The 57,021-nt window shown below is 44.9% G+C and carries 59 protein-coding genes and 1 tRNA gene (2 of these 60 cut by a window edge); 19 read left to right on the forward strand and 41 right to left on the reverse strand.

Features of this window, described 5'->3' with window-relative positions; translation table 11 throughout:
* Positions 1–1,226, reverse strand: partial view of a PAS domain S-box protein gene (locus tag LZG72_RS19365; RefSeq protein WP_233876171.1) — the 5' portion only. It extends 928 nt beyond the left edge of the window; only the first 1,226 of its 2,154 coding nucleotides appear in the window; the start codon lies at positions 1,224–1,226; its stop codon lies beyond the left edge, outside the window.
* 344 nt (positions 1,227–1,570) lie between these two features.
* Here LZG72_RS19365 and LZG72_RS19370 point away from each other — a divergent pair, with 344 nt between their 5' ends.
* Together LZG72_RS19370 and LZG72_RS19375 are read left to right on the forward strand one after the other, a co-directional pair.
* Positions 1,571–2,347 carry a metallophosphoesterase gene (locus LZG72_RS19370; protein ID WP_233876173.1) on the forward strand — a complete coding sequence of 259 codons (777 nt, stop codon included), beginning with the start codon at positions 1,571–1,573 and terminating at the stop codon, positions 2,345–2,347.
* A 99-nt stretch (positions 2,348–2,446) separates the two neighbouring features.
* Positions 2,447–2,665 carry a PleD family two-component system response regulator gene (locus tag LZG72_RS19375; protein WP_233876174.1) on the forward strand — a complete coding sequence of 73 codons (219 nt, stop codon included), beginning with the start codon at positions 2,447–2,449 and terminating at the stop codon, positions 2,663–2,665.
* Between the two features lie 24 nt (positions 2,666–2,689).
* Here the strand turns inward: LZG72_RS19375 and LZG72_RS19380 are convergent, their stop codons facing one another.
* The 6 genes from LZG72_RS19380 to LZG72_RS19405 all read right to left on the reverse strand — a co-directional run bounded on the left by LZG72_RS19380 (position 2,690) and on the right by LZG72_RS19405 (position 9,250).
* Positions 2,690–4,165 carry a tannase/feruloyl esterase family alpha/beta hydrolase gene (locus LZG72_RS19380; RefSeq protein WP_233876176.1) on the reverse strand — a complete coding sequence of 492 codons (1,476 nt, stop codon included), beginning with the start codon at positions 4,163–4,165 and terminating at the stop codon, positions 2,690–2,692.
* 149 nt (positions 4,166–4,314) lie between these two features.
* Positions 4,315–4,389, reverse strand: a tRNA-Arg gene (locus tag LZG72_RS19385).
* Positions 4,390–4,481: 92 nt separating this feature from the next.
* Entirely contained in the window at positions 4,482–5,153 is a 672-nt protein-coding gene (locus LZG72_RS19390) for an NUDIX hydrolase (RefSeq protein ID WP_233876178.1), read from the reverse strand.
* Positions 5,154–5,171: 18 nt separating this feature from the next.
* Positions 5,172–5,819 carry a hypothetical protein gene (locus tag LZG72_RS19395; protein WP_233876179.1) on the reverse strand — a complete coding sequence of 216 codons (648 nt, stop codon included), beginning with the start codon at positions 5,817–5,819 and terminating at the stop codon, positions 5,172–5,174.
* 90 nt (positions 5,820–5,909) lie between these two features.
* Positions 5,910–7,916, reverse strand: a complete 2,007-nt coding sequence (glgB, locus tag LZG72_RS19400) for a 1,4-alpha-glucan branching protein GlgB (protein ID WP_233876181.1) — start codon at positions 7,914–7,916, stop codon at positions 5,910–5,912.
* Positions 7,917–8,041: 125 nt separating this feature from the next.
* Complete coding sequence (locus LZG72_RS19405) at positions 8,042–9,250, reverse strand: dipeptidase (RefSeq protein WP_233876183.1); 1,209 nt, start codon at positions 9,248–9,250, stop codon at positions 8,042–8,044.
* A gap of 160 nt (positions 9,251–9,410) precedes the next feature.
* Between LZG72_RS19405 and budA the strand changes: the two genes are divergently transcribed.
* From budA to LZG72_RS19420, 3 genes are all read left to right on the forward strand, one after another.
* Positions 9,411–10,235: an acetolactate decarboxylase gene (gene budA, locus LZG72_RS19410; RefSeq protein WP_233876185.1), complete on the forward strand. Its 825-nt coding sequence runs from the start codon at positions 9,411–9,413 to the stop codon at positions 10,233–10,235.
* A gap of 39 nt (positions 10,236–10,274) precedes the next feature.
* Positions 10,275–11,285 (forward strand): alpha/beta hydrolase, encoded by a 1,011-nt coding sequence (locus LZG72_RS19415; protein ID WP_233876187.1) that lies wholly within the window; start codon positions 10,275–10,277, stop codon positions 11,283–11,285.
* Between the two features lie 150 nt (positions 11,286–11,435).
* Positions 11,436–11,963: an REP-associated tyrosine transposase gene (locus tag LZG72_RS19420; RefSeq protein WP_233876189.1), complete on the forward strand. Its 528-nt coding sequence runs from the start codon at positions 11,436–11,438 to the stop codon at positions 11,961–11,963.
* A 34-nt stretch (positions 11,964–11,997) separates the two neighbouring features.
* Here LZG72_RS19420 and LZG72_RS19425 read toward each other — a convergent pair whose 3' ends face one another.
* Complete coding sequence (locus tag LZG72_RS19425) at positions 11,998–14,046, reverse strand: beta-L-arabinofuranosidase domain-containing protein (protein WP_233876190.1); 2,049 nt, start codon at positions 14,044–14,046, stop codon at positions 11,998–12,000.
* 206 nt (positions 14,047–14,252) lie between these two features.
* On the opposite strand from LZG72_RS19425, the gene LZG72_RS19430 reads away from it, so the two are divergent.
* Positions 14,253–15,299 (forward strand): serine hydrolase, encoded by a 1,047-nt coding sequence (locus tag LZG72_RS19430; protein ID WP_233876192.1) that lies wholly within the window; start codon positions 14,253–14,255, stop codon positions 15,297–15,299.
* Positions 15,300–15,331: 32 nt separating this feature from the next.
* Here the strand turns inward: LZG72_RS19430 and LZG72_RS19435 are convergent, their stop codons facing one another.
* The 3 genes from LZG72_RS19435 to LZG72_RS19445 all read right to left on the reverse strand — a co-directional run bounded on the left by LZG72_RS19435 (position 15,332) and on the right by LZG72_RS19445 (position 16,144).
* The gene (locus LZG72_RS19435; RefSeq protein WP_233876194.1) at positions 15,332–15,610 is read right to left on the reverse strand and encodes a type II toxin-antitoxin system RelE/ParE family toxin; all 279 of its coding nucleotides are present in this window, start codon (positions 15,608–15,610) and stop codon (positions 15,332–15,334) included.
* Positions 15,601–15,894 (reverse strand): hypothetical protein, encoded by a 294-nt coding sequence (locus LZG72_RS19440; protein ID WP_233876196.1) that lies wholly within the window; start codon positions 15,892–15,894, stop codon positions 15,601–15,603. The genes LZG72_RS19435 and LZG72_RS19440 overlap by 10 nt, the downstream gene beginning before the upstream one ends.
* A 79-nt stretch (positions 15,895–15,973) precedes the next feature.
* Positions 15,974–16,144, reverse strand: a complete 171-nt coding sequence (locus tag LZG72_RS19445; RefSeq protein WP_233876198.1) for a DUF1778 domain-containing protein — start codon at positions 16,142–16,144, stop codon at positions 15,974–15,976.
* A 301-nt stretch (positions 16,145–16,445) separates the two neighbouring features.
* Here LZG72_RS19445 and LZG72_RS19450 point away from each other — a divergent pair, with 301 nt between their 5' ends.
* Positions 16,446–16,691 carry a SymE family type I addiction module toxin gene (locus LZG72_RS19450; RefSeq protein ID WP_233876200.1) on the forward strand — a complete coding sequence of 82 codons (246 nt, stop codon included), beginning with the start codon at positions 16,446–16,448 and terminating at the stop codon, positions 16,689–16,691.
* A gap of 56 nt (positions 16,692–16,747) precedes the next feature.
* Here the strand turns inward: LZG72_RS19450 and LZG72_RS19455 are convergent, their stop codons facing one another.
* The 3 genes from LZG72_RS19455 to LZG72_RS19465 all read right to left on the reverse strand — a co-directional run bounded on the left by LZG72_RS19455 (position 16,748) and on the right by LZG72_RS19465 (position 18,520).
* Entirely contained in the window at positions 16,748–17,860 is a 1,113-nt protein-coding gene (locus LZG72_RS19455; protein ID WP_233876202.1) for a T9SS type A sorting domain-containing protein, read from the reverse strand.
* A 133-nt stretch (positions 17,861–17,993) separates the two neighbouring features.
* Positions 17,994–18,275, reverse strand: a complete 282-nt coding sequence (locus tag LZG72_RS19460; RefSeq protein WP_233876204.1) for a type II toxin-antitoxin system RelE/ParE family toxin — start codon at positions 18,273–18,275, stop codon at positions 17,994–17,996.
* Positions 18,266–18,520 (reverse strand): hypothetical protein, encoded by a 255-nt coding sequence (locus LZG72_RS19465; RefSeq protein ID WP_233876206.1) that lies wholly within the window; start codon positions 18,518–18,520, stop codon positions 18,266–18,268. The genes LZG72_RS19460 and LZG72_RS19465 overlap by 10 nt, the downstream gene beginning before the upstream one ends.
* A gap of 170 nt (positions 18,521–18,690) precedes the next feature.
* Here LZG72_RS19465 and LZG72_RS19470 point away from each other — a divergent pair, with 170 nt between their 5' ends.
* A complete protein-coding gene (locus LZG72_RS19470) occupies positions 18,691–19,332 on the forward strand; it encodes an HAD family hydrolase (RefSeq protein ID WP_233876208.1) in 642 nt (213 codons plus the stop codon).
* 26 nt (positions 19,333–19,358) lie between these two features.
* Here LZG72_RS19470 and LZG72_RS19475 read toward each other — a convergent pair whose 3' ends face one another.
* A complete protein-coding gene (locus LZG72_RS19475; RefSeq protein ID WP_233876210.1) occupies positions 19,359–19,859 on the reverse strand; it encodes a DinB family protein in 501 nt (166 codons plus the stop codon).
* 61 nt (positions 19,860–19,920) lie between these two features.
* On the opposite strand from LZG72_RS19475, the gene LZG72_RS19480 reads away from it, so the two are divergent.
* From LZG72_RS19480 to LZG72_RS19495, 4 genes are all read left to right on the forward strand, one after another.
* Positions 19,921–21,255 carry a DUF418 domain-containing protein gene (locus LZG72_RS19480; RefSeq protein ID WP_233876212.1) on the forward strand — a complete coding sequence of 445 codons (1,335 nt, stop codon included), beginning with the start codon at positions 19,921–19,923 and terminating at the stop codon, positions 21,253–21,255.
* A complete protein-coding gene (locus tag LZG72_RS19485; RefSeq protein ID WP_233876214.1) occupies positions 21,252–22,061 on the forward strand; it encodes a helix-turn-helix domain-containing protein in 810 nt (269 codons plus the stop codon). Before LZG72_RS19480 ends, LZG72_RS19485 begins: the two co-directional genes overlap by 4 nt.
* Before the next feature lie 91 nt (positions 22,062–22,152).
* Positions 22,153–22,608 (forward strand): VOC family protein, encoded by a 456-nt coding sequence (locus tag LZG72_RS19490; RefSeq protein WP_233876216.1) that lies wholly within the window; start codon positions 22,153–22,155, stop codon positions 22,606–22,608.
* 66 nt (positions 22,609–22,674) lie between these two features.
* Positions 22,675–23,220 carry a hypothetical protein gene (locus tag LZG72_RS19495; protein WP_233876218.1) on the forward strand — a complete coding sequence of 182 codons (546 nt, stop codon included), beginning with the start codon at positions 22,675–22,677 and terminating at the stop codon, positions 23,218–23,220.
* A gap of 10 nt (positions 23,221–23,230) precedes the next feature.
* Here LZG72_RS19495 and LZG72_RS19500 read toward each other — a convergent pair whose 3' ends face one another.
* Positions 23,231–25,729 (reverse strand): M1 family aminopeptidase, encoded by a 2,499-nt coding sequence (locus LZG72_RS19500; protein WP_233876220.1) that lies wholly within the window; start codon positions 25,727–25,729, stop codon positions 23,231–23,233.
* Positions 25,730–25,845: 116 nt separating this feature from the next.
* Here LZG72_RS19500 and LZG72_RS19505 point away from each other — a divergent pair, with 116 nt between their 5' ends.
* The 3 genes from LZG72_RS19505 to LZG72_RS19515 are packed head-to-tail and all read left to right on the forward strand — an operon-like array spanning position 25,846 to position 28,673.
* Positions 25,846–25,998 carry a hypothetical protein gene (locus tag LZG72_RS19505; RefSeq protein ID WP_233876222.1) on the forward strand — a complete coding sequence of 51 codons (153 nt, stop codon included), beginning with the start codon at positions 25,846–25,848 and terminating at the stop codon, positions 25,996–25,998.
* Positions 25,976–26,287 (forward strand): hypothetical protein, encoded by a 312-nt coding sequence (locus tag LZG72_RS19510; protein ID WP_233876224.1) that lies wholly within the window; start codon positions 25,976–25,978, stop codon positions 26,285–26,287. The genes LZG72_RS19505 and LZG72_RS19510 overlap by 23 nt, the downstream gene beginning before the upstream one ends.
* 16 nt (positions 26,288–26,303) lie before the next feature.
* A complete protein-coding gene (locus LZG72_RS19515; protein ID WP_233876225.1) occupies positions 26,304–28,673 on the forward strand; it encodes a prolyl oligopeptidase family serine peptidase in 2,370 nt (789 codons plus the stop codon).
* Positions 28,674–28,824: 151 nt separating this feature from the next.
* On the opposite strand, the gene LZG72_RS19520 is transcribed toward LZG72_RS19515, so the two are convergent.
* A complete protein-coding gene (locus LZG72_RS19520) occupies positions 28,825–29,325 on the reverse strand; it encodes a hypothetical protein (protein ID WP_233876227.1) in 501 nt (166 codons plus the stop codon).
* A gap of 275 nt (positions 29,326–29,600) precedes the next feature.
* On the opposite strand from LZG72_RS19520, the gene LZG72_RS19525 reads away from it, so the two are divergent.
* Positions 29,601–30,380 carry a DUF1080 domain-containing protein gene (locus tag LZG72_RS19525; protein ID WP_409017722.1) on the forward strand — a complete coding sequence of 260 codons (780 nt, stop codon included), beginning with the start codon at positions 29,601–29,603 and terminating at the stop codon, positions 30,378–30,380.
* A 113-nt stretch (positions 30,381–30,493) separates the two neighbouring features.
* Here LZG72_RS19525 and LZG72_RS19530 read toward each other — a convergent pair whose 3' ends face one another.
* Positions 30,494–31,765 (reverse strand): sorbosone dehydrogenase family protein, encoded by a 1,272-nt coding sequence (locus LZG72_RS19530; RefSeq protein WP_233876229.1) that lies wholly within the window; start codon positions 31,763–31,765, stop codon positions 30,494–30,496.
* 207 nt (positions 31,766–31,972) lie between these two features.
* Between LZG72_RS19530 and LZG72_RS19535 the strand changes: the two genes are divergently transcribed.
* Positions 31,973–32,302 carry a hypothetical protein gene (locus LZG72_RS19535; protein ID WP_233876231.1) on the forward strand — a complete coding sequence of 110 codons (330 nt, stop codon included), beginning with the start codon at positions 31,973–31,975 and terminating at the stop codon, positions 32,300–32,302.
* Positions 32,303–32,397: 95 nt separating this feature from the next.
* The gene (locus LZG72_RS19540; RefSeq protein ID WP_310590563.1) at positions 32,398–33,621 is read left to right on the forward strand and encodes an AGE family epimerase/isomerase; all 1,224 of its coding nucleotides are present in this window, start codon (positions 32,398–32,400) and stop codon (positions 33,619–33,621) included.
* Positions 33,622–33,625: 4 nt separating this feature from the next.
* Here LZG72_RS19540 and LZG72_RS19545 read toward each other — a convergent pair whose 3' ends face one another.
* The 4 genes from LZG72_RS19545 to LZG72_RS19560 all read right to left on the reverse strand — a co-directional run bounded on the left by LZG72_RS19545 (position 33,626) and on the right by LZG72_RS19560 (position 41,194).
* Positions 33,626–35,800, reverse strand: coding sequence for a c-type cytochrome domain-containing protein (locus LZG72_RS19545; protein ID WP_233876233.1), 2,175 nt, complete (start codon positions 35,798–35,800; stop codon positions 33,626–33,628).
* A 5-nt stretch (positions 35,801–35,805) separates the two neighbouring features.
* The gene (locus LZG72_RS19550; protein ID WP_233876235.1) at positions 35,806–37,260 is read right to left on the reverse strand and encodes a DUF1501 domain-containing protein; all 1,455 of its coding nucleotides are present in this window, start codon (positions 37,258–37,260) and stop codon (positions 35,806–35,808) included.
* Between the two features lie 143 nt (positions 37,261–37,403).
* Positions 37,404–39,695 (reverse strand): PSD1 and planctomycete cytochrome C domain-containing protein, encoded by a 2,292-nt coding sequence (locus tag LZG72_RS19555; protein WP_233876236.1) that lies wholly within the window; start codon positions 39,693–39,695, stop codon positions 37,404–37,406.
* 275 nt (positions 39,696–39,970) lie between these two features.
* The gene (locus LZG72_RS19560; protein WP_233876238.1) at positions 39,971–41,194 is read right to left on the reverse strand and encodes a T9SS type A sorting domain-containing protein; all 1,224 of its coding nucleotides are present in this window, start codon (positions 41,192–41,194) and stop codon (positions 39,971–39,973) included.
* A 304-nt stretch (positions 41,195–41,498) separates the two neighbouring features.
* Here LZG72_RS19560 and LZG72_RS19565 point away from each other — a divergent pair, with 304 nt between their 5' ends.
* Positions 41,499–42,116 (forward strand): class I SAM-dependent methyltransferase, encoded by a 618-nt coding sequence (locus LZG72_RS19565; protein ID WP_233876240.1) that lies wholly within the window; start codon positions 41,499–41,501, stop codon positions 42,114–42,116.
* A 3-nt stretch (positions 42,117–42,119) separates the two neighbouring features.
* Here the strand turns inward: LZG72_RS19565 and LZG72_RS19570 are convergent, their stop codons facing one another.
* The 19 genes from LZG72_RS19570 to LZG72_RS19660 form a co-directional block, all read right to left on the reverse strand.
* On the reverse strand, positions 42,120–43,352 hold the full coding sequence (locus tag LZG72_RS19570; protein ID WP_233876242.1) for a multidrug effflux MFS transporter: 1,233 nt from the start codon (positions 43,350–43,352) through the stop codon (positions 42,120–42,122).
* A 121-nt stretch (positions 43,353–43,473) separates the two neighbouring features.
* A complete protein-coding gene (locus LZG72_RS19575) occupies positions 43,474–43,785 on the reverse strand; it encodes a hypothetical protein (RefSeq protein ID WP_233876244.1) in 312 nt (103 codons plus the stop codon).
* Between the two features lie 83 nt (positions 43,786–43,868).
* A complete protein-coding gene (locus tag LZG72_RS19580) occupies positions 43,869–44,213 on the reverse strand; it encodes a DUF86 domain-containing protein (protein WP_233876246.1) in 345 nt (114 codons plus the stop codon).
* Complete coding sequence (locus LZG72_RS19585) at positions 44,206–44,502, reverse strand: nucleotidyltransferase family protein (RefSeq protein WP_233876248.1); 297 nt, start codon at positions 44,500–44,502, stop codon at positions 44,206–44,208. The genes LZG72_RS19580 and LZG72_RS19585 overlap by 8 nt, the downstream gene beginning before the upstream one ends.
* A gap of 103 nt (positions 44,503–44,605) precedes the next feature.
* Positions 44,606–46,825 (reverse strand): sodium-translocating pyrophosphatase, encoded by a 2,220-nt coding sequence (locus tag LZG72_RS19590; protein WP_233876250.1) that lies wholly within the window; start codon positions 46,823–46,825, stop codon positions 44,606–44,608.
* 126 nt (positions 46,826–46,951) lie between these two features.
* Positions 46,952–48,121 (reverse strand): DUF2062 domain-containing protein, encoded by a 1,170-nt coding sequence (locus LZG72_RS19595; RefSeq protein ID WP_233876252.1) that lies wholly within the window; start codon positions 48,119–48,121, stop codon positions 46,952–46,954.
* Positions 48,122–48,180: 59 nt separating this feature from the next.
* A complete protein-coding gene (locus LZG72_RS19600) occupies positions 48,181–48,537 on the reverse strand; it encodes a hypothetical protein (RefSeq protein ID WP_233876254.1) in 357 nt (118 codons plus the stop codon).
* 17 nt (positions 48,538–48,554) lie between these two features.
* Positions 48,555–49,187 (reverse strand): outer membrane lipoprotein carrier protein LolA, encoded by a 633-nt coding sequence (locus LZG72_RS19605; protein ID WP_233876256.1) that lies wholly within the window; start codon positions 49,185–49,187, stop codon positions 48,555–48,557.
* Complete coding sequence (locus LZG72_RS19610; RefSeq protein WP_233876257.1) at positions 49,174–49,944, reverse strand: polysaccharide deacetylase family protein; 771 nt, start codon at positions 49,942–49,944, stop codon at positions 49,174–49,176. The genes LZG72_RS19605 and LZG72_RS19610 overlap by 14 nt, the downstream gene beginning before the upstream one ends.
* Entirely contained in the window at positions 49,934–50,887 is a 954-nt protein-coding gene (locus LZG72_RS19615) for a beta-ketoacyl synthase chain length factor (RefSeq protein ID WP_233876259.1), read from the reverse strand. The genes LZG72_RS19610 and LZG72_RS19615 overlap by 11 nt, the downstream gene beginning before the upstream one ends.
* Before the next feature lie 10 nt (positions 50,888–50,897).
* Positions 50,898–52,082, reverse strand: coding sequence for a beta-ketoacyl-[acyl-carrier-protein] synthase family protein (locus LZG72_RS19620; RefSeq protein WP_233876261.1), 1,185 nt, complete (start codon positions 52,080–52,082; stop codon positions 50,898–50,900).
* Positions 52,083–52,096: 14 nt separating this feature from the next.
* On the reverse strand, positions 52,097–52,354 hold the full coding sequence (locus LZG72_RS19625; RefSeq protein WP_233876263.1) for a phosphopantetheine-binding protein: 258 nt from the start codon (positions 52,352–52,354) through the stop codon (positions 52,097–52,099).
* Positions 52,355–52,379: 25 nt separating this feature from the next.
* Positions 52,380–53,006 carry a hypothetical protein gene (locus LZG72_RS19630; RefSeq protein WP_233876265.1) on the reverse strand — a complete coding sequence of 209 codons (627 nt, stop codon included), beginning with the start codon at positions 53,004–53,006 and terminating at the stop codon, positions 52,380–52,382.
* Positions 53,003–54,085 (reverse strand): beta-ketoacyl synthase N-terminal-like domain-containing protein, encoded by a 1,083-nt coding sequence (locus LZG72_RS19635; protein WP_233876266.1) that lies wholly within the window; start codon positions 54,083–54,085, stop codon positions 53,003–53,005. The genes LZG72_RS19630 and LZG72_RS19635 overlap by 4 nt, the downstream gene beginning before the upstream one ends.
* A 17-nt stretch (positions 54,086–54,102) precedes the next feature.
* Positions 54,103–54,516 carry a thioesterase family protein gene (locus tag LZG72_RS19640; protein WP_233876268.1) on the reverse strand — a complete coding sequence of 138 codons (414 nt, stop codon included), beginning with the start codon at positions 54,514–54,516 and terminating at the stop codon, positions 54,103–54,105.
* A gap of 17 nt (positions 54,517–54,533) precedes the next feature.
* Complete coding sequence (locus tag LZG72_RS19645) at positions 54,534–54,953, reverse strand: hypothetical protein (RefSeq protein WP_233876270.1); 420 nt, start codon at positions 54,951–54,953, stop codon at positions 54,534–54,536.
* Positions 54,953–55,819, reverse strand: coding sequence for a lipid A biosynthesis acyltransferase (locus LZG72_RS19650; RefSeq protein ID WP_233876271.1), 867 nt, complete (start codon positions 55,817–55,819; stop codon positions 54,953–54,955). The genes LZG72_RS19645 and LZG72_RS19650 overlap by 1 nt, the downstream gene beginning before the upstream one ends.
* 3 nt (positions 55,820–55,822) lie before the next feature.
* A complete protein-coding gene (locus LZG72_RS19655; protein ID WP_233876273.1) occupies positions 55,823–56,089 on the reverse strand; it encodes a phosphopantetheine-binding protein in 267 nt (88 codons plus the stop codon).
* A 198-nt stretch (positions 56,090–56,287) separates the two neighbouring features.
* Positions 56,288–57,021 carry the 3' portion of a beta-ketoacyl synthase gene (locus LZG72_RS19660; protein WP_233876275.1) on the reverse strand. It continues 484 nt past the right edge of the window, so the window shows 734 of its 1,218 coding nt (coding positions 485–1,218); its start codon lies beyond the right edge, outside the window; it ends in the stop codon at positions 56,288–56,290.

Raw genomic sequence — 57,021 nt, forward strand, 5'->3', positions numbered from 1 at the left:
TTGCGTTCCGCAAGCGCCATAGTCGCCGCTAGTTCCGCTTTTTTTCGGTGATCAATGTCCTGGAAGCTGCCGTAAATCCGTACACATTCCCCATCCCTGAATTCCGCTTCAGCCATTGCCCGCACCCAGCAGGTATTCCCCTTTGCCGTAACCAACTCTACTTCGGCGTCGCAGGGCGCACCTGTCGCAATGGTGTCGGCCATTTTTCCGGCGATATAATCCCTGTCCGCGCCCTGGCGGTAAAAGGACAACCAGTTATCGGCGCTTGGCACAAAGGTTTCCGGTACCTCATAGATTTCCCGTGTCACCGGCGACCAGTAAGCAGTTCCATTGACACGGTCGACTTCCCAGCTTCCGATGCGCGCGAGTTGACTGGCCTTCTGAAAAAGGTTTTCAATCTCTTTTTTGTCCGAAATGTTTTTACCCACACAAAACATCAGTCCTTCATTAGAGAACCGCGTGACTGTCCACGACAACCAGATGACCTTGCCGCTTTTCGTCAGGAAGCGGTTCTCGAAATATAAAGTCTGGTCGCCGCCAGCAATAAACGCTTCGGTCCGAGCCCGGCTGATCTCCAGGTCATCAGGGTGTACCAAAAGATCAAGCGACATGTTCAGTAACTGCTTTTCTGTATATTCCAACTGGCTGAACATAGCAGGGTTGACCCTTTTGAAATAGCGGTCGGTTCCCATGATACCGATCATATCCGGGGCACGGTCGAAAAGCAAACGGAGCTGCTCATCGGCCGTTTTTTGGCTTGAAATATCCTTAGTAGACGTTGAAAAGCCGTTTGTGCCCGCATTGCTTCCGTGGGTCGATGAGTCAAAGTCATTCACTGCGGCGCTCTTCACCTCCACGAAATTGAAAACGATTGCTTCAACCCCGGGCTCATCCAGTAAGTTGGTCAGCGTGCAATCGATGGTAATGTAGTGTCCCGCATAATGCAGTGTACGGAAGAGCGCGGCAACCGGCCCTCCGGGCTGGGCATATACCTGCCGCAATGCTTGCTGAAACAATTCGGCATCATCGGGGTGTACCAAATCGGCCGCTTTCCGTTCAGTACTATTGACCTGGTTCCAGCCGGTGATCCGTTCCGATGAGGGACTCCTGTAAACCACGTTCAGGTCGCGGTCCAGTAATGTAACACCAGCAAAACTATGCTCGATGAGTTTACGGAAGCGCAGTTCTCCGGGATTGGTTTGTTCTAGTTGGGGAAGGTTAATCATGACTTTGGGCTTTAAAGCCCAAAGTTGTCAAATTTTCATAGAATTAATTCTAAGTTTTCAATGAAAAATAGAGACAAGTTCTATCAAATTCGTCAGACAACTTCGTAACCCGATTATGCGGAATATATAGTCTTTTCCGCTCACGGTGTTATTTGGGTTTTCTGTACTACTTACTGCACTGCAAAATAGCTAAATGGTTGTGAACTCAAATGAATTCATGCAAAAAACACAGAATGGAATAGAATAATACAGGTTTCGGGAATAAAAACCGGATAATTAAAGTTACCTATGGACACATTGCCCTATAATTGTAGATGATTCGATTTGTAAAATATCTAGTCCTTGTGATTGCAGGTTCTTTGGTTTCCTGCGAAGGCCTTTTTCTCTTCAATCCCAACCAGGTGGTTTTTAGCGATGATGAAAAAGACCTGAACCGCAAATCCGTTGAACGGATACGCATGCTGCCCGTGACTGATACTGTGAGATTCATACTCATGGGGGATACGCAACGCTTTTATGATGAGTCCGAGGATTTTGTAAAAAGCGCAAACGGGCAAGAGGATATTGCCTTTGTCCTCCACGCAGGCGATATTTCAGATTTTGGGCTAAGCCAGGAATTCAAGTGGGTAAATCAGATCATGAAAAAACTGAAGTATCCCTACTTGACAGTAATTGGCAATCACGATCTTCTTGCAAACGGGCCGATTGCATATCAGAGAATGTACGGTAACTTGAATTATTCATTCGAATTCGGAAACCACAAATTTATTTTCGTTGATACCAATTCGAGAGAATACGCCTTCAATGGAAAAGTGCCAGACCTACAATGGCTGAAGTCTGAGTTGGATAACAATTCATCAAACAAAAATGCAATCGTTATTGGGCACATGGCACCATTTCACGGCGATTTCGATAAGAACCTGGAAAGCCGATATGCAGAGATTCTCTCCTCTGATCCGAATGTTAACTTCACTTTATATGGTCACCAGCATTCCTTTTCGGATAGTATCTATTATAACGATGGTGTTCATTATCACGTCACTACCACAGTCGGGGCCAGAGGGTATATGATCGTCACCTCATGGAATGGCGGCCATAAGGTAGAACGCGTAACTTATTGAATCATCAACCCAGCTCCCAGGGTTTTGTCGGGGAATAAATTTCCTGAGCACTTCTGGCATGATAGTTATCCAGGCTCCGACTCAACGAATCCCTATTTTATGACAGGCACAGACAAAGAGTTAAATTCCACCGTTCGCATTTTATTAGTAGACGACGATCACGAACAATCATACGTAACCGGTATGTTGCTAATAGCCTCAGGGTTTCAGGTCGAGGTTTGTAACAGCAAAAATGATTGTATTAAGCTAACGGAAACATTCAGGCCTGATGTGATCTTGCTGGATAGCGATATGCCGCAAATGGATGGGCATATGTAGCGGGATGAGAGATAGCGTTTTTACCTACTCCTTCGGATAAGCCAAAATATTCTTAGTAGCAACCTTCCCACCCGCCCCCTTCGAAGCCACAACCTGATCAGGGGCTTTTGACTTTTCTACCCAATCAATGATCAGGCTGACCCAATCTACATTGTCACAGCCCGGGCCGCCGCCACAATGCAAAACGCCCGGAAGGAGGAACAATCTTGCGAAGGATTGCGCGTCTTTGTCGGCTTTTAATATCCCATTGTAATGCTCAATGGTCGCGTTTGCCGAGAGCGCGGCATCATTCCAGCCATGGAAAAAGATGATTTTGCCATTTCGTTTTTTGAACGCACTGTAATCGGTACTGGTGGCATCCAGATAAGATGAAGCAAAGGCCGTTTGCGCGGTAAAATTTTTGAAGGTGTATTTTGAATAATCAAAGGTTGAATCATTGAAGATCAGATACTTATAAATGTTCGTGGAAAACATGTAATGCAGGCTGGGTTCCTTGTGCTGGTAAGAACTTGACCCGGTAATCCACGGATCCCAGGAAGCATCTTCGGCTTCTGCGCCAAATGGGAAACCGGGGTAAATCTGTTTGCCATCCACAACCAGCGGACCGTAAACTGACTTGATCGCCACGAGCTGCGCTTTTGTAAAACATGCGTTTCCCGGCTTTTCATTGGCGCACACCGGTAATTTAGAAAAATCGAACTTGCATTTACCTGGGTTACCTAAGATCCCGTCAGCCGCACCGTCGAGTTGGTCGCATTGTTTCAGCACTTCGGTTTGCAAAAGTTTGAGGTTATCTTTTGTAATGATTGGCCTCAGCTCTTTGGGATCCGGATAATTGTATTGACTATGCTGCAGGAATTTCGCCCCTATTGCCGGCCATGCAAATGCGGGCGCCCCGGCCACGATCCCGTCAAAGTCCTCAGGATAATACTGGGCCTCCACCATCGCCTGTCCGCCTCCGCGCGAGCAACCGACAAAATACGATTTGGAAGGTGCCGCGCAATAATAATTTTGCATAATGGCTTTCGAAACCACGGCGGTACGATGAATGGCTAGCCGACCGAAATTGAGCTGTCGCTCCATGTTATTGTACGCCCATTTGGCATCGGCTCCTCCTTCGTGGCCTGTGTCAGTGCCTGCGGTCGCAAATCCCTCGTCGACCTTCCTCTGAAAATCATTTTGAATGGTCCCCACAAAACCGCCTCCTCCCGACATCAGAAACCGCGTGTTACTTTCGTCGGGCAACAATAACTCAAAATTGATTTCCTTGCTTATCCTACCCAGAATGCGGCAAAAAGGCTTCTTGATAATGATAGTTCCGCGCCAGGTCTCATCTGGATTACTGATCGTGTCCCCGGCATTGGCCTCAGCGACCAAAATCGTAACATCCGGAAGTTGAAGGTTTTTCAACTCCCCGCAAGGTTTGCAAGGTTTTACATGCTGCGCCCAGGCAATGTTAGCAACCAAAATGAGGGCGAAGAAGACGTAACATTTTCTCATAAGTGATTTGTTTTATCATTCTGTCTTTCTAATTCTTGTAGTCAAAAGCCTGGGCCACTGATGGAAAATACTCAACTTCCCTTGATCTGGGCAGACTTACAGGGAATAAAAAAACGAGACAAATCCAGAAAATCCGGCCTTGTCTCGTCTGGTGCGCCCGAAGGGATTCGAACCCCTATCGGTGGTACCGGAAACCACAATTCTATCCATTGAACTACGGGCGCTTCTTTCGGTAACGGGGTGCAAATATAGCCTCTATTTTGATTTTAGAGCAGTAAGAGCGAAAAAATCTGGATTTTTTTACCTCGTTTTATGCTTAAAGTTCTTTAAGCAAATCCCAGTCACCAACGTCTTTCAAATATAAATAATCGAGCAGCACACCGTTTACGTTGGTAATCAGGCGATGTCCTTCCGCAAATGGGACTACAAACGTATTGATGTATTCGTGGTCGGATACAAGCCCCTGAACTTTGTTATGATAACTGTTGATTTCCGCCGTCGTAAGTTCAAGCTCACAGTAAAACATGTACATCGCCTCGTCGCTTGTGCCGGTTGAAGGAAAATATGGCGTGTCATTGACTTTTACCAACTGTGAAACATCAACTGCTATCCCCGTTTCTTCAAACACCTCACGGGCGGCAACAGCGGCCGCGTCACTTTCGCTGTCGAGCATTCCAGCGGGATGTTCGTAAGTCATGGAACCGTCACAAATCCGGCGCTGCTGGACCAGCAGAAGGAATTTTTCTTTAGTGATTGAATCAAGAAAGCAAATCAGGACACTTACAACCTCGCCTTTCAGAAAGCAAATGGGTGGAATTTTGTTACCCTCAGGCGTTGTAGCATCCGTATACAGGAGCGAAAAAAGGACTTCTCCTTTACCATTATAACGGGTATAAAGCTCGTCGATACGGTGGATTTCAAGTCCGTTCTTTTCAAGATTGTTTTTCCACAAATTGTATTTGTGGGAATCGAGCAATTTTTCCTTCATCAGGCCTCTAATTAAGGATCAATTGTAAAACGGGAATGATAATGCCGCATATGGCACGCCAAACGTTTTGGAAAAGCGCTTTTGCCCATTGTCCAGCTTTTCTGCCGTCGCATAGGTAATTCTGCCATAAGTATAGCCGAGTTTCAACGCAATGCGATCTGTAAACCAATATCGTAAGAACAATTCCGACTGTCCGTTTTGTTTGTCCAGGGCCAGCGGGAGCAGATTGATGGTACTCGGATTGCTAGGCACATAGTCGTTATAATACTTAGACCCTTCTCCATCAAAAAGTGTCGATTTGGTATACAGGCCTTTTCTTTTAACCCCAAATGCAACGCCGAAAAGATCCGTATTCGCACCGATATCAAACTTCCACACGCGGAAATTAGCACCGAGAACGAAGCTCGCTCCATTGCTCGAAACGCGTCCGAACTTCAAAGTATCGCCGGAAAGTGCGTTATTTTTAGGAGCCAGGTCGGTCCTGCCCGCATAGTAACCCCATGCCCTCACCCCCCAGCCGATCCTGAACCAGGGAAAATTTGTGAGGCTCAATTCCTGGTGGTAAAGTACTGAGGGGACCCAAACTTTGTCCAGATACCCAACCCCGAGATCAATGCCGGATGTAACACGTGAAAGACTTTGTGAAAATGCTGTGACTGAACTCAAAAAAACAAAAAGTACTGTGATACGGATCCTCCTCATTTGATTCTTAATAATGTGACGGGCAAAGGTAAAGAAATGTACTGTTTTGCGACATCAACTTATTTTTTTGTTCGTTTTCTTTAATACAACGGCACCCGTTGGCGGCAAGTCCAGTTTTAGTGACTGAGCTCTTCCGTGCCACTGGTGGTTTTCCGCTGCCACCGGATGGTAATTGATGACACCGCTGCCACCGAAAATTTCAGCATCGGAATTGAATATCTCCTGCCAGTCTCCTTCCGAGATCACGCCTACGCGATATCCGATCCGCGGAATGGGTGTCAGGTTCAGCACGACGATCAGGTTCAGTTCGGGATCCAGCGATTTTCTTGCGTAAACCAGTACCGAATTTTCACGGTCCTGGGTATCGATCCATTCAAAACCATCATGCGAGAATGAAAAATCGAACATCGCCGGCTCGGTCCGATAAAGGTTGTTGAGTGCTTTTACGCATTCTTTCAAGCCGATGTGTGCCGGTAATTTTAGCAAATGCCAGTCCAAACTTTGCTGGAAGTTCCACTCGGATGTCTGCCCGAATTCACCACCCATAAAAATCAGTTTCGTCCCGGGATGCGTAAACATGTAGGCAAACATCACACGCAGGTTCGCAAACTTCTGCCAGGGATCGCCCGGCATTTTATTGATCAAAGACTTTTTGCCATAAACCACTTCATCGTGCGAAAGCGGCAGCATGAAGTTCTCCGAAAACGCATATACCAGACTGAAAGTCAGCTGATCCTGGTGCCATTTCCGAAATGCCGCATCCAGCTGAAAATATTTCAGGGTATCGTTCATCCAACCCATCATCCATTTCATCCCAAAACCAAGTCCGCCCACGTACACCGGCCGCGACACGCCGGGAAATGCAGTAGACTCCTCCGCAATGGTCTGAATATCAGGAAACGCCGTATACGCAGCTACATTCATTTCCCGCAAAAGGGAAATGGCTTCCAGATTTTCTCTTCCCCCAAACTCGTTCGGTATCCATTCTCCGTGTTTTCTGGAATAATCCAGATACAACATCGACGCCACGGCATCTACCCGCAAACCATCCGTATGATAACGATCCAGCCAGAAAAGCGCATTGCTGATCAGGAATGAGCGGACCTCGTTTCTTCCATAATTAAAAATATAGCTTTTCCAGTCAGGATGGTAGCCTTTTCTCGGATCTGCGTGCTCATACAATGCAGTACCGTCAAACCGGAACAAACCATGAGCATCACCGGGGAAATGCGAAGGTACCCAGTCCATGTAAACGCCGATCCCGGCCTGATGAAGTTGGTCGATCAGGTACATCAATTCCTGCGGCGTGCCCATTCTCGATGCTACCGAAAAGTACCCGGTGATCTGATAACCCCACGACGGCGCGTACGGATGTTCCATAATCGGCATGAGCTCCACGTGTGTAAAGCCCATTTCCTTTACATAAGGTACCAGCCCCACGGCTATTTCCTTATAAGTAAGATATCTTTCAGGATCAGAAGGGTCGCGTTGCCAGGAACCTAAATGCACCTCGTAGACCGAGACAGGCGCATTCAACTTGTTTTTTTCCTTACGCAGCTTCATCCATTCGGTATCCTCCCATTCGTACCAGGTATCCCAAACAATCGAAGCCGTTTTCGGAGCCAATTCGCACCATAATGCAAACGGGTCCGATTTTTCCATATGCTGGCCGTCCTGGGAAACAATGTAGTATTTATACACCTCACCGACACCCACATGAGGAATCCAGCCCTCCCAAATCCCCGAACTGTCCCAGCGCGATGCGAGCGGGTGACCATTCGGGTTCCAGCCATTAAAATTTCCCGTCACTGAGATGTAAGTTGCATTCGGTGCCCATACCGCAAAGTAGGTTCCCACAACGCCTTTATAGTCCATCACATGAGAACCCATCTTCTCATAAAGCTTGTAATGCTTTCCCTGACGGAAGAGGTGTATATCAAAATCGGTAAAACGGCTAACTGCTTCAACCGCATTCAATGTCTGATCCTCAACATTTTGCACTTCACCTTCAATCGGATCGCTCGCTGACTTCGAATTTTTCTTACCAGTTGACTTAGCCATTTGTTTTTTTGCAATTAATGTTAATCTGTATGAGGATGTAAGATTTATATTTTTATTAAACTATTTCTCAAAATGTATATATTTTTTTGAAGGTTTTCTCTATTTCAACACTCCAAAAAACCGGGCTACATTGCTCCCGCAGCCTTCTCAACCTGATCCAGAACACGCATGATATTGCCGCCCCAAATCTTCTCAATGTCTTTTGCGGAATAACCTCTTTTTACTAATTCCTCCGTAATCCCGCCGATCTGGCTTACGTCCGTCAGGCCGATCACCTCACCTCCCCCATCCAGGTCCATTCCTATCCCTACATGATCCACGCTCGTCAGTTTGATCACGTGTTCAATGTGATTTACAGCATCCTGCAACGTCGGCATATCGGATTTATATTTTTCATCAATCGCCTTCATTTCATCGCGTAACGCTTTTTTGTCGGCATCCGAAAGATCCGTCTGGCGGATTTTCAGGCGCAGTGCTTTTAATGACATTTCGTGCGGCTGAGATGGTTTTTTGACAAAACTCGGCACAAAGTTGATCTGGATCACTCCGCCATTTTTGGCGAGCGTTTTGATCATATCATCCGTCATATTCCGCGGCACATCGCAAAGTGCGCGGCATGATGAATGCGAGGCGATTACCGGCGCTTTTGTAAGCTTGATCACTTCGTAAAACGTCGAATCAGAAACGTGGGAAATATCAACCATTACCCCCAGCCGGTTCATTTCCTTCACAACCTGCTCGCCAAATGCACTCAAACCATTGTGTTCCGGCCCGTCGCCATCCGTCGAGGAATCGCAGATATCGTTATTTAGTGAATGCGAAAGTGTCACATACCGAAGTCCCAGATCATAGAACATTTTGATATTGGAAATGTCTTTCCCGATAGGCCAGCCATTTTCCATACCAATGAACATGGCGCGTTTTCCTTCTTTTTGGAGCCGGTAAGCATCTTTTGAGGTCGTGGCAATGGCGCAGAGCTCAGGGTGCAGCTTTGCGGTTTCATGTATTTTATCAAAAATGGCGAGGGCATCCTTTTTCGCCGCTGCATTAGCTTCAACCGTCCGTTTACCCTGCCCCAGATACACCGCAAAGAACATCCCGTCCATTCCGCCTTTCACCATCCTCGGAAAATCAATTTGCGACTGATCTTTCACAAAATCATGCTCAACGGCAATGTCGAATCCAGGCTTCATCATATTGATAGGCACATCCGCATGGGTATCAATTGTCAGCGCTTTTTCATGGATTTTAGCGGCTTTGGAAGACATCTTCGCCGGCGCATTTTGTCCGAGCGCGAATAGTGGCAATGATAATAGGAGTACAAGCTTTTTCATTCTTACAGATAAGTGTTAGGTCACAGGTACAAGGAGATTATATTTTTAAATTGGCCTTTTTTTTCTGGAATGTCAACTGCGGGGCGCCTTTCCTTTCTTTTCTCCTAAATATTAAGAACAATCGCCTACTTTTGAGAATTCAGTTTAATCCCATTCTATAATGCCTCCATTATTACTCCGAACAGTTCAATCTACTTCAAAACTCACGTTCCTGATCCTTTTCCTTGTCAGTTGCAGATCTGTTAAAAAGGATGCGGACCAATCTGGAAATCCGCTCAAATCTCAGGATTTCATGTATCAATATTCGATCATCGATGCATTAATGGCGGGGGTTTTTGATGGAGATTTAACAATTGGCGAGCTTAAAAGAAAAGGAGATTTCGGTGTCGGGACTTTTAATAGAGTTGATGGTGAGCTAATTATGGATCAGGGACTCGTATATAAAGTACTTTACGACGGTTCGGTGAAAGAAGTAGCGGATTCAGACAGTACTTCGGCGGCATTCGTCAAGTTTTTTAAAGCCGACACGACGATAACAATGTCCGGTGCAGATCTTACATATGAAAAAGTCCAGGAACACCTGGTTCATGTTCTTAATCCCAACGCGATTTATGCGCTGAGAATTTCGGGCGATTTTACAACAATGACAACACGTGCTGAAAAACCCGCAAAACCTCCCTACCAGACATTAAGTGAACATTTGAAGGTAAATCAGGTCGTTTTTAACCTGAAAAATACCAAAGGCATTTGTGATGGTTTTTTGCTCCCGCCATATCTGGCCAGAACAAATGTGCCGGGATTCCATTTGCATTATCTGGCGGATGACCACAAGTCCGGCGGCCATATTTTTGGCTTCACCACTGCTGCCGTGACCATTGAAATTGATTACGCCAAAGGTTTTGTGATTGAAAACAATACCAACGAGGAATTCCAAAAAGTGAATTTAAAACCAGACCGCGGCGAAGAATTGAAGAAAATAGAGTAGCGGGTTTGCTATATTTGAGATTGTTTGCGCATTAAATCAATGAAAACTCTGTCTCATCTTCTGATTTTACTGGTCTGTCTCCAAAATCACACGTTTGGCCAGGTGACTTATTTCGCCGACATTCTGGGAAAGGGTTTCAAACAAGCAACCATCGTGCAGCAGCCGGATTACGAGGGAAGCGTCACCTGCACGATTATCCGAAAACAAACACCTGAAAAAAGCGACAAAGCCGTATTGTATGTTCACGGATTTAACGACTACTTTTTTCAGGAAGAAATGGCCGAACGGTTCATAAAAGAAGGCTACAATTTCTACGCGATCGATCTCAGAAAGTACGGCAGATCATGGCTGTCCAGCCAGAAGATCAACAATGTGAGAGACTTATCGGAATACTATCCCGACCTGGATACGGCACTCGCCCTCATAAAAAGTGAAGGTTCTGACAAGGTTTTGCTGAGCGGACATTCGCTCGGCGGACTGATTGTTTCGCTTTATGCAGATGCACGCGGTGGAAAGGAGTTGTTTGATGCCGTGTTGCTCAATAGCCCATTGTTTTCATTAAACATCAAATCCGGCCTTAAAAAAACAGCATTGCCGCTGATCGTTAAACGCGCCGAAAAGCATCCCGATACGAGCATTGACCTGGGTCTGAATCCGCTTTATGGCGAAAGTTTGCACAAAGATGCGCATGGTGAATGGGCGTACAGTCTGGGTTACAAACCACACATTGCGCCGCCGGTCAACTATGGCTGGGTGCGGGCGGTAACGCTGGCTCAGGAAAAGGTCACGCAGGGTTTGCAGATCAACAAACCGGTATTGGTACTTCACGCCGCCAAATCGATCGAGGAAAAGAAATGGAGCGACATCATGTTCACTGGCGACGCGATTCTGGACGTAGCGGCAGTCGACACACAAGCCAGGAATATTATCGGTCAATATAGCATTCAGGCAGTGCAAGGCGGAATGCATGATCTGATTCTTTCCAAAAAGCCGGTCCGGGATGACGTTTATTCGACGATTTTCAATTGGGCGAAAAGGACGGTCAGATAAGTGGTCGCGAAGGCCCCCGAGTTGGCAAGAAGGTCACCTTCATGCCAAATATGGTAAGGCCTCCGGCCGATGAATACCCAGCCAGAAAAAAAACCAACGAACCCCGTTACTTTCCGGACACTCTTCCGTCAAAAGAAGAAACACTATCCCATGTCAGAAAAGTACAAATTCCACAAACACGGCCTCTTCTTCGTTACCATGACAGTCGTAGGCTGGATTGACGTTTTCACAAGAAAAAAATACGCCGACGAAATCATCAAAAACCTCAATTACTGCATTGACAACAAGGGACTTGAAGTTTACCATTTCTGCATTATGTCAAATCATATCCATTTGATTTGCTCCGCGGAAGATGGAGAAGTAGGAAGGATTATCAGGGATTTCAAAAGTTTTACCACCAAAGAGATTATCAGACAAATTGCCGAAAATCCTTATGAAAGTAGGAAGGAGTGGATGTTATATATGTTCCGGTATTTTGCAAAAGGATCGAGTCCGAAATGTGAATTCCAGTTCTGGCAACATACTAATCATCCGGTTTGGCTGGAGTCAAATCGTTTTATGCTGCAAAAGACCAGATATATTTTGAACAATCCGGTGAAGGCGGGTATTGTGAGCGAGCCGGAGCATTACATATACAGTAGTGCTAATCCGAAGACAGAATTGAAATTGTCATTTTGAAGTGTGGGCGCGAAGGTCCCCTTCGTGCCGATTATTATTTCACAACCGGAAACGCCACAATCCGCACTTTCGTAAACCCATAAGGAACCAACGTGATCTTCTCCACCGTCGGACTCACTTCCCCTTTATAAATCCCTTCCCGATCCGTCACCGGCTGCCTGGCCACACCATCCACAACCTTCCAATTCGGTATTTTCTTGGCAGAAGCGGTAATTTCAATCGGCGCGTGGGCCAGGTTCCAGACGAAATTTTCTGAAACCGGCTTCACTACATTCACCTTCAAGTGAGTTGTTGGTTCTTTGATAATGTCCTGTAAAAGCCCATAATTCCAGTCCGATTTTGGAAATACATTAAAATATTCACCTTCCTCCTTTTGCGTTTCCTTTTCCCATTTTTCTTCCAATTTCAATGCATACACCAGCGGTCCACGTTCGATAGATCTTGAATTTTTGCCCCAATTGGAAGTCGAAACTTCCATGGGCAAATGCAGATCCAGCTTATCGCCACTTTTCCAAACTCTCTGAATGGTGATGACCTGACCGCCTTTTTCTCTCTGCAACTCCTTTCCATTTAACGAAACAACCGCCTCTTTGCACCATGACGGAATTCTCAGCTGCAATGGAAATGACACATCTTTCCCAGCATGAAGCTCAAAATGGATCTGATCTTCAAACGGATAGTTTGTTTTTTCATTAATCGTCACCTCCGTCCCGGCCGCTCCAACCTTCGCCTTAATCTCATTCGGACTATATTCCAGAGCTGCTAAACCTTTGTCCGGAGTGCCATACCACAAATGGCTCGCGAACTTCGTCCAACTCTGGTGCATATTCGCCAGGCAGCACGTGTACCCACTTCGCATCCCGAGCACATTGTTCATTTCCCGGTCAAATGGCAGTGAAAAATCAAAAACGCCCCGACTAATCTGCACCTGATTGGCAATTTGAAAATATTGTTTTGCATTGTAATCGTCCGTCGTCTGAGTTGGTAATGCATTGAAGGTCATTCGTTCCAGCGCATCCATATAATATGTATCCCCGGTAATGGCGATGATTTCTTCCAGCGAATACATCGCCTCAGCAATCGCGCAGAGTTCCACACCCTGCGTCGGTGCGTTACCATGCAAATCCTCATCGCCCGAGAAAATCCCCATTGGCAAACCATGCAAATTCATCAGGTCGGTGAATCCTGTTTTGAGGTATTTCAGATACTTTTCATCCTTCGTTCGCTGGTAATTTACCGCCGGAGATTTGAGCGCCATCCCAACGTTTACAGCATGACGTTGCATCCAATTTTCCTTATTTTGCTGGGCAGCTGCATTCATTACCCAATCCCGGTTTCCAAGCAAATTGCTCCACGGAAATGCCTGAGATTCAATTTGCGAGGCTAGTTCCAAAAGTGATTTATCCTTTGTAATTCCATAAAGCCACTGCGCCATCATGACATTATCCGCACCCCGGGACTGTGCCCATTCCGTCCATTTTCCGAGCGGACAATTTTTCAATGCAGCAGATTGATATTTAAAATATTTCGTCATAAACGGAACAACCCGCTTGTCATTCGTCGCCTGGTAATATTGCTGTATCACTTTGAGCATCACCATTTTCGGCCACCAGTCTTCGCCCGAGGCACAATTATCGGGAGTGATCTGAATGTTTTTCTCGCGCTCGTCTTTGGTAATCGGCCCAAAATAGCCGGACGGACGCTGGTGGTCGATCGTCCAGTTAATGTATTTCAAAACCTTATCCTTCATTTCCTGATCATCCAGCAAATACGCCAGCGGAACCGCGCCATCGAGCCAGTATGGCGTTTCCTCCCAGCCATCACCTTTCCCACCCAGCCAACCGTTATCATTTTTCACTTTCGCATAAACCTCATCCAAATGCCCCGTAGTACCATTTTTCATGATCACCAGCTGATCCCGCAGCCAGCCTTTTGGAGTAATGGAGCCCAGTGGAATCAAATAGTAAGGTTGTTCCGCCTTGGCTTGCGCCGGAGCTTTTTGGCCAAATGAAAAACCGCAAAACACACTTAACAAAACAATCAGTGAAGCAAGATTTTTGGTCAAATTGGGTTGGCTATGCATGATTATCTGTATTAATCTTTGTCGTTTTCGTAGTAATCTCTATCAAAAAAAGAAAGATTTTTAACAACTTTTTTTACTTGAAGCCATAATGGTTAGATTCATCGACAAAACCTGACCCAATGATCCTAAAAACTCCAAAAAGCGCCTTTTTCTACCTGTGTGTGCTAATTTGTTCATCACTAATGGCTTCCTGCCGAAATGCTAAAATGTCAAAACCAAACCTGGAAGAAAGTCTGGACGCCGTTTTCAAATCCGTTCCCGATTATAGCGGCGTGTTGCTGGTTGCCGACAAAGGTGTGCCGGTTTATCATAAAGCGTTCGGATACAAGAACTTCGAGACAAAAGAGCCGCTCGCGACCACAAACATTTTTGAGGTGGCTTCCGTCTCCAAACAGTTCACGGCAATGACAATCATGCTATTATTTGAAGAAGGGAAACTGGCATTCGACGATTCGCTCAACAAATACATTCCCGACCTGCCCTACCCTGGCATCACAATCCGGCATTTGCTTAATCACACATCCGGTTTGCCTAATTATCAGGAAGTAATGGACAAATATTGGGACAAATCAAAAGTAGCTGGCAATGCAGATAACGTCGCTTATTTGATCCAGTATCATCCCGAGGCAAGATTTACGCCTGGCGCAAAATATGAGTACAGCAATACAGGTTACATGTTGCTGGCAAGCATTTTCGAGAAGGTTTCTGGAGAAGATTTTATCGATTTCTGCCGGAAACGATTTTTCATTCCAAATCAAATGACAAAAACAGATATCCGGACATTGGAAGAAAAGAAAAACCTGAAAGATCTGGCGCTGGGACACATTTTTGTAAAAGAAAAGCAACGCTACATTCCGGCAGATTCGTTTCCGCAGTTCAATTACGCGATCTGGCTCGGTAATCGAAAAGGTCCCGGCCGCGTCAGTTCCACTTCCGGCGATCTCCTCAAATGGGACCGCATCTTATACAATGGCAAACTGGTGAAAAACGAAACTTTGCAGCAGGCATTTTCCCCCGCCAAACTCAACGACGGATCATTATCACAATACGGTTTTGGCTGGCAACTGCAGCAAAATGAAAAGCTTGGAAAGGTCGTCCGTCACAGCGGCGACAACCCCGGTTACCGCACGCATTTTATCAGATATATTGATGCGGATAAGACGGTGATCTTGTTTTGTAATAATGACCACGAGAAGTTGAAGGAAGTTGTGGTGCAGGTTGAGGGTGTTGTGACGGGGTATTTTGGGAAGTGAATTAGTTGCCGGAAACGGAGAATTTTAAAAATTCAATCAGGCGGAAAAGTCTTATAAAAATCGCCTCTCGGCTGAACAGTTAGTACATAGAGAATTTTTATCGTAGTAGTCTCAAACTTAACCCCGACGCGATAATCCCCGATTCGAACACGATAATATTTCTTATATCCTGCCATTTTTCTTATATCTGAAATTTCGTCAATGCTCTTTGCATTTTCAAAAGTATCGATTAGGTCGATGGCTTGCGACCGAATATGTTTGGGGCATTTACGCAGCTCTTTGAAAAATCTTTTGGATGGGATTACTTCCATCCCATACCCTTCTTAAATTCATCAAGGGTCATGTATTCGTTTTCCTTTTCCACCTCCTCCATAATCTTGCCCAGATAAAAATCTTCTAATTCCTCATTATCAATGATTCCAAGAATTTTTTCGACCTCCTCGATCGTCCAGCTTCCGCGTTTTTTCTTCACCGAGAAATTCGGTGTTGGTATCCCCAGCTTCTCCGCTATAAAAGAATTTTTGTAACCTGACTTCTTAATTAGCATACCAATGTTTTGTCTTAATTCTTTATAGTTCTCAACAATTTTCAACATCGCCATAATTTGTATTAGTAAAATTTGCTAATTTATTTTAGGCAAAAATACTAATAAAAGTTTGTGATCATCATCTTGTCTACAGATTGTTATTTTGTATTTTTTCGCCGTATCTCATAAACGCGCGTTTGAGTTTCTCATTCGGCTCAGGTGGGTTCAGGATCGTTTCTATGAAAAGCTCCTTGTCCTCAATCGTTTTCAAGATAAGATCACTATCCATCTTATTATTCCTTGGATTTACGTGTTTCATAATTCGGATTGATTACTACTTGCTCTTAAAATATTCAATGCGACAAAGTTGGTAAATGGTTTTCTAATACTTTGCGCCGTTAGTTCACCCATCCCCACCGCCAGAAAACCCAAACCAACGCTCACCGTAAAAATGAATTTCGCTTCCCTACATTGCGGATGCGAAACAGTATTTATATGAAAACTAATTTACTCTTGCTTTTTAAAAACATCGTCTGGCGGAGGGCGGGTGAAAGTCCCGTTTCTGCAAGTGGTTTTCTTGTCGTTTCGCACCACCGTCAGACATTAAAACAAAAATGCATATGCGAAACAACAAACCGAAAACCGCAAAATCTTTACCAGCCCCAAAACCAAAAATCCTCAAACCAAAACGCCCCGACGTGCGCAGTTTGTCGATTCAGGCCAAGTTACGGCGCAATGTATACGAAGAGAAATCGATACCGGAAATCAAGCTCTGCGGCGAATGGCTCCGAAATCTGGGTTTTGAATTTGGTGAAAAAGTGAAGATTACAACCATGCATCAGCTGCTTATTATTCAACCATTATAAAAAAATGCCTCTGACGATTTCAGAGGCATTTTTTTGTTTTTTGATTTAATCAAAATCTATTTTTTCATCATCTTATAACGGACAGTAGCTCCATTCAATTTCTCCATTTTCACAACAAACAAGCCAGCTGGAAGATGACGAACGTCAATCCCGGCTTCGTCAACCTTAGTTGATTCAGAAACCAGTTTTCCAGAAGTTTGAAAAATCTGCACTTTCGCAATGTCAGCCAAATCGCTTTCCGTAAACAGCAATCGATCAGCCACGGGATTGGGGTAAATGCCGCCCTCCGACCCACCATTTAAATCAAGACTGACCATTTTGGAATACGCGAATGTGGCATCCTCATCGACCATTTTAAGACGATAGTAATTTTTCCCCGGCGCAGGTCGTAAATGGACAAATGAATATTTATGCAAAGTTGCGCTCTCGCCAGTTGAAGTAACTCGCCCCACTAATTTCCAATCCTTTGCATTCAGACTATTTTCAATTTCAAAATGACTGCTATTACTTTCGTCCGTGGTCGTCCAGCTGAGATGAGCCGCTCCCTCGTGCGATGTACCCTCAAATGAAGCTAGTGTAACCGGCAAGTTGGCAATTCCAAAAGTAGATAAATTGACAGATCCATACTCCATCTCATTGCTGATGTAGGAAGCGGAACCCGAATCGTAATATTTATATCTTCCCACTGTGTAATCAACACCATCCACCTCAATCAACCATTTCAGAATGGGATGATAAAAGCTAGAATTTATAAGATAAAGCGTTGGAGTTTTGCTAAGTCCCCATGCGGGTGTGCCATTCAGACCAAAACTAGCCAAATTCATTTCTTCTCCCGGCGCAAGCGAGATCGACTTAGATCCAGTCCAGGCTGCCTCAGCATAGTTAACATACATATGTGTGAACGCAGACTGTGAAAAACTTCCTGTTGCCGGTTTTGGAAGAATTGAAAAGTCGGTTAGTTTAAGCGATGTAAAATAATTCTCTAGTGTCATCGCCAAGCTAAATTGTAGCTTTGTAATATTACCAGTAATCGAAGACGCCGTGTTGTTGCGAATCGTTAGGTAAACCTCCTTACTGTGCGAGCCCATTTTAATTGTGCCCTGAATTGCCTGAGCAAAAATTTGTGTAACAGAAAAAAGAAAAAATAGCAGAAGTATCGTTTTTTTCATGCGTGTGCAAATGGTTGGTTATTAACTTACTAGTGACAATTTAGAAATTTATTACGAAACTAAAAAAGTCTTATAATTTAATTGAAAATCACAATATTACCTGTAGAAAGTTTTGGCTTGAAGAATTGCCTGGTTACATGGGCGGAAAGACATTGTAGATAGTACCTCGAGTCGCTACTAAAATAACGATCAGATCGGGCTTGACATACTCAACCCCAATGCGGTATATTCCCACTCTGATGCGATAATAATTTTGTCCCGGCTTCTGCCCTTCCATCTTGGCATAATCTACATGCGCCAATTCAAAACTCTTAGCATTTCGTAGCGAATCCAATACAGATTTTATTGCTATCTGATCTTTGACCGGAATGTTTTTCAGATCCTTGAAGAACTTCTTCTTGTAGCTTATTTCCATCCCATGAGTTTATAAAGCTCATCATGGCCTATGGTTTCGTCATCTTTTCTTAGATCCATCTCCTGCATCATCAAAAAGTCATTAACATCCTCATTATCAATGATAGAAGCAATTTTCTTAACTTCCTCAACAGTAAAGGTGCGGCGATTTTTTTTAGCTGAAAAATTCACATTCGTGAGCCCCAGCTTTTTGGCTATATAATCGTTGCGATAGCCTGATACCTCAATAAGTTGTCCGATATTCATAACAAGTCGCTCGTAATTGTTTACAATGTCACTAATCATGTTATGGAACGATTGAGTTTGTCTTTATTTCAATACAAATAAAATCAATTTATTCAACAAGATCATATTTTGCACTAACAATTTTTGAATCTCCGATCGTCGGACTATATTTAGTTTTTAACCGAATACCTATGCAAATCAACGACCTCAAAATCCTCTTCTTCGACATCGGCGGCGTCTTACTCAGCAATGGCTGGGGGCATGAATCTCGAATTCTGGCGGCGGAAAAGTTCGGGCTGGATTACAGGGAAATGGACCAGCTGCATAATTTCATTTTTAATGTGTACGAAATTGGCAGCATTACATTAGATCAATATCTTGATACCGTGGTTTTTAACCATCCGCGCGATTTTGTTCGGGAGGATTTTAAGGAGTTTATCTATTCTCAATCTGTCGAGCTGCCGGGCATGCTGGCGTGGCTTAAAGAATGGAAAAAAGATTGCGGTTTTCGCATCATTTCGATCAATAATGAAGGCAAGGAACTGAATGACTATCGCGTTCAGAAATTTAAACTGCATAATTGTTTCGATGCATTTATCTCATCTTGCGAGGTGAAAATGCGCAAACCTGATCCACGAATCTTTGAGCTTGCAATGGGTATCGCTCAGGCGAGTCCGAGTCAATGCGTTTATTTTGACGATCGGATTATGTTTGCCAATCTTGCCAAAGGTCTGGGCATGAGAGCGTATCAGCATAAAGATTTTGAATCGACCAAAGCGATCCTGGAAGATCTTAAACAAGAACAGTTCGCCAGATTTGGTCCGACGAACTGATCATATTGTAGGTTAATATACTTTTTCTAAAACACTCTGTCGTCCGCGGACGGGCCATAAATGCTCGGAACCGGAATTTCACTGATCCGCATATAAACCGTTAGTTGCCCGCGGTGATGCACCCAGTGGTGGATCGTCGAGCCAATGCCTTCGAATATGGATTGGGTGAACAAAACTTCACCATTCCTTTTCAGATGAAAATCACCTTTGAGATCTTCATCGGTAATGCTTTTCAGTGACTCGATTGCTTCTTTAAAGGCTTCGTCAAAATGGTTCGTCAGCTCGTCGGGCGTTTTCCATTCAAATTGCTCGTAAGTTGCAAAATCCACCTCACCTTCCTTGATCATATAGGTGATCCACCGGGGGATGTCCGCGGTTAACAAAACTAAATAACGCAATTCCATAGACGATGGATGCGGCTTAAAATCATAAGAACTTTCCGGAATCCGTTCAATACATTTCCTCGAAGACGTATATTCTGCCTCCAATTCCTTGATATAGTAATTAACAAAAGCTGAATTTTCCATAAGCATATGTTTTTAAGTATATTAACCTAAAAAACAGTGCCCGCCCCCCAACTCTTGTTCTATGACTACCTCTACTCTTGTTCAATCAGTTAGGTCTGTTGAGCGCATTCACGTGCTGGATGCAGTACGCGGATTTGCACTACTTGGAATTCTTTTAATGAATATTCCCTACTTCGCTCTTCCCGAAGAAACGGTCTCTAATCTAAACATCCGCAACGAATATTCCGGCCCGAACTTCTATGCCTGGTGGATCATTACGATGTTCTTCGAAGGGTCAATGCGGGGACTTTTTTCCATGATGTTCGGCGCAGGAATGGTGTTACTCACTACTCGTTTGTCTAAAAACATGCATATCGACAGCGCCGCCGAGATTTACTACCGCCGGTTGATCTGGATGTTGTTGTTTGGGCTGATCGATGCATATATTATCCTCTGGCCGGGCGATATTCTTTATTCTTACGCAGTATGCGGATTATTTTTATTTCCCCTGAGAAATATCAAACCGAGGCATCTGTTCGTAATCGCAGGGATTTTGATGTTATTTTTTGTAGCCAAAATCAGCTACCAGCGACATGAACCGCTCAGGAATAAGATCGCGGCCGAGGCTATCTTAAAAAAGAAATTACCTCCCGGAAAACAGACGTTGGCGCAAAAAGAAATCGTCGATAAATGGAAAGGATTTCAGGAAAGGCAAAAACTTGAAAACAAGAAAAAACAGGTAACAGCGGAAATCAGAAAAACGAAAGGTACATATGCGACACTCTGGTCTCATTACGCCGACGTCAATACGTATCTAGAATCCAGCGATTTCTACCAGTCCGGGTTTCTCGATTGTCTCATCTTCATGATCATCGGAATTGCTTTCTATCAGCTTAAAATCATCACCGGAGAGCGGACGCAGAATTTCTACCTTCTTTTTGCCTTGGCGGGATATGCAGTCGCTCTTCCGCTAATTTATTTTCAGATAAAAACGTCTGTCAGCGTCCGCTTTGATGTGATCAAATATCTGGAACGCATTCCGATACAAACCTATGAAATCCGCCGGCTTGGACTCACGATCGGGCATTTGGGAATGCTGATGCTACTTTATAAATCCGGATTTTTCAGCTGGATATTCAACATTTGGGCGAAAGTCGGGCAAATGGCATTCAGCAATTACCTGCTCCAAAATATCACCTGCGGTCTTATTTTTTATGGTTTTGGATTTAACTATTTCAATGAATTGGACAGGTATCAATTATATTTGATCGTGCCATGCGTGTGGACGTTGAACATCGTTTTCAGTTACATCTGGCTACGTTTTTTCAGTATTGGTCCATTTGAATGGATCTGGCGAAGCCTGACATACTGGAATGTACAGCCAATCAGAAAAAAAGATAAAGTACTGGTTCATTGAGCATTACCGGAAACATAAGACAACTTTACAACCCCATTCAGCCGACTGTAAAAGAATCGGCTGAACACGTTACTTACCAGGAGTTTTTACCCGATCCGGCCCTTCAAAACTACATTTATTGTTATTGGAAACTGCAAACATTGCAGTCACTCCACGAGCCTTTCTACTACCGCGTGGTGGCCGACGGATGCATTGATATTTTCTTTGAATTAAATAATCCGGAAGAAAGTTATGTAATGGGTTTTTGCAAAAATTACACGGAATTCCTGCTGGAAAATACCTTCAATTACGTTGGTGTCCGATTTTTGCCAACTATGTTTCCACAGCTTTTCAAAATCGATGCCTCGGAGTTGAGCAATCGTTACGAGAGTCTGAATATAGTTTTACCCGGCATGGCGCGATTCATTACCGAATGCTTTTCTGTTGGAACGGGTGCTGCTGAAATCAAGGCTCATTTTGATCAATATTTTCTAAAATTACTCGCTGGCAAGGACCTGTATAATGATCCCCGCTTGTACAATGCAGTTTCTATTATCCTTAAAAACAATGGGTTAGTTCATATTGAAAAGGATCTGGACACAGGCATCAGCCCAAGACAACTTCGTCGGCTGTTTCAATTTTATGTGGGAGATTCCGCCAAAACTTTTAGTAAAATCGTCCGTTTTCAAAACATCCTGCGTGACAACCCTTCACAGCAAAACTTGAAAGCCCAGAAACTGTTTTTCGACAACTACTACGATCAGGCCCATTTTATAAAAGAGTTCAAAACATTTTACGGGACCACTCCGGGGCAAGCATTTGAATAACAATTTGTCCGATTTTTACAATGGCTTCCCAGTCATCTGTCCGACTTTTGTCTGGAAAATTATTGATAACCAGCCAACTCAAAATAATAAAATGGAAACCTCAAAACATATCGCCGAACTGACCAAAAATCTGCAGGAAGTTTATACTGTATTTGTTACGCATGATGTCAAATCCTGCACGCAATTTTATACCAGCTGGTTTGGCTTCTCACCGATTTTTGAATCATCCTGGTTCGTACTCCTGCAATCTCCCGGAGAAAAAGCCACTTTACTGGCATTCATGAGCGAAGATCACCCCAGCTTCCCGCCTGCCCCGAAAGCAATGCAGGGAGACGGAGCATTTATCACATTGCAAATCACGGATGCAACACAGGTATATGAAGCGATGACGGCGGCCGGTGTAAAAATTAGTTACGCTTTAAAACAGGAAGACTGGGGCCAGCTGCGCTTTGCCGTCAACGATCCAAACGGAATGCACATTGACGTCGTTGAGCAAACCGCGCCGAAAGAAGGGTTCTGGGATCAGTATTTCCCGCAGGATAAATGATGATCCTCAGATTCTGAGGGTTCAGTCTTTATACCGACCTTGTGGATTCAATAAACTAACCTGATCATGATTCGCTGCCTAGAAACATTTAGTCCAACTATTGAGCAAGTAATGGACTGGGCATATGACGACGACCTCTATTTGACCTCTCAGGACGAAGATCTAGTATTACATGCTAACAAATACGTTGCTGTTTTATTCAAATTGGCGTCTCAGGTAGACTGTCCAAAAAAAGACTATTGCTATTCAATCCTCTACCATTATGCACAAGACTTAATGATGCGACGGGATGCGAGAGCATTGCAAGAAATATTTTCTATTATTATTACTGACAAAGATCTAAAAGATCCGCAGCTTCTGCATTGGTTTTCAGATGTTCAATGGGTTTACCAACTCCTGAAGGAGCCCAGGGTGATAACTGAAGACGAAGTGAACAGACTGACATTCTTACTTACTGACAATTTTGATATCACATTGCGAGCTGTGAAACTTGGAGAGCATAGTTCTGGACTTGTCGAATTCGCCAAACACTACGGACATTACACCGATTATTTTTACGTCGACCCGCAAGTTGGCGACTGGAAAATCTCCAAATTTAAAAGACTTGCATAGAGCGACCAGACTACCGATGCTTTCCAAGCTTCACAGCCCGTCCAAGCATGTCAGTTTCCTGCAAGATCTTGTTTTTCAAGAAGTATGGATAATCCGGATTTTCGTTTGAAAAAGTCTGCACAATGGTAGCTGCTTCCTTCGTCGAATGTCCCGCAAATGTGCTGTGGAGCCAGCGGGTTGGGAAGAAGATGTCGCCGGTGAGCTGGATTTCCTGTAATAAATCCAAAGAGGGACGCAGGTATTTCAATGCCGATTTCTGTCTTAACGGATGATTTAAAAAACCTAATGCATCCAGAACCCATGCTTCCTTTTCACGGTTTTTCTCATCTTTTAATGTCTCGAAAAAAGCGTCGCGTTTTGCTTCATCCACGTTTAATGCCGGGATTACAAACTGCATTCTCGCCTTTCTGTCCGGGTTTTTGGTGTTTTTTAATTGTTCGTCAAGAATGGAACTGGCACCGTCCGGGCTTTTTAATGCAAGCTCATACGCCAGTGAAATTTTGTCGTCTTCGGACAAAATCAAATCCTTGATCACCAGTTTTGCATTCCAGAGCGATTCAAGTTTTTTCAATCCGTTTGCTGTCAAAGCAATGTTTTTAAATGAGCGGAAGTAAGACGTTTTGATGCCTTTATCCTTTGTTCCATTCAGCAGATCCCACAGTTTCAACTCCACATTTTCCTGGTAAGATTTACGCTGATCTTCATTTAAGAAAGTCCACCAGGTTGTTTGCAAATTACCAAGCAAGTAGTCGATGATCAATGCATTTTGCTCTTTTTTAAGGGTTTCTAACATATTTTCCACTAAAATTCCAGGCTTGGGATTTCCATCGCGCAGCAATCCTTCCCAGATATTTACCAGCATCGCTCCGCGAAATACCGGGTTTTTGAAAATCGTGTCGGTCCCTGCATAATTTTCGATGAAATAAGCTTTGCTGATACTGTCCATTTTAAAGTAACCATATCCGGTTCCATTCGAATTTGGGAAAATAACCGGCTGATTTCCATTGTTAAGCCCTTGAAAAACCAGCGGCTGCGTCCAAATGCGACTGGAAACGGAATCTCTCTTTTGAGTGATAGAAACGCTATCTGCGTTTCTATTCAATTCGTATTCAGGCATACCCGGCGTTTTGACCCAAACCGTGCTCCATTTAGCGATATCCTGCGGTGTGTTTTTATCAATAATACCGATCAGATCATCCCAGCGAGCATTTTTAAATGCAAAGGTTTTAAGATATTCACGAAGACTTTTCTGCATAAGATCCTCCCCGATCATCCTTTCGAGCTTCCGCATCACGATCGGCGCCTTTTGATAAATAATGCCACCGTATAATGTTCCGGCATTTTTCAGGTTGCCCAAATCCTGTAAAATCGGATTTGTTCCGGCGGTCCGGTCGATGTCGTAGGCGCCCGGATAATGCGCAAGCAGAAATCGAAGATTATGGTTGATTTCGGGGAAGCTCGGATGCACGATTTTAGCAGCCATAAAGTTGGCAAAAACCTCTTTCAGCCACACATCATTAAACCAGTCCATCGTCACCAGATCGCCAAACCACATATGCGCCGACTCATGCGCGATCACACTGGCGCGGGAAAGCAGCCGGTTTACTGACGGATTTTCATCAAGAAATAATGCGGATTCGTTGTAAAAAACAGAACCCGGATGCTCCATTCCACCGTATTGAAACGACGGTACCAGCACAAAATCGAACTTCCCAAACGGATAATCGATGCCCGTGTAGTTTTCAAGCCAAGCCAGCGATTTTGCATGCAAGCTAAAAACCTCGTCGCGGTTCCTGTTCACTTTTGCAGTGTCCGTTTCACGGTAATACATCGTCATTTCCCGGCCATCTATCTTTTTCGAAGCCTTGAAAAACTTTCCGGCGGCAAATGCAAAAAGGTAAGAACTGATCGGTTTGGTGGCCGAAAACCCGTAAATGCTTTTCTCTTTTTCGGTCGATTTCGACTGCAATGCGCCATTTGAAACAGCCTCCCATTCAGCCGGCGTCTTCAAAGTAAGCTTGTAAACGGCTTTCAGATTCGGCTGATCAAAAAGCGGGAAACAGGTGGAGGCGCGGTCCGGGACAAATAACGTGTACAAGTATTCGTCGCTGCGGTTCAGTGACAAATTACCTGCTGTAAATGAGATGTGAACCTGATTATTGCCTTTTTCAAGATGTTTTGATTGAATGACAATATGCTCATTCACAAAGTCATACGGAATATCATTCTTATCAATCTGCACCGAAGTAATGTGCGAACTGTCCGAATTGAAGTCGATCACCAATGCAGAATCGAGCGAATTCAAGTTGAATGCGATCGTTATTTCTCCTTTAATACGCTCACTTTTTGCCGGAGGAATGTCCAGCCGGATCTGATAACTGATGTTTGAAATCGTATTTTTCCGATGCTCGTTTAAGGAAAACGAGACGCCTCTTTCGGGTCCGTTTGTTTTTGTTTGACAGGAAATGAATGTAAAAAACAGCGCAAGGATTGGGATTAATAACTTCATTTTAAATTGCCTTATTTTTCAAAACAAGATTTCCAGTAATTTGAACCTCCGATTGTATCGCAACGAATCGTTACGTATCGTAACAGAATTTCATTACATTTACTTAAATACACACTATGAATGAGTTTGACCTAAGAATGAGGCTCGCTCCATTGCGCCAGTACCTCCGCGATAATCAACAAAATCTGACCTCAGGCGAAGTTGATGAAATTCTGGATGTGATCGCCAAAATACTGGAAGTTTTAAATGAATTGGAAAAAAGAAGATAACAATAGCTATATGGGAACGGTAACGGAATCGCAGACTAACCTGCAAACACTGCTTTCAGAAAGCAAAGAGGCGCTCATTGAGGCTCAAAACTATCTTTCAAAAGATGGCAAAAGGTATGAGCTCCACGATTGGATCACGATCGCTGAATATTGCAAACGGTTCAATATTCCAAATACTCAAACCGTCAGTAATTGGATTAAACGGGGCATTATTTCAAAAGACAACACGGTTGTAATCGAAGAATACAATAATATCCGGCTCATTAAAGCCATTCCTTATCACGACTGATTGACATTCACCTTTCATGAGACGCATTCTATTACTACTCTCCATTATCTTTTTACTTTTTGCAAACACCTTATCCGCCCAAAATCTAGCTCCATTAACTGTCGAAAAGATCATGCGTGACCCGAAAATGTGGATCGGGACATCTCCGAGCGACATTACCTGGGCCGATGATTCGAAAACGATTTATTTCAACTGGAACCCGGACAAAAATCTTTCGGATTCACTTTACGGTTATTCGATTTCAGACAAAATGGTAAACAAGATTGCTCCGGCAAACCGCATTGCAATGGCAGGCCGCAACGGAGTTTACAACCGCCAGCACTCTTTGAGACTTTATGAAAAGAATGGGGATATTTATCTGATTGGTTACCAAAACTTCACCATTCGCCAGATCACAAACACCGTCGAGCGCGAGACAAATCCTGTATTCAGCGGCGACGAACAAAGCGTTATTTTCACACGAAGCAACAATCTTTTCAGTGTTTCGCTCGGAACCGGATTAATAAGTCAATTAACTGATTTCAAGACCGGTACGAAAAAACTCGAATCTAAACCCAATCTTCAGGAAAAGTTTTTAAAGGAAGATCAGCTTGCCACTTTTGATGTATTGAAAGAGCGCAAAACCAAGAAAGATGCCGAAAAAAGGATCAGTGAAGCAGAAAAACCAGATTACCCGAAGGAAATTTACCTGGCCGAAAAAGCTGTATCAAATCAGCAGGTAAGTCCCGACGGAAGATTCATCACATACCGATTGACACAAGCAGATAAATCGGCGAAGTCCGCAAACGTTCCGAGCTACGTGACTGAATCGGGTTTTACAGAAGATCTCACCAGCCGTACGAAGGTCGGCGCGCCGGGATCGAGCTATGAAATGTGGGTGTACGATATAAAAAAAGACACAACACGGAAAGTAACTGTGAAAGACATTCCCGGCATTCACGACAGGCCGGACTATTTGAAAGATTATCCAAAACTGGATTCCGCATGGAAAAACAAGGAGCGGGAAACGATCATTCATGGGCCATTTTGGTCGGATGATGGCAAGAATGCGGTGGTGGTAATTCGCTCGCTGGATAGTAAAGATCGCTGGATCATGTCATTCGACGCGTCATCACCCGCTCTCAAGCCACTCGACCGTCAGCGCGATGAAGCATGGATCGGCGGGCCGGGAATTGGGGGTTACGTGACAAGTGCTGGTGAAACCGGCTGGCTGGATAACGAGACATTTTACTTTCAGAGCGAAGCCACAGGCTATTCTCATTTGTACACAGTAAATGTTAATACCGGCAAAAAAACCGCGCTGACAACGGGAAATTTTGAGGTTCAAAATGTGACGCTTTCGAAGGATAAGAAAACGTTTTACCTGATCACCAATGAAGTTCATCCGGGTGAGCAGCATGTGTATCAGATGGCTGCCACGGGCGGCAAACGCGAACGCATCACTTATATGCCTGGAGCGAACGAATTGACATTATCGCCCGACGAGAAAAAACTCGCGATCCGGTATTCTAAGAGTACCGCCCCCTGGGAATTGTATTTAATGGACAATACACCGTCCTCGAGAAGTAACCAGCCTGAACGCGTTACGCAGTCTGTAACCAAAGAATTTTTGTCTTATCCGTGGCGGGAGGCAAAGGTGGTAACGATTCGGGCGACTGATGGAAAGCCCGTTTACGCCCGCGTTTACGAGCCTAAAAAGTCAAATGGCAAAGCCGTGATTTTTGTACACGGTGCAGGCTATTTGCAAAATGCGCACAAATGGTGGAGCCAGTATTTCAGGGAATATATGTTCCATAACTTACTGACGGATAAAGGATACACCGTACTAGATCTCGATTACCGGGCAAGCTCAGGCTACGGCCGCGACTGGCGCACGGGCATTTACCGGTTTATGGGGGGCAAAGATTTGACAGATAACACCGATGGGGCAAAATGGCTGGTAAAAAACTATGGAATTGATCCGAAAAAAATTGGCATTTACGGCGGTTCTTACGGAGGATTTATCACCTTAATGGGCTTGTTTACAACCCCGGATGTTTTCAAAGCCGGCGCCGCTTTGCGACCTGTTACCGATTGGGCATCTTATAATCAGTCTTATACGGCCAATATTCTCAACGAACCACAGTCAGATAGTCTGGCGTATCGCAAAAGCTCACCGATTTACCACGCGTCAGGGCTTAAAAACCATCTGCTGATCTGTCACGGAATGGTTGACGTAAACGTTCATTATCAGGACGTTGTGCGGTTATCACAACGCCTGATCGAACTTGGCAAAGATAATTGGGAGCTGGCCTCCTATCCGATGGAAGATCACGCTTTTGTGGAAGCGTCTTCGTGGACGGATGAGTTCAAGAGAATACTGAAATTATTTGAAGAAAAGCTGTGAGCGTCTGGCTGCCTGCCTGCCCCTAAATCCCCTAAAGGGGACCTTCATTTGGCAAAAAAAGTCCCCTTCAGGGGATTTAGGGGTTATGACGAATTCCCCTTCAGGGGATTTAGGGGTTATGACGAATTCCCCTTAAGGGGATTTAGGGGATTTACGCCGCATTCTCAACCCGTCTCACAAGTGGAAAGCCGCCGTAGTTTTCCCATAAGCCTGTAATGAGCTTGCGTTCTTTCGGGGTGTGCAGTCCGAAATCAATCAGGATTTCTCCATCCTGAATTCTCCGCTGAAAATACTCGGAATATTCGTCGGACATCACCGAGCTCGATAGTGCGCGTAAGCCGCCATCATCCAGCCGACCTACCACCACAAGTGCCAGTCCCGGAATCGCCACGAACCTTCCGTACACTTCCAATGCTTCCGAGATTCTGGTTACTTGCAGCTTATTTCTACGATGTTGTATGTTTTCGGTATAAAAATCGGCGCCGCAATGCTGATACAAGTTCACACACGTATCTTCTGACATGATCAGTGTGATTTCCTCTGCATTGTAACCTAATTTAATGAGTGTGCGATAGGCGCTTTCTGCATCTTGTCTCGTCGCAAATACCCCTGTCACAGTGCTTATTTTTTTTGGGCTTGGTAATGTCTCCATAACGCTTGGTGTGTAAAAGTTCTAAAAGTATCAATCTTATTAAATGTTCGATAAGATTTGTCTGTGTTACCAAATGTGTGCCCACCCACTGCAATTCAACTATACGTTTGCTCTGGACGCAACTAACAGGCTTTTCAGAAAGTAAATGATGTTAGTTCAGTGTGGTATTCCTTCTACACAGGACAAAAAATATTGGCTTTAAGAGTAATAACAAACCGGTAATCGCTTATATCAAACACCCGACTGAACAACTATTTACATCTAATCGTCACTAAATGAACAACCTTAATATGTCAATAAAATCACTGGCACTGGCTGCCATTTTCACAGTTTTCGCTTCCGCTGCACATTCTCAAACCGGCGTGGGCACAAAACCTGTAAAAGGCGCGGAAGTGTACCTGGATGGGAGCCGTAAAATGCTCGACGAAAAATGGGTGTACTGGGAAGGTCCGCGCCTTAAAGCAAAGGCCCCGATCAAATGGACTGTAGTGAATGATCCGGTTGATAAAGGAACCGTGATCAACTGCAATGATCCGGCTTCTGCGGGAGGACTTTATGGCTCCGCCGATATTGTTACAAAAAAACAATTCAAAGATTTCCGGGCACACGTCGAGTTTTTCATTACCAAGAAAGGGGGGAACAGTGGTGTCTATCTTCAGAACAGGTATGAAATCCAGGTTTTAGACGGAGATACTACCTCTCACGGAATGGCTGCGGTGATCAATGAAACGAAGTCGCCGTACTATGCCTATAATGGCATCGGCAAATGGAATTCGTATGATATCCTGTTCCGGGCTGCACGTTTCAAAGATGGTAAACTGGTGGAGCAACCCATGGTAACGCTTTATTTCAATGGAAAAAAAGTGCATTCAAACCAGAAGATCAGCCAGGTGTGGGGCGGCCCGAACTCGGGGATTGACGGTGGGAATAATGGCGGCAAAGGAATTACCGATACGCCGGGGGGATTGAAACTGCAGTCAGAAGGTCACGATGTATATTACCGGAATATCTGGATCAAAGAAATGGAGCTCGACAAACCGGATACGGATTTTTAGACAAGCAAGCTAGCTATATCGTTACAAAAAAGAACCGTCCGGCTATGGATATATTGGCCGGACGGTTCTTTATTTTACATTAAGCTTTGTCAATAGCAGACTACCCCTTCGGCTTATTTCTTCTTATAGTCGATCTTGAAAATGGTGCCATTGAGATCATCGGTCACATATAAGGCGCCGTCTGGTCCCTGAGCTAATCCGCATGGACGATGTTGGATGGGGCCGGTCGGCTTTGCAAGGTCTGTACCAGCAAAATTATCCGCAAAAATCTCCCATTTACCCGCCTTTCCGTTCACAAACGGCACAAAGGCAACCAGGTACCCTTTTTTCAGCTCTGGCGACTGACTGTGAAATGCGATGAAAGCACCGTTTTTATATTTGGCCGGAAACTTTGAACCTGTGTAAAATAGTAAAGCGTTTGGGCCTAAATGCGCCGGAAATGCAACCAGCGGGTTAATGGCCTTTTCGCCGGAAATCTTTTTACCATCTCCGCCATATTCGGGAGCAAGGATCTTTTTGTTCTGAAACTGATCGTAGTAGATGTATGGCCAGCCAGCATCGTCGCCTTCTTTCAACCGGTACAATGTTTCTGCCGGAAGTTCTGCACTGTGTTTGGGTGTGTAATATTGAGGGTAAAAGTCGTCGAACTTACCACGTCCGTGAGTTGTGGCATACAGCGCATTTGTCTTGTTATCCCAGTCAATTCCAACCGCGTTCTTTACCCCGGTCGCATAACGCGTTCCGTCTGCAAATTTCTGATTCAGCTTGTCGGCTTTGAATTTCCAGATCCCTCCGGCAGAATCCAGGATCGAGCAGGGTGACATCCCTTTTCCACTTCCTGCCTCGCGGCAGTTGTCACTGTAAGAACCTACTGTTACGTAAATATTTCCGGCATTATCCAGAGCGAGCGGCTTCGCATTGTCGCGGCCATGGTCTACCAATCCCTCAACGATCAATTCTGGCTTGTCAAAATCGATGATCTCTTCCTTATCATTCAGTTTGTAACGAAATACGCCTTTGTTCGACGAACTGTACAGGTAGCCATTTTTGATCGCAACGCCAGTACCTTGATAATCAGCAAAAAGCTTTTGTTCGTCGATGGTTCCGTCGCCATTTGTATCCCGTAAAAGGTACATGCCCTTTCCATCTTTCAACTTGGAGAGCTTTACATACATATCGCCATTTTTGCCGATGGCCATGTGTCGTGTTGCCCCGAGATCGGTTGCCAGTACCTTTGCTGAAAACCCGGCAGGCAGAATAAGTTCTTTCGCCTCAATCGGCGTGAATGAGAATGGGTCGGTCGTAAAACTCTTATAGGCAAACAAACCGGAAGTTGCCGCCAGAGCTAAAAGTGATGCCGAGAATTTAATTACATTTCGTTGCATGCAAGCTGGAATTGAGATTATGGGTGTTTATTTAATTATGATTCCAAAGTTTAACCCAATTAAAAGCATTTTACCGAAAGCTTGCTACTTAGGTATCCGATTTTATTTTAGAAATCATCTCTGGCTGGAATACTTTTTGAACATACCTTAACATCCGACGGACATCCGCCTGAACTTTTAAACTGATAACCATTAATCTTTAAAATTATGATCCCAAACGATAATGAGGACGAGGAAGGATTTGCGGAAGATCTGCCCGGAAATTACCCGGCCGAAGAAGATGTGTTCCGTCAGGGCCTGATCGAAGAAGACATCGATCCGGAAAACCCCACCGAGCTAAAAGAAGATATTGATATTGACGCGGACGAATGGAATGAAAAGACATTTTCCGACGATGTGACCGGCGGCGATCTGGATGTTCCGGGCTCAGAATTGGACGATGACGATGAGATGATCGGCCGCGAAGACGAGGAAAATAACTACTACAGTCTTGGTGGAGATAATCACGAGACACAAGAAGAGAATCAGGGAGATTAAGATTTGCTGTTTCTATTTGGTAGAGGTTTGGTACTTGGTATCAGACCTCTTTTTTGTTTCCACACTGTTTCAATTACGCAAGTAATGCAATCAGTATGATTTTACGCCTCATTGCTTTTTTCGAAAAGATCCCGAAAACCATGGCCGCATTTACTCCCGAAGCATTTAAAACAGAGCTTATTGCCATCCTGGATTATTGGGAAAAATATGCACCTGACCTTGAAAAAGGGGGTTTTTATGGACGGGTCAATTATGAAAACCAAGCTGATAAAGACTCGGCACGGTCCGTTGTTCTCACTGGACGAATTCTCTGGACATTTTCCCTGGCACACCGGTTATTTAAGGAAGCCAAATACCTGACCCTTGCCGACCGGGCTTACCAACAACTTGTTCGGTACTTTTTCGATGCAGAACATGGCGGGGTTTACTGGTCTGTGAAAGCGGATGGTTCTCCACTGGAAACTAAAAAACAGATTTATGGCAATGCATTTGCCATGTATGGGCTGAGCGAGTATTACCGTGTCACGCATTATCCGCCCGCGCTGGAAAAAGCAAAAGACCTTTTTAATCTCATTGAAAAACACGCATTTGACGCAGTTAATGGCGGTTATCGCGAGGCATTTTCGCGGGACTGGTCGGCTACGGACGATTACATTTTAAGCAAACGCCCGTGGATCAAAAGCATGAACACGCATTTGCATTTGGTGGAAGCTTATACTAATCTGTATAGCGTCTGGCCGGACAAGAAATTGAAAAAGCAAACCGCCGATATGCTGGAAGCGATCATCAAGCGCATTGTCAATCCGGAAACGGCGAGTATGCAATTGTTTTTTGATGAAACGTGGAAAGCCAAAGATCATATCGTTTCTTATGGGCACGACATCGAGGCTTCGTGGCTGTTATTTGAAACGGCGGAGATACTTCATGACGAGAAGCTGATTGAGAAAATGAAGAAATTATCCATTAAAATGGCGACCGCCGCGAGCAAGGGATTAGGTAAAGATGGCGCGCTAAATTATGAATACGACCCGGAAACGAAACATCTGCAAACCGACCGCAGCTGGTGGGTCGGAGCTGAGCAGTTGGTCGGCTTTTACAATGCGTATCAATTAACCAAAGACGAAAGCTTCCTTGCAAAGGCGCAGAAAAGCTGGGATTATGTCGTTAATGAGTTTATTGACAAAGAAAAAGGCGAATGGCACGGGACAGTCAAGGAAGATGGCACGCCCGTCAAAGGCGATAAGATCAATTTTTGGAAATGCCCGTATCACAATGCCCGCGCCTGCGCTGAAATGTGGCGGCGGGTGAGCAAAGCCTGAGTTTTCAGTTCAGAAACATCTCATCCACAAGTAGCAACGCACGTTTTCCTTTGTTACCATGCCATTCCGGTATTTTCTCGACGGGCTTGGCAACGATTTTGATATAAGAAACACTTTGCGGCTTGAAATTTCCCACAACCGTTTTTAATGTAGGAGCATCCCCTTTTGAGGGCATCTGCGCCTTGAATTTTGTCAGCAATTTCAGGTTATCCATGCTATCACCTCCCCAAATTTCCACAAGCTCGGGAGGGAAAATACTGGTTGCCTCCTCAATCATATAATGCAGTCCAAGGGAAGAAATGGTGACCGGCTTTTTGAATTCCGCCATAAAAGCCATGTCATTGTTCCTGACGCCCGCCCAGTTGTTAGCCCAGGCGGGGTTGTTAGCACCGATAACACCCAATTTATGATTAAAAAACGTCTTAGCGCCTTCCGCCTGATGTACCCTGTTTAGCGGCATAATCAGATTGACGCTATCAGGTACAAACTTACTTTTAAAGAAATCAAAAGTGGCCATTTCGCTACCATACCACCCTTTTTTGTATGCTTTGGCTTTGATCGTTTCACTTTGCGTCAGGACTTTTTTACCATCGAAAAGTGGTGAGTCAATGCTATCCGGATCCGTTCCATCGGTTGTATAGCGAATGTCCACACCTTTTATCGGATGCCTCAGATCCAGCGCAAGCGACTCCGAGAAAATGGTCGAGCTGTTCTTAACCTGCGGCGGGTTCAGTTGTAACGGGTTTTTACCATCATCTTTAAAACCACCAATGATGTTGATGGTCCTGAATTCCTTCTGCAATTTTTCCACATCAGCCGCAGTGAGTTTTGTATCCCAGACGGAGATGCTTTTCAGCGTCTTCAGATTCGGCAACAGACTTTTTAATTCGCTATAATTCAGCTTTGTACCCGACAATGTTATATTTTCAAGGTATTTTAATGCGGATAAGTCTTTCAAACCCACGCCCGTGACATTTGTGAAGTTGAGATCCAGCTTGCGAAGATTTTCAAATTGAGCAATGCTTTTGATATCGGCATCTTTGACAGGCATTTTGTTGAGATTCAATGAAATAACCTGCTTATTGATCTCACTCAATTCATCAAGTTGTTTTACATCATATGCCGAACTGTTGTAAATATTTACTGCCAGGGCCGGCGATTCCCTGGCCAGCGGGAGGATCGTTCTATAATCCGTGTTCAAATCCTTCACTGTTTCTTCATCCGCAGCTGCAAAATTGTATTCCTCCACCCGGTTCACCGGCTTCAAGTAAGCAGAAGCCAGGATCCTCATTGAATCATTTTCAGGAAGATCTATCAATTTTTTCTCAAAATCTGCTTTTTGTTTCACCCATAAAGTGAGCAGGGAAATCTCTTGCAGCGTAAGCTGCGCTTTGCCAGTTGGCGGCATATGCTTTTTTTCCTCCATCGGTAAATGCACACGCTGCAGTAAAAGGCTCATTTCAGGATTTCCGGCAACAAGCAGTTTTCCCGATTTACCACCTTTCAGTATAGCTTTCGGATCAGTCAGGATCAATTCGCCTTTCAGCTTTTCAGGATTATGGCAGCTGGTACATTTCTGTTCAAAAATCGGTTTGATCACGTTCGTATAGACAACGGCCTGGTCGAGCGGAACTGCGGCCATTTCACGCTGACTGGAAATCGGTTCCCATATGAAATTGCTTCCGTGCGTTAATGCAGCACCATAATGCCCCGTCATGACCAAAGCGACGACGGTCACAAATGCGCCGGTTTTGGCGATCGGAGCTTTATACCAATTTGTATTCCGGATCCAGTAAATGATTGAACCGATGAAAAAAATACCTGCACCCGTCCATTTGTGATAAGTTAGGATGATGCCCTCGTATCCTTCCTCCCGTGAAAGGAAAAGCCCCATTACGACGGTTGCAGCAGCAAAAAGCGTCCCGACCAAAAGCAGGTTTTGCAGAAAGTTTTTGTAAAATGAATTGGCGGCGTATTCCGGTTTGAACCTGAAAAATTCCAGTAACATCGCAATCAAAAGGATCACAATCGGAAAATGCAGGATCAGCGGATGCATGCGTCCGATGGTTTGCAACCACGGCGGGATCACAAGTTTACTTTCGAAAACCAGCAGAAATAAAATGACAATGTTGGAAGCTACCAGTAACTGTTCCGCAAAAATTCTAAATCTTAAATGCATTTAAACTAGCTTATAATGTCATTCACAACTTTGCCGGAGACGTCTGTTAACCGGTACCTTCTTCCCAGATGTTTGAAAATCAGTTTTTCATGGTTGAGACCTAGTTGATGTAAAATAGTAGCCTGAAAATCATGTACATGCACCGGATTTTTTGCGATGTTGTATCCCAGTTCATCCGTTTCGCCATACACAATTCCGGGTTTGATACCGCCGCCTGCCATCCAGATCGTAAAACAGCGCGGGTGGTGATCGCGACCATAATTATCGGCTGTAAGTTTTCCCTGCGTATAACTTGTACGTCCAAATTCTCCGCCCCAGATCACAAGTGTTTCATCAAGTAACCCTCTCTGTTTCAAGTCGGTTACCAATGCGGCAGACGCCTGATCCACGTCCATTGCCTGCTTTGTGATCTCAAATGGCAGGTTACCATGCTGGTCCCAGCCCTGGTGATAAAGCTGAACGAACCGGACGCCATTTTCAGAAAGCTTCCGTGCGAGCAGGCAGTTAGCAGCATATGTACCCGGAACGAGGCATTCAGGGCCATACAACTTAATGATATCGTCGGATTCTTTTGAAAGATCCATTACCTCCGGCACCGCAGTTTGCATGCGGTACGCCATCTCGTATTGTTTGATTTTTGCAGTTATTTCAGGATCTCCAAACTCCTGGTAAGAAAGCTCATTCAACTGAGAAAGATTGTCGAGCATATCCCGGCGGTCGTGACGATCCATTCCTTCCGGGTCACGCAGATACAGTACCGGATCTTCACCTTTGCTGAACTGCACCCCCTGATGAACTGAATCGAGGAAGCCATTTGACCAGAGCTTGGAATAAACCCCCTGACCATTTCCTACTCCACGAGATAACAGGACAGTAAAATTCGGCAGGTTTTTATTTTCATTCCCCAAACCATAACTCAGCCACGATCCCATACTCGGCCGGTTTCCCTGCTGCGAGCCCGTTTGTAAAAAGGTTAATGCCGGATCGTGATTGATGGCCTCGGTATACATGGATTTCACAAAGCACAGATCATCCACAATTTTAGAAGTATAAGGCATCAGGTTACTAACCCAAGCCTGCGACTGCCCGTATTGTTTGAAATCCACAAATGAGCCTACCAGCGGAAAAGACGCCTGATTAGCCGTCATGCCCGTCAGACGCTGCGTGCCACGAACCGATGGCGGAATTTCCTGACCGAGCATCTCACGCAGTTTCGGCTTATAATCGAACAACTCCTGCTGGGAAGGTGCACCGTTTTGAAAAAGGTAGATTACCCTTTTCGCTTTCGGCGCAAAATGCGGAATTCCGGGTGCCAACCCTTCTTCTTCCATCCCCGCCCCATTCAACAAATCCGGCATCAGCAGGGAGCCGAGTGCCACACCGCCTATCCCCAAACTCATGGAAGACAAAAAGCGCCTTCTGTTGAAATTAAGTCCGTGTTCTAATATTTCCTTTTCCATGTTTTTTTAGCTGTTAGCTGTTAGCGATTAGCTTTTAGCTTTTAGTAATTAGCCTTTAACGATTGGCTTATTGATGATTTTGTTTCTAGCAATTTGCCTCTAGTTTTTTGGCTAAAAGCTAACGGCTAAAAGCTAATAGCCAATCAAGACTTCGTTATCGTTTCTTCCAAATTATAAATCGTCGAAATAACCCTTGCCAGTGCTGCTAATGCCTTTTTATCGACGTTTTTCATGAGTGGGTACTCTCCTATTGCGACCATTTTTTCTGCGGTTTGCGGCTTTATGGTTTTCAGCTGCTGTTCGTAATATTTGCTAAGTACTTCCAGTTCTTTTTCGCTTGGCGTGCGACAAACGATAAGCCGGAAGGCTTTAATGAGCTTTTCCTTGCTTTCTGTTTTTTCCTGCAAAAGCTTCGTCGCCAAAACGCGCGATGCTTCCAAAACCGCCGGGTCGTTCATCATGACCAATGCCTGCAAAGGTGTATTGGTTTTCAATCTCTTTACTTCGCATAAATCCCGGTTGCTTGCGTCGAAAATACTCATGGTCGGAGGAGGCACGGTGCGTTTGATCAATGTATACATTCCTCTGCGATACAAACTTGCACCATGGTCCTGATTGTAAACGGAGAGCAAACCGCGGCCGGAAGTAGCACCTTCCCAAAGTCCCGCAGGCTGATACGGTTTCACACTCGGCCCGCCGATCGTTTTGTTGAGAAGTCCGCTGCTGGCCAGTACCAGGTCTTTGATAAACTCGGCATGAATGCGGTAACGCGGGCCGCGAGCCAGCAAAACATTATCGGGATCAACTGCCAGCTTTTCCTTCGTCACCACTGCGGACTGCCGGTACGTTGCCGACATCACCATCTGTTTAACCAACCTTTTCACATCCCAGTTATGCTCCATGAAATCAACGGCTAGCCAGTCGAGCAGCTTAGGATTAGAGGGCAATTCTCCCTGCATTCCAAAATCACCTGAAGTTTTTACAATGCCTTTTCCGAAAAATTCCTGCCATAAGATATTCACATAAACTCTGGAAGTCAATGGATTGCGTTTATCAAAAAGCCATTTGGACAAGCCTAACCTATTTTTAGGGAGGTTTTTATCAAAAGGTAAAATAGAAGACGGAGTACCAGGCTGCACTTCATCGCCCGGCGCATCGTAAACGCCTCTTTTCAGAATGTAAGTCTTGCGAAGTGTATCCAGATCGCCCATTACCGAAACGATGAGCCGGTTGGTATCGGGCTTGTTTACAAACGTCAGGATTTTCTCAACATCCTCGTTGCTGATCTCCATTAAAGGTTTTTTGGCATATGTTTCCGGCCCCCCGATCACCGATTCGATACCGACTTCCTCGACATTATTGAAGAAGGCAAACATCTGGTAATATTCTTTTTGGGAGAATGGATCGTATTTATGATCGTGGCAATGCGCACATTCGAGGGTAACTCCGAGTAAACCTTTGCCAAACAAATCGTTGCGATCTGTTACATACATAATGCGGTATTCTTCGGGAATTACGCCGCCTTCCTCGGTGATCTTGTGATTTCGGTTAAAACCCGTTGCCAGCAATTGTTCTTTGGTTGAATTTGGCATCAAATCACCAGCCAGCTGCCAGGTTACAAAATCATTATAATGCATGTTTTTGTTAAATGCATGAATGACCCAATCCCGCCACGGCCACTGCGTCCGGTAACCGTCATCCTGATATCCGTGGGAATCTGCGTATCGGGCCAGGTCAAGCCAGTGAATGGCCATTTTTTCACCATAAGAAGGATTTTTAAGCAGCTGATCGACCATTTTTTCATAGGCATTCGCACTTTTGTCTGCTATGAACTCGTCCATCATTTTCAAAGTTGGCGGCAAACCGTTCAGGTCCAGGCTCAAACGTTTCAGCAATCGCTCTTTATCTGCTTCCCCGTTTGGTTCCAAGCCTTTTTGCTCCTGTTTTTCCAGGACAAAATGATCAATTTCATTTTTGGGCCAATCCTCACGATCAACTTCGGGAACGGCTGGTTTTTTCGGCGCAACAAATGCCCAGTGTTTTTCATATTTCGCACCTTGCTTAATCCATTTTTCAATGAGATCAACTTCACGCTGTGAAAGTTTGAGATTGGACGCAGGCGGGGGCATTTTCAAGGCGGTATCTTCGGTAGTGATCCGAAGGTAAACCTGCGACAGCTCGGGCTTGCCTGCGATCAGCGCATGTGCCTTGGGATTTTCCTGCAATGCTTTAAATGCACTTTGCGGATCGTCGAGCCTCAGGCCCGCTTCCCGTTTATTTGCATCCGGACCGTGACAGGCCAGACATTTATCGGATAGAATGGGCCTGATGTCAAAGTTATAGCTTACCTGCTCGGGAAGTTTTTCCTCCGCCGCCTGACTCGATGTAGATGTGTTACAGGATTGAAATGTCAGTGCGGCACATGCAGAGAGCATGGTTAAAACCAATCTCGTCTTCAAATTCATAATTCTGGTTCAGTATCTGCTCCACTTTTTTGTTAATATAAATAAATAACTAAAAAAATGTACATTTTATTGGTTAACAAGATAGCATTGTTTAAATAACTCAACCATCCTGTGCTATACTGCTCCAAGTCTGCGACTTTACCGAACTTTTTGATTTTCAAGTAATTAACCCGGCTAATTATCTAATAATCAGCCGGGTTATGCTACTCTTTGAATGAGTCAATGTTAAATTCAAATACAGGAAATCACCTGCCGACAAGCACTTTCGCTGTTTTAGCGGAACCATCTACCATCATCATATTGATCACATAGATACTCCGCGGCAGCTGGCTCACGTCAATCCCCTGGTTGGCGAAAGACTTTCCGCGATAAACAGCATTGCCTTTCAGATCTGTCAAATTCACTTCCTTTACTTTATCGGGATCGTTCTGCGTTACAAACAAACGATCTGACGCAGGATTGGGGTAAAAAGCAATCTCCGGATTACTGCCGATCTCCACCTTGCGGATCGCGCTGTAAGCATATGTTTCATCCAGGTCTACCATTTTAAGCCGATAAAAATTCAGTCCGGAAAAAGGTTTCGTGTCTGTGAATTCGTAGTTTGTCGCAACTGTTCCTGAAAGACTTGGATCTCCTGTCGCGGCCACCGTTCCGATCGAAACCCACGATTTCCCCTCTAAACTCCTTTCGATATCGAAATGGCTGGAATTAATTTCTGAACTGGTAATCCATTCGAGATGAGCCTGTTGTTCCTTGTTTTGCGCAGTAAAACGAACCAGCGTTACGGGTAATGTGCCATCCTGCAACGCCCCGAGCGAATACACGTTGAAATTGTCCGGGACAAGCGATGACGTGGTGGTAATCGATCCCGATGTTTTGTTGCTCGCTCCGCCAATAATGGATGTGGGGTCTACTATAGATGGAATTTTGATCCACCGAGTACCATTCCAGCCAACAATTGTCAGTTTTGAAATATCTTTTGTGCCCAGAAGTGTGTTCAAGTCGCTCCCTGAATTCCAGGTTAATGTGATTTTTGTCTGCTCGCTGCCATTAATGTCCCAGTATTCTTTTTTCGAGATCACTTGGAGTGCCGGTTCGAACAAACCTGAATTAAATGGCCCCTCGGCCGGGAGCACTCCATAGTTGCCTCCGATCGGATTATTGGTAATGGCTATGCCGGGATCAACTCCAAAATAGGCGCCGGTCGTTTCCTGAGAAGCTGCAAACGGTCTGAGCGCCCCATTATCGCCAACCGGATAAACGAACGCCCCGGTGCCGGTTTTTTTAACATAACCATCCACAAAGTTGCCGTCACCCAATACGCCTGAAATAACAGACGAACCGAAACTGACCATTCCGATTGGGAAATCTCTTTTGGTGGTAATAAGCGCATTCTGCTGGGCGAAACTCTCCCGGGCAACTGATAAAAAAGATAGAAATGCTAGTGTAGTAAAAGTAATTCTATTCATAGGATCGGCTACGTGTGATAAAATGATAGATAAATGTACGTTTAGAATTAAATAGTACGCACAGATTACGAATAATTTCTATTCAAAAAAAGTAGCCGAGGCGTGGAAAGTGAATAAATTCCGACAAAAGGCAATAATTAGCTAATAAAACGCCCTAAAACAGTCATTTTGACTAGAAGTAATTCGTAAAGATTAGAGACATTGTTTATGCACATGCTCACCCATGCTGCGGAATTCACGCCGCGGCTATGATCGAAGCTTCGAGTAGCTTATTTTGCGGGCTGAAAACCTGAACACGCAAGCCATGGGATTGAGAACTTACATCCGCGAAAATTTTATACTCGACATCAAGCCATACAAACCCAAGAATTTGAGGAAGCCGGAGCGAGTGCTCGACATTGTTTCGGCATGGAAAGGATTGGAGATGATCATTGAAGACATTATAGAGCAATTCCACCTGCCGCGGAAACGCTGCATTGAGTTTGGGGTAGAATTTGGTTACTCCACTGTGGTTTTTTCCAACTATTTTGGATCAGTAACCGGCGTTGACACTTTTGAGGGGGACGAACATACCGTCAATAAAAACGAGCATTTCGAGGAAACCAGCAGGCGCCTTGTGGCATACCCGAATATTCGATTGGTTAAATCGGATTACAAAGATTGGATTGTGACGGATCAGCAGCGATACAATCTCGCGCATGTAGACATTGTGCACAACTACAAAGAAACCTACGAATGTGGCCTTTGGGCGGCGCAACATAGTGACTGCACCATTTTTCACGATACGGAAAGCTTTCCAGCCGTGAGAGAAGCCGTAAAAGACATCGCAAAAGCGACCGGGCAGACGTTGTACAACTACCCTGAACATTACGGACTGGGGATATTGGTCGATACTAAATCACTACGGAAAAAAGCGCGTTGATTTTTACAACAAAACCGAGATCTCATCCTCAACTTCTTGTCGGCTCGCCTGATGGCGGATCGCCGCATTTCCTGCGTGCAAAATAAGAAGACCTCCCAATGCACAGAACGCCATCAGTCCAACCATCGGTATTGCGGTGTTGTTATGAAGAAGGCTCACGATTCCGGAGATGAGGGCACCGGCTCCCATACGCCAGCTGCCTAATAAAGCTGAGGCGCTGCCCGCATGTTTATGGAATGGTGCAAGCGACAATGCCGAAGTATTCGGGCCTGTCAGCCCCTGACCTGTCAGAAACAGAAACATCATCCCGATCAATGAGAATAAGTCAAACCAGTTATTATAAACCCCGACGATCAATGCGGTTCCGATAATGCTCTGGTAAAACAATGTTACCTTGATGATCTGCTCGCTGGTGTATTTCTTTAAAAGAAAGTGATTGAGCTGCGTAGACCCGATCATTGCAACCGCCAGAAAAGCGAATATCCATCCATATTGCTGTTCGGATACTTTGTAAATATTCATAAATACATCTGCGGACCCTGCGATATAGGCAAATGGGGCAGCTGTCGCGAGTCCGCCCGCAAGCGTATAAATGAGGAACTGCGGCTGACGGATCACTGTGGCATACCCTTTCAAAACCGCCTTCGGGCGTAGCGACACGGAATCATCGGCCTCGTGCCCGGTCGGCAGAAAAAAGTAAATAGCGCCAATAATTACGCTCACGATCCCGGCCAGAATGACAAATATCCACTGCCAGGCAATGGCTGAAGTAACGTAGCCCCCGACTGTGGGAGCAATCATCGGCGAAACTGCGATCACCAGTGTGATCAGTGAAAACACTTCTGCACGCTTATCGGAAGGAAAAAGATCACTTACCAATGCCTGAGAGGCTACTAAACCGACACATCCTCCCATTGCCTGAAAGAACCGCATCACAATCAGCGCTTCCACGGAGGTAGTGAATGCACAACCAATGGAAGCAATTACATACAGAGCCAGGCCCACATAAAGCGGTTTCTTACGACCGAAGCGATCCAATAAAGGACCGTAAATGATTTGTCCGATGCAAATTCCGATCAGGTAACCGGTTAATGAAAGCTGAACTTGATCAATGGTCGTATGCAGGTCTTCTGCGATGCGCGGAAAACCCGGTAGATACATGTCAATGGAAAAAGGACTCACTGTGGCAAGCGATCCCAGAATGAGGATGATATATGTGTAGTGTCTGCGACTCATAATAATACAACGATTACAAGTCTAACGGCCGCTAAATATTAATAAGTTCCTATTTTTCGATAAAAGCACTAAAAAAAACCGGCTCGCATTGAACCGGTTTTGAAGTTTAAACAAATGCAGATTACTTATTATCTGTTTTCTCCTTAATGTCTTCCTTAATTTCTTTTGCTTCTTTCTTGGTAGCCTTATACGCCTTTTTCGTCCCTTTTTTTGTTTTATCGTAGGCTTTTTCTGTTCCATCGGCTACATTTTCAGCACCCTCTCTGGTTTTTTCGCCGACGACTTTGGCGTCTTTTTTCATTTCTTTTTTTGCCTTCCTGCCGGCTTCTTTTGTATCATCAACCGCTTTTTCCGTTTTCGTCCGTTCCTGATCCTGAGCAAAAGCCGCAGTTGACAATCCTATCATCGCAGCGAGAACAAATACTTTTTTCATGATTTTCTGTTTTATTGAATAATGCCGGGACTTCAAGGCACCCGCCTCAAACCCGACACTGTATAACAACAAAAATCATTCCCTTAGGTAATCTCTAACACGATTTTCTCAATTTGATCCTTAATAACGGGAATGATATTTCTCGCAACATCCCAGACGATATGATAGTTTACCCCTATATAATCATGTATCAAACGATCCCGCATTCCAGCCATATTTTTCCATGCAATGCCATTCCAACGTAACTTGACATCGACCGGGATTTGCTTCGTGGCTTCTCCAATAATTTCCAGACTCCGCACAATTGCCCGCTTATGCGTTTCATCCGTCAAAAAGTGTTCTTTCGAATAGTCGGTCGTGATCACCGAAGTTATGTACTCACACTCAATTAATATGTGGCGCAGGTATTCGATATAATCCTTAGACATATTCTACGTCTTTCAGGATGTGCGGACCAATAAACGGGCTTAGACCTTTAACCGAAACGATGTCAACATTATATCCCTGGAAAACAGACTCAAGTAATTGACATGCCTCAATGAAATTGATATAAGTCTCCTTGTCATTTTCAAAATCGATAAGAATGTCAATATCGCTTCCCTCCTTCATATCATTCCGACAAGCCGAACCAAACAAGCCTAATCTATTGATACCGAATGTGCGGAGTCGAGACTTTGAAGAGGCTAGCCGATCTTTTATCGCGTTTTTTTGAAGCATTGTTATGGCGGTGTTTGTCTGTAAAAATAAGAATTTCCAAGTCTTAAAAATAAAAAATGCCCGACCGAAAGCGGCCGGGCAAAGTAATATGTAGCCTCAATGTCTATTTTGGCAATTGGGCCGCGTGATATGTGATGACTGATCCGGCTTCCTTTTCCGAAGCTTTCACAACTTTTGGAATAACTTTCCCACCCATCCCATGCAACTCCCCCTTGTTCACGGCAATATGCGGCGCAATGACCAGAGAGACAATGGACATCAGTTTGATCAGAATGTTCATAGATGGACCCGAGGTGTCTTTGAATGGATCTCCAACCGTATCTCCGGTTACAGCAGCCTTGTGTGGCTCTGACTTTTTATAGAAAGTCTCTCCATTAATTACTGCACCTTTTTCAAACGACTTTTTCGCGTTATCCCAGGCACCACCTGCATTGTTCTGGAAAATACCCATTAAAACTCCTGAAACGGTTACACCCGCCAGTGTTCCGCCGAGTACTTCCGGCCCAAAAAGAAACCCGACAAGTACCGGAACGATCAATGCGATCAGACCGGGGGCGACCATTTCACGGATCGAGGCCTGCGTAGAAATTGCCACGCATTTATCATATTCCGGCTTGGCTGTACCTTCCATGATCCCCGGGATCTCGCGGAACTGACGCCGCACTTCTTCCACCATTTTCATCGCCGCCCGACCTACTGCCGCAATGGCGAGTGATGAGAAGATGAACGGGATCATTGCACCCACGAACAATCCCGCCAGCACATTGGCTTTATAAATATCAATGGAGTTGATGCCCGCCACACCACAAAATGCAGCAAAAAGCGCAAGTGAGGTAAGTGCTGCCGAAGCAATCGCAAAACCTTTCCCCGTTGCCGCGGTAGTGTTACCCACTGCATCCAGAATGTCCGTACGGCCGCGTACCTCTTCCGGTAAATGCGCCATTTCAGCAATCCCACCGGCATTATCGGCGATTGGACCAAAAGCATCGATCGCCAGCTGCATGGCTGTTGTTGCCATCATCCCGGCGGCGGCAATGGCCACCCCATATAAACCCGCAAATTCGTAACTAATGAAAATACCCGCTGCCAGAACGAGTGTTGGAATGACGGTAGATTCCATCCCCACAGAAAGCCCGCCGATGATGTTGGTAGCATGGCCGGTCGAAGATTGGTTTACGATAGACTGCACCGGACGCTTGCCCATGGCAGTGTAATATTCCGTCACTGTGGACATTATCGCACCGACAACCGAGCCGAGTAATATTGCCAGGTACACATCCATGGCATCAAAATCCACACCACGGATCGTCAGATTTCCTTCGGGTAACATCCAGATGGTGAGAGGATAACTCACAATCAGCACAATAATGATCGACCCCCAGTTACCGCGGTTCAATGCACCCTGCACATTACCGTTGTCGTCGCCGACACGAACCAGTAACATGCCGATGATGGAAGCGATCAAACCCATTCCAGCGATTACCATCGGTAAAAGGATCGGTGCAATGCCGCCAAAGTTATCCGTTCCCTGCGCCACGATTTCCCGTCCGAGTACCATCGTCGCGAGGATTGTTGCTACATAAGAACCGAACAAATCGGCCCCCATACCAGCCACGTCGCCCACATTATCACCTACGTTATCAGCAATGGTAGCAGGGTTACGGGGATCATCTTCGGGAATTCCTGCCTCTACTTTACCTACCAGATCGGCGCCGACGTCGGCGGCCTTTGTGTAAATTCCACCACCTACCCGAGCGAATAAGGCAATGGACTCAGCACCCAAGGAAAACCCGGCAAGCACTTCAAGCACCTTTTCCATCGCCAGCCCATTCACATCCGTGGAATCTCCCACGAAAACGGAATATAGTATAATAAACAAGCCTCCCAGACCGATTACCGCTAGACTTGCCACCCCGATTCCCATTACAGAACCACCCGTGAAAGAAACTTCCAATGCCTTGGTAAGACTGGTGCGTGCAGCCTGTGTCGTACGCACATTAGACTTGGTAGCAATGTTCATCCCGATGTAGCCGGCGAATGCGGAAACGAATGCGCCGATCAGAAATGATATACCAATAAAGGCACTTGAGTTTTCCACCAAAGTGCCCGAATAACCTAATAAAATACTGACTATTATACCAAATACAATGAGAACGCGCCATTCGGCTTTCAGGAATGCGAGCGCGCCGTCAGCGATCGCGTCGGAAATCTCTTTCATTTCCGGACTTCCGGCATCCTGGCGAACAACCCACCCTCGTTTAAAGAACATAACCAGCAAGCCGATAACACCCAGCGCCGGTACTAAATAGGTAATGTAACTCATGCGTTTTAAAGTATTTGGTTAAAAGGTTTTATAATCCCGTAAATATAGAGAATGAGACCTCATAACAAAACCGCAAAAGCCTTATTTTTGAGCAATTCGTATGAATTTTATAAGTTTTTGGAGACGTCAATCCGCGCGACGCCCGGATCGAACAAGAGAAAGGATCAGGTAACTGAGCACAAAACCGAGTGCTCCCATTGCAATGGCAAGCAAAGTTGCACCTAAAAAATACTGTACAAAATTGACATGGATCGATTCGAGTGTCAGATCTTCCACGGAGGTTAGCTGCACGCCGTTCTTATAAAATATCCCACCGAACTTGTAGCTTCCGAAGATGATCAATGGGATGAAAGGCGGGATGCTGATGTTTGCCGCCGTCAGGAAAAGCACTTTGTTCATCCGAAAATAAATGGAAAGCGGAATACCCACCAGCAACTGAAAGCCCCAGATTGGCAGGATCCCCATAAAAAAGCCGAAACCAATGGACCTGGCTTTGCTTAAATTGGACTCATCTGGTTTAACCGCCTCATCTTTGATTATTTTCCATAACCCTTTTTTCCGAAGTTCGATCCAGAGTCTTTTTGGTAAATAATAAAGCAATGTGAGGATTACGAGCCAGGTATTAAGAATGCTGATCCTCGTAAAATCACGCCAGGGACGGAAATGCGTTACGCGTTCGTCTTTGTCGTAAATGACATTGATGTTCACGGGAAGAATTGGCACATTTTTCCAGGCCAGTTTAACAATGACCTCGATCTCCGTTTCGAATTTGGTTGAAAACAGTTTGGTGGTTTTCAACGATTTTAGCGGGTATAACCTGAATCCCGTTTGAGTGTCGGGTAGCGTGAGGCCGGTTTCGAATGTAAACCAGAAGTTGGAAAATTTATTTCCGAATGAGCTTTTACCAGGCACACCTTCCTGCTCCATATTACGCGAACCCATGAGCAATGCGCCGGGATTCCGGTATGCTTCTTCGATGAAAACCGGTATGTCGGAGGCTAAATGCTGCCCGTCCGAATCGATGGTGATCGCGTTTTTATAACCCAGCCGGATCGCTTCCTTAAAACCTCTCCTGAGCGAGTAGCCTTTTCCTCGATTGGAATTATTATTGAGTACGTTAAGCTTGGCCCCATACCTGGCTAGTATGTATATCGTCTGATCGGTGGAACCGTCATTCACCACGATAATGGCTTGCTTTCCTGAGTACTCCAGTACACCGTCTATTACTCTGCGGAGTGTCTTTTCATTGTTATAGGTAGGGATTATAATGCAGCAATCGATGTCAGAAAGGGTCATCTTACTTGGCTAATGGATTTTAACATGTATCGCTCGCTGAGTATCTGCAAAAACGCTGATCAGATGTAAGTGACCTGCGCTTTGAAAAATGTACTTTCACCCCACCTACCCATTGCATTTACCTCGATCACTTCATTTTCTTTTATTACAAACTCAATGATAAAACGAGGCGTTTTTTCCGGATTCAGCACTTCCAGAAATTTACACGAACGGATGGTTTTTACCTTTAAATCTCTCTGTAAATGCTGTTCCGCTACTTTTTTCACCATTTGCAGCTGAATCACACCCGGCGTCACCGGCAGGTTAGGGAAATGACCTTTATAAATAGCGTTTGTTGCATCCAGGCTCACTTCTGCCACAAACTTGTCCCCTTCCGCATTCAAACTGTGGATCGAAAAGATCTGCTTTTTTGACATCTGTTCAGGTAGTATACTCACAAATTCAAGAAAAGGGTATCGTTGACAGGCTGATTAAATTTTTCGTTCTGGAATTTCATGATGTTTTTATCCCCTCCTTTTTCAAAAAAGGTCAGCTCTTTTAGTCGTAATGTGCTTTTTGAGAAGTTCAAATTTATTTTTGAATAGATGTTCTTCAATCGTTTGCTGACAGGTGTCAAAACGACGGAGTAGTGTTCGTCACTTTCCAGACAAGTGAGGCCAAAAGCCTTGTTTTGCTGGAAATCGCCATTGACCAATCCGATCATTAACTCCTTGATTTGCGCAGCCATTCTTCCCGCCTGCCCTACGTTTTTCTCCTTTCCAGCTTCCTGAACGCGTAATCTATCACCGTTAATTAAAATCACATAGCTCGAAGGCACTTTTTGCTCCCAACGCATTTTATCTTTTTGTTTGTAATAAAAAATGCCGGAAGACCGCTCGGGTTCTTTCAAAACCGCCAGATATTTCTCTTCCGAAAATGAAGCCTGAATGGAGGAAGTGGATTGTGACGTTTTTCTGAGTTCGGCCAGCACCTTTTCCGGATTGCTGACAGGCTTGAAGGATTGAGCGGAAACGGAAGTTGAAATCAGGCAGCACAAAAGCACGATTTCTGGTCTAATTATGATCATACGGTTCTTTTTGAATGAGGTCAGACAGCGGTACGATCTTAATCCCTTTTTGAAGACAATGCTCGATCAGATCATCGAGCGCGTCGGCTGTGGGCCGCAGGTTATCGTGTAACAAAATAATGTCCCTGGCTTTTAAACGGGTAATGACGTTGTTAATAATCTGGTATTTATTCTTGGCACGCGTATCCATGCTGCGCAGCGACCATCCGATGGAATTCAATTGCAACTGAGATAAAACACCGGCATACCTCGGATTGGTTACTCCAAATGGCGGTCGAAAGAAAACCGGCGTTTTACCTATGATATCCCTGATCACTTCATTGCAATGCGCAAGGTCGTTTTTCAATTTTTGTGTTGAGAAAAAACCGATCAGATAGTGGTGGGTAAATGAATGATTTCCAACGATATGCCCCTCATCCTGAATCTGCTGCACTAAGCCAGGATATGCGGCCGCTTTTTTGCCGATCACAAAAAACGTCGCCTTGATGTTTTTTTCTCTCAACGTAGCCAGTATCCTGGGTGTGGTTTCGGGATCCGGGCCATCGTCGAAGGTCAATGCAACCGATTTCCTTTTCCCATAATTAATGGAGGTGAGAAAATAATTTGACTGGATTTTAGCTGATCCATAGGCAGTTAACGCAAGATATAGCAATGCAATCGCAGAGAGTACGTACTCGACGAAGCCCGTTTCCCAAAATACGATCCCGCTCAACGCAAAGATGGTAATCGCAATAAATGTGACGATGTTATGCTTCAACGGGCTGGACGAGTGTTAATCCTAAGTGATGAGGTACCAATGCATTATAGATCAAAATGTTCCCGACGGACTTATCATGCTGGATCCGGTCGGCGGCAATATGCAATGCGAACGCCGAAGCTGACGGATAAAGACCCGAATATGCCAGATAATCCACACATTTGCTTTTATCAATGCCAAGTTTCAAAAAAATTTCAAAATTTGACTTCGAATATCCGGCATATAAAATCAGATCTATATCAGCTGCATTCAATTCATTTTCAGCAAGGAATGAAATAATTTCAGCTTCCGTATCATCGACAAGCCCGACGGATCTGCAATCTTTAATTGCAGCGGCGCTCGTATCCGTTTTTTGATTTGATATAACAAAAAAAGAAGCTCCGGAAGTCAGGTACTGCCCATCAAAAGCTGCAAGATTTTCTGAAACCTGGGTCAGGAATTCAATGTACTCGTCCGCCGCACCTACCAGAACATGTTGCTGACCTTCCATTAACAAAAGCATCGCATCCTGTAATGCATTTTCAAAGGAAAGCGTATTCTGAGTGTGGGTCATGTTGTACCCGTGGTTACCAATGCTTAATGAAATCTGCCCCGCCATGGTATTGTGTGTGGACTGGATAAACGAAGTGGGTGGCAGCAGACCTTCTATGGTAATCGAATTGGTGAGAAACTTTTCGGTATCCTGTAAGCAGCCCAGACCTGTTCCGACAACGATGGCATCCGGCTGATCAATTCCTGCCTGGTTCAGACAATCTTTCGAGCAAGCGACAGACATTCTCAGGATTTTGCTCATTCTGCGTAATAATCCTGCGTCGATATACCCTTTATAATCCGGCGTAATTAATACGGAATCCGCCAGCAGCGGCTCGATCACACCCGAAAATCCTGCATTTTGAAATGCGGGTTGATGGGAAATGGTCGATGATGCAGAAATGTAAAACACGTACTTGCTATTAAATTTGATCGGTGAAAACCAGCGAAGAATTATTGCCGCCGAAACCAAATGAATTGGAAAGAACAGCATGCACAGAGTTCTCTGTCTGCAGGCTGGTTACTGGTTCCAGGCCGGTTTCGGCGATTGCGTTTTTATAATTCAGGTTTGGATAAATCAGGTTATGTTGAATGGACAAAACCGAGAAAACAGCTTCTATCGCCCCCGCAGCCGCCAAAGTATGTCCTGTAAAGGCTTTGGTTGAACTAAATGCAGGAATTTTGTCTCCAAATACGTTTTTTAGCGCAACCGATTCCGAAAGGTCGTTGTTTTTTGTGCCGGTACCGTGCGCATTCACGTAAGAAATCCGGTCAGGTGAAATTTCAGATTTGGCAATGGCATTCCGTATCGCCATCGTTGCACCCGTTCCTTCCGGCGAAGACGCCGTTTGGTGGTAGGCATCCGCTGCATTTGCCCAACCACTAACATAACCCAAAGTGGCGTTTCCGGACAACTGAACACTTTTTTCATTTTCCAGCAGCAGAAAAGCCGCGCCTTCACCTAAATTCAGGCCGCTCCGCGATTCGTCAAAAGGCCTGCACCATTCGTCATCGTAAATCATCAGTGACCGGAAACCATCAATGGTGAATTTGGTGAGTGCATCGGAGCCGCCGACTAAAACCCTGTCGAGCTTATTTTGCAGTAACAGCCTGGTACCGAGCATAATCGCATTTGCACCCGAGGAACAAGCCGTTGAAAGAGTATCGATGTAACCCGAAATTCCAAGTTCAGCAGCAATGCGTTCCGTGGTAGATCCACTGTCATGGGTTTTCAGCACCGCGTAATCCGGGTGCTTTTGTGAGAGGTACTCTTTGTAAAATACCTCGCTCCGGTCCATTCCACCCACAGAAGTGGAAGAAATGATTCCCGTGCGGATGGATTTTGAATGCATTGAACTTCCCCAGGCTTCCCTGGCAGCTTTTAAGCCCAGCAATGAAGTTCTTGAAATGCCCGCCGGGCCGATATTCAATTCCCTTCCAAGTTCCTCATCACACAGTTTCACTTGGCCGGCCAGTAAATCCCTACCGACGTCCAAAACCGTGAGTGGGCCAATTCCGGACCTGCTTTCCTTCAATGCGAGAAGATTTTCTTCAACCGACAATCCAATTGCGGAAACAATACCAATACCGGTTATTCGCACACCCATTGAAACAATTTTTATCAGCCTTTTCTGTTACGAATAAACTCGGCCATCGTGTTAATGGACTTGAAAGCTTCTTTTCCTTCCTCGGGCTTGGTCACCTGGATTCCGTGGTATTTTTCAAGCAAAACGATCAGTTCCAGGGCATCGATCGAATCCAGCCCCAGACCTTCATCATTGAACAAAAGTGTGTCGTCAGCGATGTCAGCCGGGGTCACCTCTTCCAGATTGAGCTGCTCTATAATCTGCTTTTTAAGATCTTCTTTTAAATTATCCATCCGTATTAATGTATTGAACGTAAAGTCATTGCGTAACTGGCCCGGTTGCGATCAGGCTTTCAAGGTTTTCCCGACTGAACTCCATCGCGTGTGAAGCTTCTTTTTCAATCAGAAAAAGAAATGCGTCGATCCGGTCCCCTAAAATTTCAAGCCACCCGCAAAGTGCTGCTTTTGAGCCTCCCGACAGGAGAATTTGTGTGTAATTGAGAAAAAAATCAGGTACGAATTTAGGTAAAACGGCAAACATATTCTCACCGTACCATTTGTTTAAAATCGCCAGTTCGCCGAGTACGATATTGGGCAATGTATACACAAAAAGCGATGGACTTGGCGAGCCGTTTTGTTCATAGGACCTGATAAACCGCAGGTCCGTGTCCGCGCTGGACGCACTATTTGCAAAAATCAGGGCCACTTCATCATCATTATAGTCTGTCAGTAGCGCCGGCGCCGCCCGTTTGATCAGCTCAGAACCGAGAAATCCGGCCTGCGCAAGCGTATCCATTTTATGAAACTTCGGATAGGCAAATTCCTGCTCTTTATATATTTGCTTGAACCACGGGTCCTGCGCTTGCTTGTCGCGGCGAGAAATGATCCCGCCATTTACAGCGCAATATTCTTGGTTCAGGTGGCAGTATGCGGTAATAAAGCTCATAAATTTCTGATAATCAAAGAAGCGTTGCCCCCGCCAAATCCGGAAGCTGTTTTCAGCACCGTTTTGAGGCTGGCTTTCCTGTTTTCAGCAATGATATTCACGGACTTTGAAGTACCTGACTGGCTGCAACCCAGACTTTTAACAAGCATTTCATTTCGTATCATCTGCATGGAAGCAGCCGTTTCGATCACACCCGCCGCACCGAGCGTATGTCCGAAATACCCTTTAAAACTGTTCATGGGAACCTGGCTAAGTCCGGTGCGATCAAACGCGATTGCTTCCATTTCGTCATTAAAAACGGTGGCAGTACCATGTGCCGAAATGAAATCAATTTCCGATGGGTCAATCTTGTTGTTCTGCAACGTTTTGGTCACACTCCTAACCAATCCTTCACCCGTGCGGGACGGCCCGGAAATGTGATTGGCATCATTGGCGCTTGTCCCGGCGAGTAATTTCAAAGGTGTTTTTTTATAAATATTTCGCTCCGAGGAAACGACAACCACGCCACAGCCTTCGCCTAATGTAATGCCATTCCGGGCTGCGTCGAAAGGCGTACAGGGTTTGTCACTAATGGCAAAAAGCGATTGAAAACCATACAAAACGAATTTTGAAATCACATCGCAGCCGATCACAATGGCGTGGTCATACAACTTCTCATTGATAAAATTGCCGGCAGCATTAATGGCGAGCACACCCGAAATACAGGCATTTGAGATCACCAGAGGCGCATTAGCAAGATGAAAGCCCGCAATAAGATTGGTCACGCAAGAGCCAAACTGATCGGTCACGTCCGTATCCAGCGCTCCCTTTGTCGAACTGAGAATGACAATGGTTCTCTCCGATCTTATAACATCTCCGTCAATGTGTTTCTCAACAGAAGTAAGTGCCTTTCCTACAAGGTATTCAAACCTTTTATCAACAGAAATACCAGCAATTTGCGAGAGATAGATATCTTCCTGATTATAGCCCGCTTTTTCAGCGAGTGTTATGCCCGACCGGTTCGCGGATAATGCATTCCAATTGTCGGAAGCAGTGCTTCCTAATGGACTGATAATGACTTCTGCACCTATATAGGTCATGCGACTGGAATATTTACCTAGACCTGATTTCGTACTTTCCACTCCTTATAAAAATCCGGCGTGATCAGTTCCAGCGTTCGCGATTCACGTTCCAGAAAAACCTGCATGGTTTTTCCTACCGCGCATATTTCACCCGTTGTAAGATTTACAACCTCATATTCAAACTGGATTTTCGCGGATTTTGCCGGAATGTACCGGGTAATGACTTTGATAACCTGACCATAGTAAACCGGCGCTTTGTGGTCGATTTCCGACTTTACGATCGGTGTGAAATACCCTTTGTCAAAAATCGTCAGATATTCGAGGCCATATGCCTTGCCAAACGCTTCACGGCCGTCTTCGAAGAATTTGAGGTAATTGCCGTGCCATACTACACCCATGGCATCTGTTTCACTAAATCGTATATCTATCTCGATCTCCGACGCAATCATACTTTTTTTATTAGGGGTTACTCGGTAACTACAATCTTCATTTCACATCCGAGCAATATACTTCCTTCCAGGAAACTTTCCCCTTTTATCATGTAAATATTTCCTAACTGATGGGTCGGCGTCACCACCGTGCGGATCGTTGCATTGACCGGCGGCAGGCCGAACACTTCAAGTCTTCCAATGGCACCGATAAACCCTGTTTTCGGTTCGCCTGCTTCCTCACGGTCCAGGTAGCCAAATGCGGCTGCGCAGGTTTGGGCGATATTTTCGATCAATCCCATCTCCTGAAAATAGCCGTTCTCAACCAGTACATTATCCTCTTCGATCCGAAAATCAGATTCAAAACGTTCCCGGCTCGCACTTAGCAGGTTATCCACCATGATAAACGGTGCCCGGTGCGGAATGTAGCCCGTGATGGTTTGCTTTGAAATGATCATCAACTGAAAAAATTGAAATAATTAAACCATTGCTCGGGATACTGCTTTACTTTCAGTTCCAGCTCTTTTACATACAATGCCGCGATTTCTTCCGGTTTCAACTTTCCGGTGATTGGTAACGTGGCACTTAAATGGTAGCTGTATGTACCATTTTTCGCGGCAAAAACAAAGGTTACCGGCGCATCGAATTTGGAAGCGATGATAAAAGGACCGTAGGGAAATTTTGCTTTTTTACCCAAAAAATCCATTTCAATAAATTTGGCACCTTCCAGGTAACGATCCGAATGAATGGCGACAAACTCGTTATTGATCAGCGCATTGCGAATGGAGATGATGTGAGAAAGATCGTTCTTTATTGCGATGACTTTAAACCGTGAGCCGCCTGTGGACATATCCATGTATTTTTTAATATTCTCTACTTCTGCGTCGAGCATCACGATGTTGATCGTCGGGGTAATGCGCCCTTTCAATAAATTTCCCGCCGTTTCCCAATTTCCTAAATGCGCACTCAATAAAATCCCCCCCCTACCTCCTTCCCGGATGTCGATCAGGTACTGCTCATTTTCGAACGTAAGGGTGAACTTTTTGTCTTTGCCAAGTAAGAAAGCGGCGCGGTCGACGAGTGTCTGGCCGAAAATAAAAAAATTCCTGCGGACCAGTTTTTTGGAAACTGAGGCAGGAAAATGGAGCGCATTCTGATAAAAATCAAGAAGTGCTTTTTTGGGTTTTGCAGCGAAAAGAAAATAGTAGAAAGTCACTATTCGCAGCAAACCGTAAGCGAAGTCCAGACCTAACGAATTGATAAAGAAAAGAAAGATTTTATACCCCGTTAAGGATCCTTTGGTTTTACCATCCCAACGGCTCATTTCCTACAATTCAAGTTTCCTGCGGACAAGCTGATAAAAATCTCCGAAGGTTGCAATTTCCTTGAAATCCTCGCCCGTGAGCTTCACGTTCAGGTTTTCTTCAATGAGCACAACCAGGTCCACGTAATCCAGGCTATCGAGGTCCAAGGTATTTCTAAGGTTATTTTCAGGAAGGATCAGATCGCGGTCCACCTCGAATTCCTCAGATAAAAAATCTCTTGTTTCTTCAACAACTTCTTCCCAACTCATTTTTACGTCGTTAGCATGCATGGCTATAAAATTAGTTTATTATCCCTGATAGTTTGACAACATTTCGAATATTTAAGAACAAAATCAACCTGCTACACAATAAAAAATACCGAAAGTCATTGCGCCTGCATCAAAAACGGAGGAGAACAAAAATACGAAATTCCCACCACTGCAGTTTGCCGGTTACGAAGTTATTCGAAGTCCAATGGGGATTAAATTTCAGACCTTCCTCAGGATCAGTGTGGAATTGGTACCGCCGAAACCAAAAGAATTAGAGAGGAAGCAATTGATGGTTTGTTCTCTGGTTTCAGGTATGATGTTAATCCTGGCTGAATCCTCATCCGGATTCTCGAAATTGATATTTGGTGCGATAAAATTGTTTTGCATCATCAGCAGCGAGTATACAATTTCGCTGGCCCCGGCCATCCAGCACTCATGTCCGGTCATGGATTTGGTTGAACTTACCGGCACCTTATCTCCAAAAACCTCAAAGATCGCCCGCGCCTCGCTGCCGTCCCCCACTGGAGTGGAAGTTGCGTGCGCATTGATGTAATCCACATCGTTGGTGCTAATTCCGGCTTGTTTGAGTGCCATTTTCAGCGAGCGGATCTGGCCTTCAATACTCGGATTGGAGATGTGATCGCCATTCGATGAAAACCCGTAACCAATCAATTCAGCCAGGATCGGAGCTCCGCGGTTTATCGCCGACTCATACGATTCCAGGATGACAGTAGCCGCCCCGCCACTCGGGATCAATCCATCCCGGTCTTTATCAAATGGCCGCGATGCTTTGGCAGGCTCGGATTCATGGACTGAAAATGTACCTAACCCATCAAAACTGGCCATCGATGCCGCATTGATCTCCTGGGCGCCGCCGCAAATGATTCGGTCCTGTAATCCCTGGCTGATCATGAGGTAGCCCATCCCGATTGAATGCGAACCCGACGCGCAGG

The organism is Dyadobacter sp. CY323 (genome assembly GCF_021390245.1).
Classification (GTDB): domain Bacteria; phylum Bacteroidota; class Bacteroidia; order Cytophagales; family Spirosomataceae; genus Dyadobacter.

Excerpts from the sequence above, each read along its gene's own strand:
- LZG72_RS19375 (WP_233876174.1), top strand. The coding sequence starts at position 2,447 with ATGACAGGCACAGACAAAGAGTTAAATTCCACCGTTCGCATTTTATTA.
- LZG72_RS19380 (WP_233876176.1), bottom strand. The coding sequence starts at position 4,165 with ATGAGAAAATGTTACGTCTTCTTCGCCCTCATTTTGGTTGCTAACATT.
- LZG72_RS19390 (WP_233876178.1), bottom strand. The coding sequence starts at position 5,153 with ATGAAGGAAAAATTGCTCGATTCCCACAAATACAATTTGTGGAAAAAC.
- glgB (WP_233876181.1), bottom strand. The coding sequence starts at position 7,916 with ATGGCTAAGTCAACTGGTAAGAAAAATTCGAAGTCAGCGAGCGATCCG.
- LZG72_RS19405 (WP_233876183.1), bottom strand. The coding sequence starts at position 9,250 with ATGAAAAAGCTTGTACTCCTATTATCATTGCCACTATTCGCGCTCGGA.
- budA (WP_233876185.1), top strand. The coding sequence starts at position 9,411 with ATGCCTCCATTATTACTCCGAACAGTTCAATCTACTTCAAAACTCACG.
- LZG72_RS19415 (WP_233876187.1), top strand. The coding sequence starts at position 10,275 with ATGAAAACTCTGTCTCATCTTCTGATTTTACTGGTCTGTCTCCAAAAT.
- LZG72_RS19420 (WP_233876189.1), top strand. The coding sequence starts at position 11,436 with ATGTCAGAAAAGTACAAATTCCACAAACACGGCCTCTTCTTCGTTACC.
- LZG72_RS19425 (WP_233876190.1), bottom strand. The coding sequence starts at position 14,046 with ATGCATAGCCAACCCAATTTGACCAAAAATCTTGCTTCACTGATTGTT.
- LZG72_RS19430 (WP_233876192.1), top strand. The coding sequence starts at position 14,253 with ATGTCAAAACCAAACCTGGAAGAAAGTCTGGACGCCGTTTTCAAATCC.
- LZG72_RS19435 (WP_233876194.1), bottom strand. The coding sequence starts at position 15,610 with ATGGAAGTAATCCCATCCAAAAGATTTTTCAAAGAGCTGCGTAAATGC.
- LZG72_RS19440 (WP_233876196.1), bottom strand. The coding sequence starts at position 15,894 with ATGTTGAAAATTGTTGAGAACTATAAAGAATTAAGACAAAACATTGGT.
- LZG72_RS19445 (WP_233876198.1), bottom strand. The coding sequence starts at position 16,144 with ATGAAACACGTAAATCCAAGGAATAATAAGATGGATAGTGATCTTATC.
- LZG72_RS19450 (WP_233876200.1), top strand. The coding sequence starts at position 16,446 with ATGCGAAACAACAAACCGAAAACCGCAAAATCTTTACCAGCCCCAAAA.
- LZG72_RS19455 (WP_233876202.1), bottom strand. The coding sequence starts at position 17,860 with ATGAAAAAAACGATACTTCTGCTATTTTTTCTTTTTTCTGTTACACAA.
- LZG72_RS19460 (WP_233876204.1), bottom strand. The coding sequence starts at position 18,275 with ATGGAAATAAGCTACAAGAAGAAGTTCTTCAAGGATCTGAAAAACATT.
- LZG72_RS19465 (WP_233876206.1), bottom strand. The coding sequence starts at position 18,520 with ATGAATATCGGACAACTTATTGAGGTATCAGGCTATCGCAACGATTAT.
- LZG72_RS19470 (WP_233876208.1), top strand. The coding sequence starts at position 18,691 with ATGCAAATCAACGACCTCAAAATCCTCTTCTTCGACATCGGCGGCGTC.
- LZG72_RS19475 (WP_233876210.1), bottom strand. The coding sequence starts at position 19,859 with ATGGAAAATTCAGCTTTTGTTAATTACTATATCAAGGAATTGGAGGCA.
- LZG72_RS19480 (WP_233876212.1), top strand. The coding sequence starts at position 19,921 with ATGACTACCTCTACTCTTGTTCAATCAGTTAGGTCTGTTGAGCGCATT.
- LZG72_RS19490 (WP_233876216.1), top strand. The coding sequence starts at position 22,153 with ATGGAAACCTCAAAACATATCGCCGAACTGACCAAAAATCTGCAGGAA.
- LZG72_RS19495 (WP_233876218.1), top strand. The coding sequence starts at position 22,675 with ATGATTCGCTGCCTAGAAACATTTAGTCCAACTATTGAGCAAGTAATG.
- LZG72_RS19500 (WP_233876220.1), bottom strand. The coding sequence starts at position 25,729 with ATGAAGTTATTAATCCCAATCCTTGCGCTGTTTTTTACATTCATTTCC.
- LZG72_RS19505 (WP_233876222.1), top strand. The coding sequence starts at position 25,846 with ATGAATGAGTTTGACCTAAGAATGAGGCTCGCTCCATTGCGCCAGTAC.
- LZG72_RS19510 (WP_233876224.1), top strand. The coding sequence starts at position 25,976 with ATGAATTGGAAAAAAGAAGATAACAATAGCTATATGGGAACGGTAACG.
- LZG72_RS19515 (WP_233876225.1), top strand. The coding sequence starts at position 26,304 with ATGAGACGCATTCTATTACTACTCTCCATTATCTTTTTACTTTTTGCA.
- LZG72_RS19520 (WP_233876227.1), bottom strand. The coding sequence starts at position 29,325 with ATGGAGACATTACCAAGCCCAAAAAAAATAAGCACTGTGACAGGGGTA.
- LZG72_RS19525 (WP_409017722.1), top strand. The coding sequence starts at position 29,601 with ATGAACAACCTTAATATGTCAATAAAATCACTGGCACTGGCTGCCATT.
- LZG72_RS19530 (WP_233876229.1), bottom strand. The coding sequence starts at position 31,765 with ATGCAACGAAATGTAATTAAATTCTCGGCATCACTTTTAGCTCTGGCG.
- LZG72_RS19535 (WP_233876231.1), top strand. The coding sequence starts at position 31,973 with ATGATCCCAAACGATAATGAGGACGAGGAAGGATTTGCGGAAGATCTG.
- LZG72_RS19540 (WP_310590563.1), top strand. The coding sequence starts at position 32,398 with ATGATTTTACGCCTCATTGCTTTTTTCGAAAAGATCCCGAAAACCATG.
- LZG72_RS19545 (WP_233876233.1), bottom strand. The coding sequence starts at position 35,800 with ATGCATTTAAGATTTAGAATTTTTGCGGAACAGTTACTGGTAGCTTCC.
- LZG72_RS19550 (WP_233876235.1), bottom strand. The coding sequence starts at position 37,260 with ATGGAAAAGGAAATATTAGAACACGGACTTAATTTCAACAGAAGGCGC.
- LZG72_RS19555 (WP_233876236.1), bottom strand. The coding sequence starts at position 39,695 with ATGCTCTCTGCATGTGCCGCACTGACATTTCAATCCTGTAACACATCT.
- LZG72_RS19560 (WP_233876238.1), bottom strand. The coding sequence starts at position 41,194 with ATGAATAGAATTACTTTTACTACACTAGCATTTCTATCTTTTTTATCA.
- LZG72_RS19565 (WP_233876240.1), top strand. The coding sequence starts at position 41,499 with ATGGGATTGAGAACTTACATCCGCGAAAATTTTATACTCGACATCAAG.
- LZG72_RS19570 (WP_233876242.1), bottom strand. The coding sequence starts at position 43,352 with ATGAGTCGCAGACACTACACATATATCATCCTCATTCTGGGATCGCTT.
- LZG72_RS19575 (WP_233876244.1), bottom strand. The coding sequence starts at position 43,785 with ATGAAAAAAGTATTTGTTCTCGCTGCGATGATAGGATTGTCAACTGCG.
- LZG72_RS19580 (WP_233876246.1), bottom strand. The coding sequence starts at position 44,213 with ATGTCTAAGGATTATATCGAATACCTGCGCCACATATTAATTGAGTGT.
- LZG72_RS19585 (WP_233876248.1), bottom strand. The coding sequence starts at position 44,502 with ATGCTTCAAAAAAACGCGATAAAAGATCGGCTAGCCTCTTCAAAGTCT.
- LZG72_RS19590 (WP_233876250.1), bottom strand. The coding sequence starts at position 46,825 with ATGAGTTACATTACCTATTTAGTACCGGCGCTGGGTGTTATCGGCTTG.
- LZG72_RS19595 (WP_233876252.1), bottom strand. The coding sequence starts at position 48,121 with ATGACCCTTTCTGACATCGATTGCTGCATTATAATCCCTACCTATAAC.
- LZG72_RS19600 (WP_233876254.1), bottom strand. The coding sequence starts at position 48,537 with ATGTCAAAAAAGCAGATCTTTTCGATCCACAGTTTGAATGCGGAAGGG.
- LZG72_RS19605 (WP_233876256.1), bottom strand. The coding sequence starts at position 49,187 with ATGATCATAATTAGACCAGAAATCGTGCTTTTGTGCTGCCTGATTTCA.
- LZG72_RS19620 (WP_233876261.1), bottom strand. The coding sequence starts at position 52,082 with ATGGGTGTGCGAATAACCGGTATTGGTATTGTTTCCGCAATTGGATTG.
- LZG72_RS19625 (WP_233876263.1), bottom strand. The coding sequence starts at position 52,354 with ATGGATAATTTAAAAGAAGATCTTAAAAAGCAGATTATAGAGCAGCTC.
- LZG72_RS19630 (WP_233876265.1), bottom strand. The coding sequence starts at position 53,006 with ATGAGCTTTATTACCGCATACTGCCACCTGAACCAAGAATATTGCGCT.
- LZG72_RS19635 (WP_233876266.1), bottom strand. The coding sequence starts at position 54,085 with ATGACCTATATAGGTGCAGAAGTCATTATCAGTCCATTAGGAAGCACT.
- LZG72_RS19640 (WP_233876268.1), bottom strand. The coding sequence starts at position 54,516 with ATGATTGCGTCGGAGATCGAGATAGATATACGATTTAGTGAAACAGAT.
- LZG72_RS19645 (WP_233876270.1), bottom strand. The coding sequence starts at position 54,953 with ATGATCATTTCAAAGCAAACCATCACGGGCTACATTCCGCACCGGGCA.
- LZG72_RS19650 (WP_233876271.1), bottom strand. The coding sequence starts at position 55,819 with ATGAGCCGTTGGGATGGTAAAACCAAAGGATCCTTAACGGGGTATAAA.
- LZG72_RS19655 (WP_233876273.1), bottom strand. The coding sequence starts at position 56,089 with ATGCATGCTAACGACGTAAAAATGAGTTGGGAAGAAGTTGTTGAAGAA.